This window comes from Polaromonas sp. CG_23.6 (assembly GCF_029892315.1).
Classification (GTDB): domain Bacteria; phylum Pseudomonadota; class Gammaproteobacteria; order Burkholderiales; family Burkholderiaceae_C; genus Polaromonas.
In genome coordinates this window covers 855,914-911,255 of sequence record NZ_JARXUY010000001.1, presented here as the reverse complement: position 1 = coordinate 911,255, position 55,342 = coordinate 855,914, and the positions used below count along the sequence as shown (strand labels likewise).

Annotated in this window: 53 protein-coding genes and 3 pseudogenes (2 of these 56 cut by a window edge); 20 read left to right on the top strand and 36 right to left on the bottom strand. The window is 61.7% G+C overall.

Features of this window, described 5'->3' with window-relative positions; all coding sequences use genetic code 11:
* The 6 genes from lptB to H4V98_RS04295 form a co-directional block, all read left to right on the top strand.
* Positions 1 to 641: the 3' portion of an LPS export ABC transporter ATP-binding protein gene (gene lptB / locus H4V98_RS04320; protein WP_196864288.1), read on the top strand. The gene continues 157 nt to the left of window position 1, outside the view; the window shows 641 of its 798 coding nt (coding positions 158-798); its start codon lies off the left edge, out of view; the stop codon is at positions 639 to 641.
* Positions 642 to 822: 181 nt separating this feature from the next.
* Complete coding sequence (locus tag H4V98_RS04315; RefSeq protein WP_196864289.1) at positions 823 to 2,373, top strand: RNA polymerase factor sigma-54; 1,551 nt, start codon at positions 823 to 825, stop codon at positions 2,371 to 2,373.
* A 476-nt stretch (positions 2,374 to 2,849) separates the two neighbouring features.
* On the top strand, positions 2,850 to 4,256 hold the full coding sequence (locus H4V98_RS04310) for a THUMP domain-containing protein (protein ID WP_196864290.1): 1,407 nt from the start codon (positions 2,850 to 2,852) through the stop codon (positions 4,254 to 4,256).
* The gene (locus tag H4V98_RS04305) at positions 4,256 to 4,723 is read left to right on the top strand and encodes a putative toxin-antitoxin system toxin component, PIN family (RefSeq protein WP_196864291.1); all 468 of its coding nucleotides are present in this window, start codon (positions 4,256 to 4,258) and stop codon (positions 4,721 to 4,723) included. Before H4V98_RS04310 ends, H4V98_RS04305 begins: the two co-directional genes overlap by 1 nt.
* A 169-nt stretch (positions 4,724 to 4,892) precedes the next feature.
* Positions 4,893 to 5,147, top strand: coding sequence for a hypothetical protein (locus H4V98_RS04300; protein ID WP_196864292.1), 255 nt, complete (start codon positions 4,893 to 4,895; stop codon positions 5,145 to 5,147).
* On the top strand, positions 5,144 to 5,434 hold the full coding sequence (locus tag H4V98_RS04295) for a hypothetical protein (protein WP_196864293.1): 291 nt from the start codon (positions 5,144 to 5,146) through the stop codon (positions 5,432 to 5,434). The genes H4V98_RS04300 and H4V98_RS04295 overlap by 4 nt, the downstream gene beginning before the upstream one ends.
* Before the next feature lie 133 nt (positions 5,435 to 5,567).
* On the opposite strand, the gene H4V98_RS04290 is transcribed toward H4V98_RS04295, so the two are convergent.
* A complete protein-coding gene (locus tag H4V98_RS04290; protein ID WP_196864294.1) occupies positions 5,568 to 7,298 on the bottom strand; it encodes an FMN-binding glutamate synthase family protein in 1,731 nt (576 codons plus the stop codon).
* 121 nt (positions 7,299 to 7,419) lie between these two features.
* Here H4V98_RS04290 and H4V98_RS04285 point away from each other — a divergent pair, with 121 nt between their 5' ends.
* The 3 genes from H4V98_RS04285 (at position 7,420) to H4V98_RS04275 (ending at position 8,881) form a co-directional block, all read left to right on the top strand.
* Positions 7,420 to 8,241, top strand: a complete 822-nt coding sequence (locus tag H4V98_RS04285; RefSeq protein ID WP_196864295.1) for a UPF0149 family protein — start codon at positions 7,420 to 7,422, stop codon at positions 8,239 to 8,241.
* Between the two features lie 191 nt (positions 8,242 to 8,432).
* Positions 8,433 to 8,627, top strand: a complete 195-nt coding sequence (locus H4V98_RS04280) for a DUF3606 domain-containing protein (protein WP_196864296.1) — start codon at positions 8,433 to 8,435, stop codon at positions 8,625 to 8,627.
* The gene (locus H4V98_RS04275) at positions 8,624 to 8,881 is read left to right on the top strand and encodes a hypothetical protein (protein WP_196864297.1); all 258 of its coding nucleotides are present in this window, start codon (positions 8,624 to 8,626) and stop codon (positions 8,879 to 8,881) included. Before H4V98_RS04280 ends, H4V98_RS04275 begins: the two co-directional genes overlap by 4 nt.
* A gap of 139 nt (positions 8,882 to 9,020) precedes the next feature.
* Here the strand turns inward: H4V98_RS04275 and H4V98_RS04270 are convergent, their stop codons facing one another.
* On the bottom strand, positions 9,021 to 9,512 hold the full coding sequence (locus H4V98_RS04270) for a nuclear transport factor 2 family protein (RefSeq protein WP_196864298.1): 492 nt from the start codon (positions 9,510 to 9,512) through the stop codon (positions 9,021 to 9,023).
* 485 nt (positions 9,513 to 9,997) lie between these two features.
* Between H4V98_RS04270 and H4V98_RS04265 the strand changes: the two genes are divergently transcribed.
* On the top strand, positions 9,998 to 10,828 hold the full coding sequence (locus H4V98_RS04265) for a restriction endonuclease (protein WP_196864299.1): 831 nt from the start codon (positions 9,998 to 10,000) through the stop codon (positions 10,826 to 10,828).
* 134 nt (positions 10,829 to 10,962) lie between these two features.
* Here H4V98_RS04265 and H4V98_RS04260 read toward each other — a convergent pair whose 3' ends face one another.
* Positions 10,963 to 12,003, bottom strand: coding sequence for a catalase family peroxidase (locus H4V98_RS04260; protein ID WP_196864300.1), 1,041 nt, complete (start codon positions 12,001 to 12,003; stop codon positions 10,963 to 10,965).
* Positions 12,004 to 12,128: 125 nt separating this feature from the next.
* The gene (locus H4V98_RS04255; RefSeq protein WP_196864301.1) at positions 12,129 to 12,638 is read right to left on the bottom strand and encodes a MarR family transcriptional regulator; all 510 of its coding nucleotides are present in this window, start codon (positions 12,636 to 12,638) and stop codon (positions 12,129 to 12,131) included.
* 331 nt (positions 12,639 to 12,969) lie between these two features.
* Here H4V98_RS04255 and H4V98_RS04250 point away from each other — a divergent pair, with 331 nt between their 5' ends.
* The 3 genes from H4V98_RS04250 to H4V98_RS04240 are packed head-to-tail and all read left to right on the top strand — an operon-like array spanning position 12,970 to position 15,484.
* A complete protein-coding gene (locus H4V98_RS04250) occupies positions 12,970 to 13,161 on the top strand; it encodes a 4-oxalocrotonate tautomerase (protein ID WP_196864302.1) in 192 nt (63 codons plus the stop codon).
* 19 nt (positions 13,162 to 13,180) lie between these two features.
* The gene (locus H4V98_RS04245) at positions 13,181 to 14,665 is read left to right on the top strand and encodes a DHA2 family efflux MFS transporter permease subunit (RefSeq protein ID WP_231374822.1); all 1,485 of its coding nucleotides are present in this window, start codon (positions 13,181 to 13,183) and stop codon (positions 14,663 to 14,665) included.
* A 3-nt stretch (positions 14,666 to 14,668) separates the two neighbouring features.
* A complete protein-coding gene (locus H4V98_RS04240; protein WP_196864303.1) occupies positions 14,669 to 15,484 on the top strand; it encodes a class II glutamine amidotransferase in 816 nt (271 codons plus the stop codon).
* An 18-nt stretch (positions 15,485 to 15,502) separates the two neighbouring features.
* On the opposite strand, the gene gshB is transcribed toward H4V98_RS04240, so the two are convergent.
* The 6 genes from gshB to H4V98_RS04210 form a co-directional block, all read right to left on the bottom strand.
* Entirely contained in the window at positions 15,503 to 16,462 is a 960-nt protein-coding gene (gene gshB, locus H4V98_RS04235) for a glutathione synthase (protein WP_196864304.1), read from the bottom strand.
* Positions 16,463 to 16,683: 221 nt separating this feature from the next.
* A complete protein-coding gene (locus H4V98_RS04230; protein WP_196864305.1) occupies positions 16,684 to 18,552 on the bottom strand; it encodes a potassium transporter Kup in 1,869 nt (622 codons plus the stop codon).
* A gap of 254 nt (positions 18,553 to 18,806) precedes the next feature.
* Entirely contained in the window at positions 18,807 to 20,675 is a 1,869-nt protein-coding gene (locus H4V98_RS04225; protein WP_196864306.1) for a potassium transporter Kup, read from the bottom strand.
* A gap of 200 nt (positions 20,676 to 20,875) precedes the next feature.
* Positions 20,876 to 22,171: a glutamate--cysteine ligase gene (gene gshA, locus H4V98_RS04220; protein ID WP_196864307.1), complete on the bottom strand. Its 1,296-nt coding sequence runs from the start codon at positions 22,169 to 22,171 to the stop codon at positions 20,876 to 20,878.
* Between the two features lie 154 nt (positions 22,172 to 22,325).
* Positions 22,326 to 23,591 carry a glutamate-5-semialdehyde dehydrogenase gene (locus H4V98_RS04215; protein ID WP_231374825.1) on the bottom strand — a complete coding sequence of 422 codons (1,266 nt, stop codon included), beginning with the start codon at positions 23,589 to 23,591 and terminating at the stop codon, positions 22,326 to 22,328.
* Between the two features lie 123 nt (positions 23,592 to 23,714).
* Entirely contained in the window at positions 23,715 to 26,150 is a 2,436-nt protein-coding gene (locus tag H4V98_RS04210) for an adenosylcobalamin-dependent ribonucleoside-diphosphate reductase (protein WP_196864309.1), read from the bottom strand.
* Between the two features lie 331 nt (positions 26,151 to 26,481).
* On the opposite strand from H4V98_RS04210, the gene H4V98_RS04205 reads away from it, so the two are divergent.
* Positions 26,482 to 26,649: a hypothetical protein gene (locus H4V98_RS04205; RefSeq protein ID WP_196864310.1), complete on the top strand. Its 168-nt coding sequence runs from the start codon at positions 26,482 to 26,484 to the stop codon at positions 26,647 to 26,649.
* 61 nt (positions 26,650 to 26,710) lie between these two features.
* On the opposite strand, the gene H4V98_RS04200 is transcribed toward H4V98_RS04205, so the two are convergent.
* Entirely contained in the window at positions 26,711 to 27,766 is a 1,056-nt protein-coding gene (locus tag H4V98_RS04200; RefSeq protein ID WP_196864311.1) for an asparaginase, read from the bottom strand.
* Between the two features lie 192 nt (positions 27,767 to 27,958).
* A pseudogene (locus H4V98_RS04195) lies at positions 27,959 to 28,174 on the bottom strand (carbonic anhydrase); the annotation flags it as partial.
* Positions 28,175 to 28,431: 257 nt separating this feature from the next.
* Between H4V98_RS04195 and H4V98_RS04190 the strand changes: the two are divergent.
* Complete coding sequence (locus tag H4V98_RS04190) at positions 28,432 to 29,685, top strand: alpha/beta fold hydrolase (protein ID WP_196864312.1); 1,254 nt, start codon at positions 28,432 to 28,434, stop codon at positions 29,683 to 29,685.
* 270 nt (positions 29,686 to 29,955) lie between these two features.
* Positions 29,956 to 31,359, top strand: coding sequence for an NCS1 family nucleobase:cation symporter-1 (locus tag H4V98_RS04185; protein ID WP_196864313.1), 1,404 nt, complete (start codon positions 29,956 to 29,958; stop codon positions 31,357 to 31,359).
* A 256-nt stretch (positions 31,360 to 31,615) separates the two neighbouring features.
* Here the strand turns inward: H4V98_RS04185 and H4V98_RS04180 are convergent, their stop codons facing one another.
* The 5 genes from H4V98_RS04180 to H4V98_RS04160 form a co-directional block, all read right to left on the bottom strand.
* Positions 31,616 to 32,095, bottom strand: a complete 480-nt coding sequence (locus H4V98_RS04180) for a DUF4188 domain-containing protein (RefSeq protein WP_196864314.1) — start codon at positions 32,093 to 32,095, stop codon at positions 31,616 to 31,618.
* Positions 32,096 to 32,134: 39 nt separating this feature from the next.
* On the bottom strand, positions 32,135 to 32,545 hold the full coding sequence (locus tag H4V98_RS04175) for a hypothetical protein (protein ID WP_196864315.1): 411 nt from the start codon (positions 32,543 to 32,545) through the stop codon (positions 32,135 to 32,137).
* Between the two features lie 21 nt (positions 32,546 to 32,566).
* Entirely contained in the window at positions 32,567 to 32,857 is a 291-nt protein-coding gene (locus H4V98_RS04170; protein ID WP_196864316.1) for a DUF1330 domain-containing protein, read from the bottom strand.
* A 714-nt stretch (positions 32,858 to 33,571) separates the two neighbouring features.
* Positions 33,572 to 34,675, bottom strand: coding sequence for a DNA polymerase III subunit delta (holA, locus tag H4V98_RS04165; protein WP_196864317.1), 1,104 nt, complete (start codon positions 34,673 to 34,675; stop codon positions 33,572 to 33,574).
* A 33-nt stretch (positions 34,676 to 34,708) separates the two neighbouring features.
* Complete coding sequence (locus H4V98_RS04160) at positions 34,709 to 35,134, bottom strand: Lrp/AsnC family transcriptional regulator (RefSeq protein ID WP_196864318.1); 426 nt, start codon at positions 35,132 to 35,134, stop codon at positions 34,709 to 34,711.
* Between the two features lie 129 nt (positions 35,135 to 35,263).
* Between H4V98_RS04160 and H4V98_RS04155 the strand changes: the two genes are divergently transcribed.
* Positions 35,264 to 36,388 carry an ornithine cyclodeaminase gene (locus H4V98_RS04155; protein WP_196864319.1) on the top strand — a complete coding sequence of 375 codons (1,125 nt, stop codon included), beginning with the start codon at positions 35,264 to 35,266 and terminating at the stop codon, positions 36,386 to 36,388.
* A 53-nt stretch (positions 36,389 to 36,441) separates the two neighbouring features.
* Positions 36,442 to 37,359: an arginase gene (gene rocF, locus H4V98_RS04150; protein ID WP_280757293.1), complete on the top strand. Its 918-nt coding sequence runs from the start codon at positions 36,442 to 36,444 to the stop codon at positions 37,357 to 37,359.
* Positions 37,360 to 37,724: 365 nt separating this feature from the next.
* Here the strand turns inward: rocF and H4V98_RS04145 are convergent, their stop codons facing one another.
* The 3 genes and pseudogenes from H4V98_RS04145 to H4V98_RS04135 form a co-directional block, all read right to left on the bottom strand.
* Positions 37,725 to 38,399, bottom strand: a complete 675-nt coding sequence (locus H4V98_RS04145) for a sulfite exporter TauE/SafE family protein (protein ID WP_196864321.1) — start codon at positions 38,397 to 38,399, stop codon at positions 37,725 to 37,727.
* Positions 38,400 to 38,408: 9 nt separating this feature from the next.
* Positions 38,409 to 39,251: pseudogene (locus H4V98_RS04140) on the bottom strand (coproporphyrinogen III oxidase); the annotation flags it as partial.
* Positions 39,172 to 39,390, bottom strand: a complete 219-nt coding sequence (locus H4V98_RS04135; protein ID WP_280757871.1) for a hypothetical protein — start codon at positions 39,388 to 39,390, stop codon at positions 39,172 to 39,174. The pseudogene H4V98_RS04140 and the gene H4V98_RS04135, both read right to left, overlap by 80 nt.
* Before the next feature lie 237 nt (positions 39,391 to 39,627).
* Between H4V98_RS04135 and fnr the strand changes: the two genes are divergently transcribed.
* Positions 39,628 to 40,350, top strand: coding sequence for a fumarate/nitrate reduction transcriptional regulator Fnr (gene fnr / locus H4V98_RS04130; RefSeq protein ID WP_196864341.1), 723 nt, complete (start codon positions 39,628 to 39,630; stop codon positions 40,348 to 40,350).
* Positions 40,351 to 40,495: 145 nt separating this feature from the next.
* On the opposite strand, the gene H4V98_RS04125 is transcribed toward fnr, so the two are convergent.
* The 15 genes and pseudogenes from H4V98_RS04125 to H4V98_RS04055 all read right to left on the bottom strand — a co-directional run bounded on the left by H4V98_RS04125 (position 40,496) and on the right by H4V98_RS04055 (position 54,424).
* On the bottom strand, positions 40,496 to 40,789 hold the full coding sequence (locus H4V98_RS04125; RefSeq protein ID WP_196864322.1) for a hypothetical protein: 294 nt from the start codon (positions 40,787 to 40,789) through the stop codon (positions 40,496 to 40,498).
* 79 nt (positions 40,790 to 40,868) lie between these two features.
* Positions 40,869 to 41,126, bottom strand: a complete 258-nt coding sequence (locus tag H4V98_RS04120) for a nitrogen fixation protein FixH (protein ID WP_196864323.1) — start codon at positions 41,124 to 41,126, stop codon at positions 40,869 to 40,871.
* Between the two features lie 18 nt (positions 41,127 to 41,144).
* Positions 41,145 to 42,563: a cytochrome c oxidase accessory protein CcoG gene (gene ccoG, locus H4V98_RS04115; protein WP_196864342.1), complete on the bottom strand. Its 1,419-nt coding sequence runs from the start codon at positions 42,561 to 42,563 to the stop codon at positions 41,145 to 41,147.
* 97 nt (positions 42,564 to 42,660) lie between these two features.
* On the bottom strand, positions 42,661 to 43,581 hold the full coding sequence (gene ccoP, locus H4V98_RS04110) for a cytochrome-c oxidase, cbb3-type subunit III (RefSeq protein ID WP_196864324.1): 921 nt from the start codon (positions 43,579 to 43,581) through the stop codon (positions 42,661 to 42,663).
* Positions 43,578 to 43,757 (bottom strand): cbb3-type cytochrome c oxidase subunit 3, encoded by a 180-nt coding sequence (locus tag H4V98_RS04105; RefSeq protein ID WP_280757292.1) that lies wholly within the window; start codon positions 43,755 to 43,757, stop codon positions 43,578 to 43,580. Before H4V98_RS04105 ends, ccoP begins: the two co-directional genes overlap by 4 nt.
* Before the next feature lie 18 nt (positions 43,758 to 43,775).
* The gene (gene ccoO / locus H4V98_RS04100) at positions 43,776 to 44,402 is read right to left on the bottom strand and encodes a cytochrome-c oxidase, cbb3-type subunit II (protein WP_196864326.1); all 627 of its coding nucleotides are present in this window, start codon (positions 44,400 to 44,402) and stop codon (positions 43,776 to 43,778) included.
* A gap of 13 nt (positions 44,403 to 44,415) precedes the next feature.
* On the bottom strand, positions 44,416 to 45,852 hold the full coding sequence (gene ccoN / locus H4V98_RS04095) for a cytochrome-c oxidase, cbb3-type subunit I (RefSeq protein ID WP_196864327.1): 1,437 nt from the start codon (positions 45,850 to 45,852) through the stop codon (positions 44,416 to 44,418).
* A 69-nt stretch (positions 45,853 to 45,921) separates the two neighbouring features.
* Positions 45,922 to 46,059, bottom strand: coding sequence for a cbb3-type cytochrome oxidase assembly protein CcoS (gene ccoS, locus H4V98_RS04090; RefSeq protein ID WP_036808255.1), 138 nt, complete (start codon positions 46,057 to 46,059; stop codon positions 45,922 to 45,924).
* Positions 46,059 to 48,386, bottom strand: coding sequence for a cation-translocating P-type ATPase (locus tag H4V98_RS04085; protein ID WP_196864328.1), 2,328 nt, complete (start codon positions 48,384 to 48,386; stop codon positions 46,059 to 46,061). Before H4V98_RS04085 ends, ccoS begins: the two co-directional genes overlap by 1 nt.
* 146 nt (positions 48,387 to 48,532) lie before the next feature.
* Positions 48,533 to 49,051, bottom strand: coding sequence for an LPS assembly lipoprotein LptE (gene lptE / locus H4V98_RS04080; protein WP_196864329.1), 519 nt, complete (start codon positions 49,049 to 49,051; stop codon positions 48,533 to 48,535).
* A 38-nt stretch (positions 49,052 to 49,089) separates the two neighbouring features.
* Positions 49,090 to 51,768, bottom strand: a complete 2,679-nt coding sequence (gene leuS, locus H4V98_RS04075) for a leucine--tRNA ligase (RefSeq protein WP_196864330.1) — start codon at positions 51,766 to 51,768, stop codon at positions 49,090 to 49,092.
* A gap of 92 nt (positions 51,769 to 51,860) precedes the next feature.
* Positions 51,861 to 52,307 carry a biopolymer transporter ExbD gene (locus H4V98_RS04070; RefSeq protein WP_196864331.1) on the bottom strand — a complete coding sequence of 149 codons (447 nt, stop codon included), beginning with the start codon at positions 52,305 to 52,307 and terminating at the stop codon, positions 51,861 to 51,863.
* 164 nt (positions 52,308 to 52,471) lie between these two features.
* Positions 52,472 to 53,098: pseudogene (locus H4V98_RS04065) on the bottom strand (MotA/TolQ/ExbB proton channel family protein); the annotation flags it as partial.
* Between the two features lie 7 nt (positions 53,099 to 53,105).
* Positions 53,106 to 53,936, bottom strand: a complete 831-nt coding sequence (dapB, locus tag H4V98_RS04060; RefSeq protein ID WP_196864333.1) for a 4-hydroxy-tetrahydrodipicolinate reductase — start codon at positions 53,934 to 53,936, stop codon at positions 53,106 to 53,108.
* Positions 53,933 to 54,424, bottom strand: coding sequence for an outer membrane protein assembly factor BamE (locus H4V98_RS04055; RefSeq protein ID WP_231374821.1), 492 nt, complete (start codon positions 54,422 to 54,424; stop codon positions 53,933 to 53,935). Before H4V98_RS04055 ends, dapB begins: the two co-directional genes overlap by 4 nt.
* A gap of 206 nt (positions 54,425 to 54,630) precedes the next feature.
* Between H4V98_RS04055 and fur the strand changes: the two genes are divergently transcribed.
* Positions 54,631 to 55,089 carry a ferric iron uptake transcriptional regulator gene (gene fur / locus H4V98_RS04050; protein WP_196864335.1) on the top strand — a complete coding sequence of 153 codons (459 nt, stop codon included), beginning with the start codon at positions 54,631 to 54,633 and terminating at the stop codon, positions 55,087 to 55,089.
* Between the two features lie 160 nt (positions 55,090 to 55,249).
* On the opposite strand, the gene hprK is transcribed toward fur, so the two are convergent.
* On the bottom strand, positions 55,250 to 55,342 hold the final stretch of the coding sequence (hprK, locus tag H4V98_RS04045; RefSeq protein ID WP_196864336.1) for an HPr(Ser) kinase/phosphatase. 858 nt of this gene lie beyond the right edge of the window; the window shows 93 of its 951 coding nt (coding positions 859-951); its start codon lies off the right edge, out of view — the gene reads right to left on this strand; its stop codon occupies positions 55,250 to 55,252.

The following is a 55,342-nucleotide window of genomic DNA, read 5'->3' as shown; positions in this document are numbered from 1 at the left end:
TGCTGGGCCCGAATGGCGCAGGCAAGACCACGTCGTTTTACATGATCGTCGGCTTGGTGCGCGCCGACGCCGGCCAGATTTCCATCGACGGCCAGCCGGTCGAGCACATGCCGATCCACCTGCGTGCGCGCCTGGGCCTGAGCTATCTGCCGCAGGAAGCGTCGATTTTCCGCAAGCTCAGCGTGCAGGAAAATGTGCGCGCCGTTCTGGAGCTGCAGCGCGATGCCGCTGGCAAGCCGCTGAGCCGCACCGAGCTCGAGTCGCGGCTCGATGCGCTGCTCAAGGACCTGCGCGTGAGCCATCTGCGCGACTCGCCGGCCTTGTCGCTGTCCGGCGGCGAGCGACGCCGCGTCGAGATTGCCCGCGCCTTGGCCACCCAGCCGCGCTTCATCCTGCTGGACGAGCCGTTTGCCGGCATCGACCCGATTGCCGTGATCGAGATCCAGCGCATCATCGGTTTTCTCAAGTCGCGCGGCATCGGCGTGCTGATCACCGACCACAACGTGCGCGAGACACTGGGCATTTGCGACCATGCCTACATCATCAGCGACGGCCATGTGCTGGCCAACGGCACGCCGGCCGAGATCGTGAGCAACACCGAAGTGCGCAGGGTCTACCTCGGCGAACACTTCAAAATGTGAGTATGGCCCCCACGCTTGTCACTTCGTGTACTGCGCTGCCCCCCCGGGGGGCCGCCCCGCCTGCAGTCCGGAAAAGCCGGTCCTGCGGCCGGTACTGGCACGGGCGGGAAGGCCATGCCGAAGCCATGCCAGCCCCCTCAGGGGGCAGCGAACCACGCGAAGCGGGGAGCGTGGGGGCTTTATGAAACAAGGGCTGTCCCTTCGCGTTTCACAACATCTGGCGCTCACGCCGCAACTGCAACAGTCCATCAGGCTGTTGCAACTCTCGACGCTGGAGCTGAGCCAGGAAGTCGAGCAGATGCTCGATGAAAATCCTTTTCTCGAACTGGCGGACGACAGTGCGCCGCGCGAGGAATTTGGCTTGGAGCACATCGACACCCCGGTCAGCCAGGACAGCCGTGAATTTGAGTCCGCTACGGATTCAATAGCTATCAACACAGACACAGCAAGCGCCAGCACCTCAAAAGAGTCTGAAACCACGGCAGAGGCCGGCACCGAGGCGGCGCTGGAGGAAAGCTGGGACGGCGATGGCTCGGTTGAGTCCTCGCCTGACGACAGCGAATGGGGCGGCGACGCGCCGGCGCGCAAGAACAACCTGGAGGACAGCGACGCCGAAGCGTCCGACCTGACCGGCGCGCACGAGTCGCTGCAAGACCATCTGCACCGGCAGGCGCTCGGCCTGCGCTTGTCCGAACTCGACCGCGCCGCCCTGCACTTCCTGATCGAGTCGCTCAATGACGATGGCTACCTGGAAGACAGTCTGGCGTCGCTGGCGGCCGGACTGGCCAGCGACCACCCGGAGCAGGCCGAAGAACTGGCGCAGCAGTTCGCCATCGCCCTGCAGCTGCTCCAGCACATGGAGCCCGCCGGCGTCGGCGCGCGCACCCTGGCCGAATGCCTGCGGCTGCAACTGCTCGAAAGCAAGAACAGCATCGAGTCGCGCGCCGCCCTGGCGATCTGCCAGCAGCCCATGGAACTGCTGGCCAAGCGCGATGTGAAACGCCTGTCGCTGCTGTGCAAGTGCCCGGAAGAGGTCATCAAGGGTGCGATTGGCCTGATCGCCCGGCTTGACCCCAAGCCGGGCCGGCGCTTTGCCAATGTCGAACGCAACCTGATCGTTCCCGACGTGCTGGTCGTCAAGGCCGGCCGGGGCTTCAAGGTCACGCTGAACAGCGACGTCATGCCCCGGCTTCGGGTCCATGACATCTACGCCAGTGCCTTGCGCCAGCATGGCGGCAAGGGCGGCGGCCCCGCGCTGCAGCAGCGGCTGCAGGAAGCGCGCTGGTTCATCAAGAACATCCAGCAGCGGTTCGACACCATCCTGCGCGTCAGCAACGCCATCGTCGAGCGGCAGAAAAACTTCTTCATCCACGGCGAACTCGCCATGCGGCCCTTGGTGCTGCGCGAAATCGCCGACGAGCTGGGCCTGCACGAATCGACCATTTCGCGCGTCACCACCGCCAAGTACATGGGCACGCCGTTTGGCACTTTCGAGCTGAAGTATTTCTTTGGCTCCGGGCTGGGCACCGAAAGCGGCGGCAATGCGTCCAGCACAGCGGTACGCGCGCTCATCAAGCAGTTCATAGCAATCGAAAGCCCGAAAAAGCCGCTCAGCGACAGCCAGATTTCAGAAATGCTCAAGGAACAAGGCATTGAATGCGCCCGCCGCACGGTGGCCAAGTACCGAGAAGCGCTGCGCATTGCGCCAACAAATTTGCGCAAAACCCTGTAGATGTCGCCCCCACGGTCGTTCGCTTCGCGTAACTCCCTGCCCCCCGAGGGGGCCGCTGCGCCTGCGGTCTGGCGAAGCCAGTCCCGCGGCCCCTGCTGGTGGGGGATGTGGCCCCCACGGTCGTTCGCTTCGCGTAACTCCCTGCCCCCCGAGGAAGCCGCTGCGCCTGCGGTCTGGCGAAGCCAGTTCCGCAGCCCCTGCTGGTGGGGGATGTGGCCCCCACGGTCGTTCGCTTCGCGTAACTCCCTGCCCCCCGAGGGGGCCGCTGCGCCTGCGGTCTGGCGAAGCCAGTCCCGCGGCCCCTGCTGGTGGGGGATGTGGCCCTCACGGTCGTTCGCTGCGCCTGCGGTCTGTTGAAGCCAGTTCCCGGACTCCCTGTTCAAATACTTTCTATCCGTTCGCCCTGATGTAGCCAGGGGCTCTCATCCAACCCCGCTGCGGCGCCGCACGTTGCGCCCGGCAAAGTGACCTAACTTATGAACCAACTCCAACTTTTCCTTCCCTGCGCCGCTGGTGTCGAGAACCTGCTGGCCGCCGAAGTCCAGCGCATCACCGGCATCGAAGGCAAGGCCTGGCGCGCCGGCGTGCAGCTTCAGGCTTCCTGGCGCGAAGCGCTGCAGCTCAACCTGCACAGCCGGCTGGCCCAGCGCGTGCTGATCGAGCTGCAGCATGGCCAGTACCGCAGCGAGCAGGACCTGTATAACGCTGCGGCCAGCGTCGCCTGGGAAGTCTGGTTCACGCCCGCGCAGACCTTCAAGGTCGAGATCACCGCCCAGCACAGCCCGCTGCAAAGCCTGAACTTTGCCGCGCTGAAGATCAAGGACGCGATTGCCGACCGCTTCCGGCACAAGTTCAATGACGTGCGCCCGAGCGTTGACACGCGCTGGCCCGACGTGCGCGTGTATGTCCACCTGACCACCGAAACAGTGACGATCTACATCGATACTTCGGGCGAGCCACTGTTCAAGCGCGGCTGGCGCGAGGACAAGGGCGATGCGCCGCTGAAGGAAACGCTGGCCGCCGCGATGATTGCCGCCAGCGGCTGGGACGCCCAGTGCAGGCAAGGCGTGCCGCTGTACGACCCGTGCTGCGGCTCGGGCACCATCGCCATCGAGGCAGCGCAAATCGCCTGCAACATCGCGCCGGGCATCAACCGCCGCTTTGCCTTCCAGAAATACCTGCCCTTTCAGGGCCACGTTTGGGAAGGCCTGCTCGACCAGGCCGAAGCGGCGATCACCGAACCCACCGCGCCGGTGTTCGGCAGCGACGTATCTTTCCGCATGGTTGACTTTGCCGAGCGCAATGCCGAGCGCGCCGGCGTGGCCAATGCGGTGCAGTTTCGCGGTGGCGACGCGCTGCAGCGCATGCCCCCCGCACCCAGCGGTGTGATGCTGGTGAACCCGCCGTATGGCGAGCGCATCGACGTGGCGGGTGTGGCCGGCACCAGCGGCGTGCAGCAGCGCGAGCAGCGGCGTTCGCAGTTCCAGGGCCAGAGCGTCGATGAATTCGGCCAGCCGCTGGTTCGCCCCGAGCGTGACATGCGTTCAGGCCGCGACGAGCGCAACGACCGCGACAGCCGCGAGGAAAGCGGCTTCGAGCCACCGCGCGACCGCTCGGCCAATCCCGGCCGCGAGCAGGCGCAAAACGCCTGGGGCGAGGAAGCCTCGGACTTCTTCCCGCAACTTGCCACGCACTGGAAGAAAAACTACGCCGGCTGGACCGCCCACCTGCTCACGCCCGACCTGAAGCTGCCGAACAAGATGCGCCTGAAGGAGTCGCGCCGCGTGCCGATGTGGAACGGCCCGATCGAATGCCGGCTGTTCCGCTTCGACATGGTCGCCGGCTCGGCGCGCGGCAAGCCAGCTGATGCGCCCAAAGCGTGATGCTGAAGGCGGATGCAGCGCAGGATGATGCAGGGGTCGCGCCATTGCCGGCCGATGCGCCCAGGCAGCCGGTCGTCATCGACACCAACATCATTCTGGACATCTTCGTTTTCGCCGATGCCGCCGCGAAACCGATCAAGAAAGCGCTGGAAACCGGCGAACTCGACTGGATTGCCACCCAGCCGATGCGCGACGAACTCGCCCGCGTGCTGGACTACCCGCAGATCGTGCCGCGCCTGGCGTTCTACCGGCTCAGCGCCGGCGACGTGCTGGCCGCGTTCGACCGCCACGCCCGCCTGCTCGACGTTGCCGTCAAGGCGCGCCTGAACTGCAGCGACCCGGACGACCAGAAGTTCATCGACCTGGCCGTGGCCGGCCAGACCCTGCTGCTGAGCAAGGACCGGCATGTGCTTTCGATGTCAAAAAGGCTGCTCGCGCATGGTGTTCGGGCGCAGATAGCTATTTAATTCATAGCAAACTGGAAAACTGCCGTGATCTGGTTCAAGGCCTTGTTTCGTGCCTCCAAGGGCAGGAGAAACCAGACCTGCAGCGCAGGATTATCGTGGATAGCCGGCTTTACAATGTGATTTATCGTATTATTTAGCGTACGATAAATCCATTTTCAGGAGTTCCTGCATGTCCCGCATCAGCGCCAACGACTTAAAAACCAAAGGCATTTCCGCCATTGAGCTGGCGCTCAGTTCGGCGCCCGAGGCCATGGTGTCGGTTCGCGGCAAGGACCGGTTTGTAGTGATGGATATCGCGCACTACCATTACCTGCGCGAATGCGAACTGGATGCGGCGCTGGCCCAGACCCGCGCCGACCTGGCCGCCGGGCGGGTGGTCCAGGAGTCGCCGGCCGCGCACCTGGCTCGCCTGGATTCACTGTGAATTTGCCAAGACAGCCCTTTTCCCTGGTTTTCACCGAGCACTACAACCGCCGCGCCGCTCGGTTTCTGAAGCAGCATCCCGATTTACGCCAGCATTACCTGAAGACCTTGCAGTTGCTGGAGGCCAATCCGTTTCACCCTTCGCTGCGCCTGCATGCCTTGCGCGGAAAGTTTGAAGGGCTGCATTCGGTGTCCATCAACCTGTCCTACCGCATCACGCTGGAACTGCTGATCCAGGACGGGCAAATCATTCCAGTGAACCTGGGTGACCATGACGCAGTTTACTGAGTCCGTCATGCCTCAGTTCCCCGGAGGCCAAGCCATGAAAGCTTTCAATTACTTGTCAAAAACGTCGTTTGCATATATCCGGTGGGCACATGCAACTATTTAATCCATAGAAAACAAACTCGAACGCCAGCCTTCAGGCACGGGTCGCGGGCGCCGTGCCAGGCAGACCGCCCGCATGCAGCGGTGGCCCGCTGGCGCTGACCGCCGGGCGGCTGGCCTGAAAACTGTGCGCGCTGGCAATCGGCCAGTACAGGCGAAAGACCTTGGACTGCGCCTCGATCGGCCCCAGCAGCGCGCCGGGCTCGACCTGCAGGATCAGGTTGCTCAGCAGCCGCACCTCGGTGTCGGTCAGCCGGCGCACGATGTGGTGGGCATTGACCTCGCTCGGATGGTTCAGCCCGGCGGCCTGCACCAGTTCCTGCAGCGCATGCAGCGTGCTGCGGTGAAAGTTGCGCACCCGTTCGGCCTTGTCCGGTACCACCAGCGCCTGCTGGCGCAGCGGGTCCTGCGTGGTCACGCCGGTCGGGCAGCGGCCGGTGTGGCAGGTTTGCGCCTGGATGCAGCCCAGCGCCATCATGAAGCCACGCCCGGCGTTGCACCAGTCGGCGCCCAGCGCCATCAGGCGCACGATGTCGAAGGCGCTGGTGACCTTGCCGGCCGCGCCAATCGAGACGCGGCTGCGCAAATTGACACCAACCAGTGTGTTGTGCACCAGCAGCAGGCCTTCCTGCAGCGGCGCGCCGACATGGTCGCTGAATTCGAGCGGCGCCGCACCGGTGCCGCCCTCGGCACCATCGACGACGATGAAGTCCGGCGTGATGCCGGTCTCCAGCATCGCCTTGACGATGGCGAACCATTCCCACGGATGGCCGATGCACAGCTTGAAGCCGGTCGGCTTGCCGCCCGACAGGGTGCGCAGCCGGGCGATGAACCGCATCATCTCGACCGGCGTTGAAAACGCGCTGTGGCTGGCGGGCGAAATGCAGTCCTGGCCGACCGGCACGCCGCGCGCGGCCGCGATTTCTGCCGTCACCTTGGGGCCGGGCAGGATGCCGCCGTGGCCCGGCTTGGCGCCCTGGCTCATCTTCAGCTCGATCAGCTTGACCTGCGGGTCGGCGGCATTGGCGACGAAACGTTCTTCGCTGAAACTGCCGTCGTCGTTGCGGCAGCCAAAGTAGCCCGAGCCGATTTCCCAGATCAGGTCGCCCCCGTGGACCCGGTGGTGCGTCGAGATCGAGCCTTCGCCGGTGTCGTGCGCAAAGCCGCCCATCTTCGCGCCCTGGTTAAGCGCCAGGATGGCATTGGCCGACAGCGAACCAAAGCTCATGGCCGAGATGTTGAACACGCTGGCATGGTAGGGCTGGGTGCAGGGTTGGGCCGACACGCTGGGCTGGCCGGGCGAGCCGCCAATCCAGACGCGAAAGTCGTGTGTCGGCAACCTGGTCGGCACCATTGAATGGTTGACCCATTCGTAGCCCTGCCGGCCCACGTCCAGCTGCGTGCCGAACGGCCGGTTGTCGGGCTCACCCTTGGCCCGCTGATACACCAGCGAGCGCTGGGCGCGCGAGAACGGGGTGGCTTCGCTGTCACTCTCGAAGAAATACTGGCGGATTTCCGGGCGGATGTATTCCAACAAAAAACGCAGGTGGCCGATCACCGGGTAGTTGCGCAAAATCGCGTGCCGGGGCTGGCGCAGGTCGCGCAGTCCGAGCGCAGCCAACAAGGCGCAGGCCATCAAGGTCAGTGCCGCCAGCCAGCCGCCGTCCCACAGCGCCAGACGGGCCAGCGCCAGCAGCAGGCCGCACAAGGCCAGGCCAAGGGCAGCGTAACGGACGGGAATCGGGGTTTTCAAGCGCTGGGGCATAGGTAAATTTATGGGTGAGGCGCCCCTGGCGGGCGTAAAGGCGTAAAGGCTGACAGCGCAAAGGGCGCGGAAGCTACACTTTAATCATAAGAGCCTTGCCTAAGGCTCAGGACCGAACACCATGACACCCACCCCTGACCTTGACCCTTTGAAACCGCTGGACACGCCCTTTATGGAAACCGAGGCTTTTGACGAACTCGACGCCATTCTGGACGACCTGCGCAGCCGTTACGACGAAACGCCGCAGTGGGAATTTTGCGAAGGCTTCATGGCTGCCGTGATCTGCTCGCGCCGCCCGATTCCCGCCGACGAATACTTGGGCGTGTTGCTGGGCCTGCCGGTCGAGGGCGAGGAACCCGACGAGGACAGCGGCTCGTTTGCCAGCGAAGCGCAGCGTGAGCGCTTCGTGGCGCTGTGGGATCAGCGCTGGAACGAAGTTGCCACCGCGCTCGACGCCGAAGTCGATTCGCTCGAAGACGATGCCTGCTACCACCCTGAAGTCATGGACATTCGCGGCGTGGTGGCCGACCTGCCGCCCGAGGAACAGGCCGCGTTCGCCAAGGAAGACCTGCCCGCGTTCGCGCAGGTGTGGGCGCTGGGCTTCATGTTCGCGGTGGAAAGCTGGTCCGACGAATGGGCCGCCCCGCGCGACAAGGACGCCGCCAAGTGGCTCGACGGCGCGCTGCAGGCCGTCGTCGCCATGACCGAGGACGACACCGGCGCTTGCGAAATCTCGCCCCTGAGCGAGGAAGGCACGCCGAGCACCAGCATCGCCCGGCTGAATGCGTTCGGCGAGGCCATCTGGGCGGTGTACGACCTGCACGAACTGTGGAAAACCCTGGGCCCCAAGGTTGAAACGCTGCGCAAGGAAGCCACGCCGGGGCGCAACGAGCCGTGCTCCTGCGGCAGCGGAAAAAAATACAAGAAGTGCTGCGGGGCGTGACGCCAGGTTGAGGCGGCGTTTCGGGGGCTGCGGGATGTTGTGGCCGATGGTTAACCCCTTTATTAGGTCATTTGACCCATTGTTGTTGGCTGGTCTGGATTGCAAGCTCAAGGGGCAGTTTCTGACATGACGTGAAAACGCATTGCCAGAAGATTGAGCAGCTTCTTCATCAACCGCCAGGGAAAAAAATCATGCCATCCAACTCGCCAGGCTTTTTGCCAAATGTTCATGCGCCGTCCAACGAGCCGATCAACATCAATGAACCGGAATCGGTGAACTACTGGCTTACGGCCTTGCGCTGCAGCGAACTGGAGTTGCGCATGGCGGTGGCCGAGGTCGGAACGGGTGCGCGGGATGTCGGGACCGAACTGGGCCGGGCGCTATGACAGCGCGTTCGCAGATTTCCTCCGGCGTGCTCAATCTCCGGGTGGAGGAATCGTCGCCCGGACTTTTTTGCTGGATGGTCACGCAGCTGTCGGCGCAAGAGCAGGCCGGCGAGGTCTGCATCGACGCGTCGGACCATCCCTATCCTTCGCATGAAGCGGCGATGAGCGTGGGAACCGCTTGCCTGAAAGCCTACAGGACAGCGGCCGAAGGCCTGATGTCCATGCTTCCGTCAAGGCCCACCGCGCCGTTTTGAGCCCAGTGGGGCAGCTTGCTGAAGAACTGTGCTTCCCGAAAGTTGCGAGCCTTTGTAAAGGCAGCACCGCCAATCGGTGCTGTGCAAAGTCACTGGCTTTGCACAGCCATGAGATTTTTGCGTTGCCGGGGAGCAGGGCTCAACACTTGCCCGCTTGCAGGTAGTTGTCCAGGTTGACCCCCGCCTGACGCTTGACCATGGTGCGGAAAGACGGATTCCAGCCCAGCAGGATGCCGGGCAGCCCCAGTGCCTGACGCGACCAGGACCAGAAGTTGAAACGGTCGCGCTGGCGGGTGATCAAGCCCGAGTCGTTGAATTCAAAAACGCTCTCGACGACGTTGTGCACCTTGCGCCGGGCGGCGCTGAAACGGTAGTCGGATTCCCAGTGCGCCTTGCCCCGGCGGTCATCGGCTTGCAGGGCGTTGTAGCTGAGCTTCCAGTCCTCGCGATTTCTGGCCTGCGTGGCTTCGCACAGCATGCGCCACATGCCGCTGACCTGCGCGTGGCCGCTGAGGGAAAACACCTCGTCCTCGAACTGGACATCGGGCGCATAGCAGGCGGCCATGGCGTCGGCATCAAGGCGCGCGAAGGCGGCGTAGAAATGGTCGAGCCGGGTCTGGTTGGGATGCATGGTTTTCCTTGGGGCGAACTGCAGCGGGCGCGTGAAGAGTGTTTTTTTGACCGCCGTGGCGAACTCTAACCCAGTGGCCGGGCGCCTTGGCGGACCGCACTTTGCCGTTAATCGTTGTGCGCGCATTGACCGCCACTTGAACAGACGCCCCGATTTTTCTCTGCATGCACGACATGCTGGTCGGCGAACACCATCAGGCTGAGCGCCTCGGCTGTGTGACAAATAATTTTGACGCTATAAAAGATATAGCTGTTTACACTTGCGCCCTTTGGCCTGGAGGCTGATTTGATCTAAAATCATCGGCTTTTTCGCGCGCGCAATACATGTGCGCTTTCCCTTGATAGCCTGCGCGACCTGGCCAGCATCCAACGCGCCGGATTCAGATTTTCAACAAAAATCACCCCGATTTTTCGGGACAGTTGTGATCCATCCGGCACAGCCCCGGATTGCCCGCATTGATACTGAAAAGAGCCGAGAACCGAGCCATGGAGTTACGTGAAAAGCAGGGTTGGCCAAACACATTGATGGGGCTGGCCGCACGCCTGCCGTGGTGGTTGGGTCTGGCGCTGGCAGGGCTGACCTACCTGGGCCTGCACCACCTGGCGCAAAAACCGCTTGGCACCCTACAACTGGGGCAGTTGGGGGGCTTCGTCCTGTCGGCGGTAACGCACGGACTGGCGCTGGCGGGGCAATATCTGCTGCCGCTGTTTTTCGGCATTGGCGCGTTGTTGTCGGCCTTCCAGCGGGGCAAAGCCACGCGGCTGCATGCGGCGGCGGCCAGTCGCCCTGACGCCGTGGACAGCATGAACTGGCAGGAATTTGAAATCCTGGTGGGCGAATATTTCCGGCGCCAGGGTTACGGCGTGACGGACAACGGCGGTGGTGGCGCCGATGGCGGCGTGGACGTGGTGCTGCAAAGCGACGATGGCAGCCACCTGGTGCAATGCAAGCATTGGCGCGCCTTGCGGGTTGGCGTGCAGCCGGTCCGCGAGTTGTACGGCGTCATGGCGGCGCACGGCGCAACCAGCGGTTTTGTCGTCACCTCGGGGGAATTCACCGAGGACGCACAGCGCTTTGCCGACGGCCTGGCGCTGACGCTGATCAACGGATCTACCCTGCTGCGCGGCATCCGGGCACAGGCTGGCAGTGTCCTGGCAGCGGCAGCACCGGCCGACCTGTCCACGCCGGACTGCCCCGTGTGCGGCGCAGAGATGGTGCTCCGCCAGGCACGCAGCGGCGCCAATGCCGGCAAGCAGTTCTGGGGCTGCAGCCGCTATGCGCAAAACCATTGCCGGGGCACGCGGGAGTTGGATTGAAGCTTTGAAGGCGATGGTTGCACCATGCCAAACCAACACATTTTTTGAATAAGGTATGCGTTTTACCAAGTTCTGTTCACAGCCCCAACCCGCGAGAAAAGCCGACTGCCAGGGTCAACGCAACCGGCTTTGGTTTATTGCGCCCGCTGGCCGAAGCTGACAGCATAGGCAGGAAAACGTGCCTGCAGGATCGGATCGGCGGAAGCCTCGATACCGTCAGTCAGCGCTACCGGGTTGAACAACAGTGCTTTTTGTACCTTGACCTGGTCCTTGGCGGTGGTGGTCAGGCTGATGGTGCCAAGCTCCACCACTTTTCGGTCGGCCGGCCATGCAACCGTTGCGTCGTTGATCGTGTCGCCTTCTTGGGCCAGTTGCGCCAGCAGGCGGAATTTCGCCGGGCTTTTGGCGATACGCACGGGCAGTTCATCCATCAGGTAGTTGGGCAGTGCTTTTGCAGTGTCTTCTTTGCTCAAGGCATGCTCCCCCGCGACGGGAAGTATCTGGTAGCGCGCATAACGGCTGACGCCTTTGGCATTGGTGAATTTAAATGCATTGACCCCGTAGAAGGCCAGCGTTGCAAAGCTGTCGGGCGCCGGCCGTGGCGTACTGACCCATTTGGCCGCGGCAGGGTGGCTGGCAAGAAATTGCTCGACCGGCGTCGGTTTGGCAGCTGTCGGCCCACTTTGCGCATTCGCCTGCAAGAAGCTGAGAAAGTCTTCCGGTGTGGCAACAGGAAAGCTGTTGGCCGAAATGCTGACGATGTCCGTGCTGCTGCCATCGGGCAACTTGAAGCGGATGGCAATGCCATGCGGGCTGCCGTGCGGATCCGTGTCAGCCATCGTGGGCACGCCCGTGCCATTTGAAAAGCGCACCACCAGCGGTACGTCGTTGGTGCCGAAATGTGGCGCCCTGGACAGGGACGCGGCGGTCCTGGCCGGCGTGAAGTGCCCCTCCACGACAACGCCCTTGGCATGGTTCGCACGGTAGCCGGCGTGCGGTCCGCCTGACAGCTTGTTCAGCGCCTCCACCAGCGCGACCGGCAATGGCTTTTCGGGGGCCGGATTGTCTGCGGCAAAAGCCGTGGCAGACGCAGCAGCCAGTGCAACGGCCAGCAGTGCACCAGGCAGGTGACGAGCGATGGCGACAGGGGGGTAAAGGGAGTGTGTTGATTTCATATTTTTCCTATCAAAAAGGTGAAGGCAGGGATTTCAGCCTCAGCCCTCAGGCAGAGGCTGCTGCAGGTAGACCAAGAAGCGCTTGGCAGTGTTGGGAAATGGGTGCCGTCAACAGCAAAGCAGCCTTATTTGGACAGCCCGGCCCGGGACACGGCGGCAACGGTTTCAAGCAATGCGGCGCGCAGGTTTTGCAGGCTTTGCACCAGCGTCTGTCGCTGCGCTTGCGTGCATTGCGTGGCGCAGGCCACCTGGTCGTGAACCGCCTGCGCCTTGTGGCTCAACGCGGCGCCGCGGGCCGTCAGCGTGATCAGTACAGACCGGTCATCTTGCGGATTGCGCCGACGCAAAATCAGGTCAAGCGCAGTGAGTTTGCGTATCAAGGGGGTCAGCGTTCCGGAGTCAAGCGCCACGTGTTCGCAAAGCTGCCCCATGCTCAACTCGCGGTGCTCCCAAAGCGCCAGCATCACCAGGTACTGCGGGTAAGTAATGCCCAGCGTGACAAGCAAAGGCCGGTACACCTTGGTCATGGCCAGCGACGTGGAATACAACGCGAAACACAATTGTTGGTCCAGAGGCGGGCCAAAAGCCGCCAAATCGGCGTTTTTATCAACGTTTTCAGGTGAATTATTGGACATGAGCAGGTTGATAAAGAAACGTCAGAAAATTAAATAGTGAGAAAATTATTTCTAATGTATCAAATCATATTTGATACGATATAAATTCTTAAACCATTCAGTGGCAAAGGCCAACAAGACACAAAGCAACGTGAACCAGGTTTTTTTCGGGACCTGCATCCCGTTGACAATTGACCGGAACTTGTACGGCTCTGCTTTTTTTCAACGCAAAATTTTTGCAGGCAAGTTGCTGCAACGTTAGTGCTTGCGCTTAGGCTGAACATACGCGGAATAATGCAGGGCTTGCGCGCTGCCACGCCGTTAATCCATCAAAATCCATTCAAGGAAAACCATGCCCACTTACCACGTCGAAATGCTTGAAGGCCGCACGCTGGAGCAAAAGAAAAAACTGGTCGAGGCGATCACCCGCGTCAGTGTCGAGGTGCTGGGCGGCGAGCCAGGCTCGGTTGATGTTCTGATCACCGACGTCAAGCCTCAAAACTGGGCCACGGGCGGCAAACTCTGGTCGGAACCCAGAGACTGATGCCCGGCAAGAACCGCATTTGAACCCCCTGCCCCCGCCATCGTCCATCGCCGCCCTGCAGGCGCGCTTTGGTTCGCGCTATCGCTGGCTGCTGCTGGTTTCCGTGATGGTCGGCATCATGGCGTCGATCATGTCGTCGACCATCGTCAATGTGGCGATTCCCGACATGAGCCATCACTTTTCGCTCGGCCAGGGCCGCGCGCAATGGGTCACCTCGGGCTTCATGGTCGCCATGACGGTGTCCATGCTGACCACGCCGTGGCTGCTGGCGCGCTACGGCTACCGCCGCACCTATGTTGGCAGCATGCTGCTGCTGATGGCCGGCGGCATCGGCGGCGGCCTGGCCAGCGACTTCACGCTGGTGCTGGCCGCGCGCGTCGCCGAAGGGGTGGCGGCCGGCGTGGTGCAACCCATAGCGGCGATCATCATCATGCGCGCCTTCGGCACGCACGAACAGGGTCGGGCCAGCGGGCTGTTCGGCATGGGTGTGGTGCTGGCGCCGGCGCTGGGGCCCAGCGTGGGCGGGGTGCTGGTGGATCTGTACGGCTGGCGTTCGATTTTCTTCATGGTCGTGCCGCTGTGCCTGCTGTCGCTGTGGATGGCCTGCCGCTATGTGCCGGACAGCGCGCCCGGCGGCGTGGTGGCAGACCGCAAAGGCGCAATGATCGACTGGCGCGGCATGCTGCTGGCGGGCACCGGCACGCTGTGCCTGCTCAACGGCATGGTGGCGCTGCAAGGCCAGGGCAGCCACCCGCTGCAGGCGGCCCTGCTGCTGGGCGCCGCGCTGGCGCTGCTGGCCGGCTTCATTGGCTGGCAGCGGCGCATGCAGGCGACCGGCCGGGAGCCGCTGATGAACCTGTCACTGTTCGGCAACCGGCCCTTCGCCATGGGCAGTGTGGTGGCTTTTATCTACGGCACGGCGCTGTTCGGCTCGACCTATCTGCTGCCGGTGTACATGCAGCTGGGCCTGAATTTGTCGGCTTCGCATGCCGGAGCGGTGCTGCTGCCCGCCGGCATCGTGCTGGCCGCGACGATTGCCATCGTCGGCCGCCTGGCCGACCGGCAGCCGACCTGGCTGCTGGTTACCACTGGCCTGGGGCTGCTGGCCGTGTCGTTCGCGCTGATGATGACGCTCACGCTGAGTTCGGCGCTGTGGCTGCTGGCGCTGTGGGCAACGCTGGGGCGCATCGGGCTGGGCTTTATTTTGCCATCGCTGAACCTGGGATCGCTGCGGCCGCTGCCCCGGGAACTGGTGTCGCAAGGCGCCAGCGCCATCAGCTTTGTGCGCATGCTGGGCGGCGCAATTGGCGTCAGCCTGTGCGGTATCGTGCTCGAATGGCGGCTGGCGGTGCATGGCGATTCGCTGGCGGTGGCCGCCAGCAGCCCGGCGCGGCTGGCCGCTTTCAATGAATCGTTTTTGATGCTGGCCGCGCTGTGCGTGGTCGCCATGGCGGCGTCGTCGCAGCTTCGCGTGTCGCCGCCTGCCCCTTCCACCGGAGACTAGACCATGTGCCAGCTGCTCGGCATGAACTGCAACGCGCCCACCGACGTGACCTTCAGCTTTCGCGGTTTCGCGCAGCGCGGCGGCCGCACCGACCACCATGCCGACGGCTGGGGCATCGCCTTTTTTGAAGGCGACAGCAGCGTGGACGGCGCAGGCCACGACAAGGGACTGCGGCATTTCGTCGACCACCTGCCAGCCTGCGAGTCGCCGGTGGCCGAGCTGATTGCCAGCTACCCGATCAAGAGCCGCAACGTGATTGCGCACATCCGCAAGGCGACACAGGGCCGCGTGGCGCTGGAAAACTGCCACCCTTTTGTGCGCGAGCTGTGGGGCCGCTACTGGGTGTTTGCGCACAACGGCAATCTGGCCGATTTTTCACCGCGCCTGCACGGCAGCTTTCGGCCGGTGGGCACGACCGACAGCGAGCACGCCTTTTGCTGGATCATGCAGGAGCTGGCCAAGTCGCACGCCGACGTTCCCAGCGTGCGGGAATTGAGCATCACCCTGCGAGAGCTGGCAGCCCGGGCGGCAAAACACGGCACCTTCAATTTCCTGCTGAGCAATGGCCAGGCGCTCTGGGCGCATGCCTCGTCCAACCCCGGCTCACCGATCCTGTACTACGTTGAGCGCCGCCACCCGTTCGCTCATGCCACGCTCAGCGACGAAGACGTGAGCGTGAACTTTCAGGAACACACCCAGCCCACCGACCGGGTGGCCGTGGTGGTGACAGCGCCCCTCACCACCAACGAAACCTGGACCGCGTTTGCGCCGGGTGAACTCAAGGTGTTTGAAAACGGCGCGCTGCTGGCAGACGCCTGAACGCTGCGGTAGCCGGGTTCAGGCCGCCAGCGCCGCTTCCAGCGCGTCGATGAACATTGCCGCCACGTCAAAACCCATCTGGTCGTGGATTTCCTGGAAGCAGGTCGGGCTGGTGACATTGATTTCCGTCACACAGTCGCCAATCACGTCGATGCCGGCCAGCAGCAAGCCGCGCGCCGCCAGGATCGGTCCCAGTGCCTCGGCGATCTCGAAGTCGCGCTTTGACAGCGGTTGCGCCACGCCCAGGCCGCCTGCCGCCAGGTTGCCGCGCACCTCGCTGCCCTGCGGAATGCGCGCCAGGCTGAACGGCACGGCCTTGCCGCCAATCACCAGCACGCGCTTGTCGCCCTTGACGATCTCGGGCAGAAATTTCTGCACCATCACGCTTTCGGCACCGTTCTTGTTCAGGGTTTCGATGATGCTGCCCAGGTTCAGGCCGTCGGCCTTGACCCGGAAAATGCCCATGCCGCCCATGCCATCCAGCGGCTTGAGGATGATGTCCTGGTGCTCGGCATGAAAACGCTTGATGTCGGCGGCGTCGCGCGTCACCAGCGTCGGGCCGATGAACTGAGCAAACTCCATGATGGCGAGTTTTTCCGGGTGGTCGCGCAGTGCGCGCGGCTTGTTGAAGACCCTGGCGCCTTCGCGCTCGGCCTGCTCCAGCAGGTGGGTGCTGTAGATGTATTCACTGTCGAACGGCGGGTCCTTGCGCATGATGACGCAGCCAACGTCTTTCAGCGGCTGCGGCCGCTCGTTCGGATGCTGCTGCTCGGCGGTGAACCAGTCCAGCGCATCGCCGGTGAGAACGATGTCGCGCACGAAGGCGGTCACCGGCGTGCCTTGCTGCCACATGATGTCCTTGGGCTCGCAGGCGCTGAGGGTGTGGCCGCGCCGCTGCGCCTCGCGCATCATGGCGAAGGTGGTGTCCTTGTAGATCTTGAAGGATTCGAGCGGATCGGCAATAAAAAGAATGTTCATGGAATGGGAGGGGACCTGGTGGTGCGGGTTGGGTGGCGCCGGGCGGGGCGTGAACGGCGAGGGTTGATGCGTATTGTTGTACAAACCGCACGGCTGCGCCGGATGCCGTGTTCGCCTGGATTTTCGATGGCCCCCCGCCCGGGTCAACCCGGCAACAGCGGGACACTATGAAAAAAGGAGCAGCCAGCACATGCTGGTATTGCGCAAACCCCTTATTTGGCTCAAATCTCGATCTTGCTGCCGAGTTCCACAACCGAGTTGTTTGGCAGATTCAAAAAGTCGGCCGCGCCGCTGGCGTTATGGTGCATCTGCGCAAACAGCTTTTCGCGCCAAGGGGCCATGCCGGTGCCAAGGGTCGGAACCACGGTGTCGCGCGACAAAAAGTAGCTGGTCTTCATCGGCTCCAGCTGGCAGCCCCGGTTTTTGATCTGCTGCAGCGCCTTGGGCAGGTCCAGGTCGTTCTTGAAGCCGTAGTGGACATTGACCTGCCAGCAGTCGTGGCCCAGCGACTCTACTTCCAGCCGCTTGCTCATGCCAATCCACGGCACCTCGTGGTTCACCACGGTGACAAACAGGTTTTGGTCGTGCAGCACCTTGTTGTGCTTGAGGTTGTGCAGCATGGCGTTGGGCACGATGCCCGGCTCGGCGGTCATGAAGACGGCAGTGCCCTCGACCCGCACGGGTGGGCTGACAAACACCGCATCCAGAAAACTCGGCAGGTCAATCGAGTCGGCGCGCAGTTTGTCGATGAGCAGTTGGCGCCCGCGCTTCCAGGTCGACATGACGGTGTACAACACAGCCGCCAGCACCAGCGGAAACCAGCCGCCATGCAGGATTTTGAGCGAATTGGAGGCAAAAAACGCCACATCCACCATGAAGAAAAACCCGGTGGACGCGATGCACAACCACAGCGGATAGCCCCAGCCGTGGCGCACGACAAAAAACGTGAGCAGCGTGGTGATGACCATTACCAGACTCACGGAAATGCCGTAGGCCGCCGCCAGCGCGCTTGACGAGCCAAACAAGACGACCGCCATGACCACGCCGGCCAGCAGCATCCAGTTCACGGCAGGGATATAAATCTGGCCCGTGTCGCGGATCGAGGTGTGAAGAATCGTGAGGCGCGGCAGGAAGCCCATCTGAATGGTCTGCTTGGCCGCAGAAAAGGCGCCCGAAATCAGCGCTTGCGAAGCAATCACGGTGGCGGCGGTTGCCAGTACCACCATCGGGATCAGCGCCCAGTCGGGCGTCATCAGGTAAAACGGGTTTTCTGCCGCCTGGGGGTTCGCCAGCACCAGCGCGCCCTGGCCGAAATAGTTGAGTATCAATGACGGCATCACCAGGCCAAACCAGGCCAGCCGGATGGGCGTCTTGCCGAAATGCCCCATGTCGGCATACAGCGCCTCGGCGCCGGTCACGCACAAAAACACCGCGCCCAGCGTGATGAAGGCAATGGCGTAGTGCTGGCTTGCAAAGCGCAGCGCATGCACCGGCAGCACCGCCACCAGCACCTGGGGGTTCTGCGCGATCTGCATCAGCCCGGTCAAGGCAATGACGAGAAACCAGACCACGGTGATCGGGCCGAAGAACTTGCCGATGTCTGCGGTGCCCCGGCGCTGCACCGCAAACAGCATCACCAGCACCACCAGCGAAATCAGCACCACGTAGGGCTTGGCGGCAGGCGTCAGTATCTCCAGGCCCTCCACGGCGGACAGCACGGAGATGGCCGGGGTGATGATGCCATCGCCAAAAAACAGCGCCACGCCAAACACACCGATCATCAACAAAGCGCCGCGCAGTCGCGGCTGGTCTGTCACCGACTGCGAGGCCAGCGCCAGCAAGGCCATCAGCCCGCCTTCGCCGTGGTTGTCGGCACGCATGATCAGCACGACATACTTGACAGAAACAACGATCGTCAGCGTCCAGAAAAACAGGGAAAGGACGCCCAGGATGTTGGCCTCTGTGATCGGCACATGCCCGCTCGCAAAAACCTCTTTGAAGGCGTACAGGACGCTGGTTCCGATGTCGCCATAGACGACACCAATGGCACCCAAAGTAAGGGCTCCGAGGGATGATTTTTTATTGGACATTCAACTTTTCGACTTCTTGAGCGTTAACCGCAAAGCGGACCCGGCAGCGATTCAGCGATGGCAGAGAACGCAATTCCATGTAGACACGCTGGATTGCCATTTGTAAAACCAGCCTGAAACCCAGACTTGTCTGGATTTTGTTGCAACGCAGCATCCTATGATGCGGCAAATTGTGTTCCTGCCTGCAGGCCGGATAAAGGAAGTTGTTGAATACCAGAGCGGCTCAGAATCGGCAGGAGCTGCGCCAGGAAGGCTCAGATCTCTATCTTGCTGCCCAGTTCGACCACCGAATTATTCGGCAAATTCAGAAAATCCGCTGCGCCGCTGGCGTTATGGTGCATTTGGGCAAACAGCTTTTCACGCCAGGCGGCCATGCCGCTGCCAATGGTCGGAATCACCGTGTCGCGCGACAAAAAGTAGCTGGTCGTCATCGGCTCCAGCTGGCAGCCCCGGTTCCTGATCTGCTGCAGCGCCTTGGGCAGGTCCAGGTCGTTCTTGAAGCCGTAGTGGACATTGACCTGCCAGCAGTCGTGGCCCAGCGACTCCACTTCCAGCCGCTTGTTCATGCCAATCCATGGCACCTCGTGGTTGCGCACCGTGACAAACACGTTCTGCGCATGCAGCACCTTGTTGTGCTTGAGGTTGTGCAGCAGGGCGTTGGGGACGATGCCCGGCTCGGCGGTCATGAAGACGGCGGTGCCATCGACCCGCAAAGGCGGGTTGATGAACACGGCGTCCAGGAAACTTGGCAGGTCAATCGCGTCGGCGCGCAGCTTTTCGTTCAGGATGCGCCGGCCTTCCTTCCAGGTGATCATCAGCGTGAACACGATGCCGCCGATCACCAGCGGAAACCAGCCGCCGGCAAACAGCTTCATCAGGTTGGAGGCAAAAAACGCAAAGTCCACGACGAAAAACACGCTGGTCGCCGCAATGCACAGCGCCAGCGGGTATTTCCAGCCATAGCGAATGACGTAGAAGGTCAGGATCGTGGTGATCAGCATGTCGGTGCAAACCGCAATGCCGTAGGCCGCCGCCAGATTGCTCGACGAGCGGAACATCACCACCGCCAGCACGATGGTGACAAACAGCGCCCAGTTGACGAAGGGCATGTAGATCTGGCCGGTGTCGCGCACGCTGGTGTGCTCGATGCGCAGGCGGGGCAGGTAGCCCATCTGGATGGCCTGCTTGGTGACGCTGAAGGCGCCGGTAATCAGCGCCTGCGAGGCAATCACCGTGGCCAGCGTGGCCAGCACAACCAGCGGCACCAGCGCCCAGTCGGGCGCCATCAGGTAGAACGGATTCTTGACCGCTTCCGGATTGCTCAGCAGCAGCGCGCCCTGGCCGAAGTAGTTCAGCACCAGCGACGGCATGACCACCGAAAACCAGGCCAGCCGGATCGGTTTCTTGCCGAAGTGGCCGAGGTCGGCGTACAGCGCTTCGGCGCCGGTCACGCATAACACCACTGCGCCCAGGATGATGAAAGTGGTGCCGGGGTTCTCCCAGATGAACATCAAGGCGTAATAGGGATTGATGGCCAGCAGGATCTCGGGGTGGGTGACGATCTGGGACACGCCCAGAATCGCCAGCACCGCGAACCAGACAATGGTGATGGGGCCAAAGAACTTGCCGATGCCGGCCGTGCCGTGCTTTTGCAGCGCAAACAGGCCGAACAAAATGACCAGGGTGGTCGGAATCACCGCCCGGGTGAAGTTGGGCGAAATCACTTCCAGCCCTTCGACCGCCGACAGCACGGAAATGGCCGGGGTGATGACGCCGTCGCCGTAGAACAGCGAGGTACCAAAAATACCGACCAGCAGCAGCACACGGCGCAACTTTGGCTTGTCCTGCACGGCGGTGGAAGCCAGCGCCAGCATGGCGATCAGCCCGCCTTCGCCGTGGTTGTCGGCGCGCAGCACCAGCGTGACGTACTTCAGGGAAACGATGACCGTCAGCGTCCAGAAGAAGATCGACAGGATGCCGTAGACGTTGTGCGGGGTGAAATGAACATGCCCGGAGCCAAAGACTTCCTTCATGGCATACAGCACACTGGTGCCGATGTCGCCATAGACAACGCCAATGGCGCCCACGGTGAGCACGGCAAGCGATGATTTTTGACTTGTCACAAAAACTGCCCGCCTTGGAAAAAGGACTGGATTCGAGCACTACCAGGGGATGTCATGGCTTATGAAAGGCTTGTCGAAGGGACCGCCATTTTGCACGCACACCATGGGCATGGACGCATGCGAACACCTGCAACCAGTGGAAACACTGGTTTTGTTGCACCGGAACAACTTGCCCGAACACAGCCTGCCTGAGCGCAGGCTCAGTCGTAAACCTCGGCATCCGGGTCGGTCGCTTCCAGCTCGTAGCTGGCAGCCAGCATGGCCAGCCGGGCCACCACGCCGTACATGTAGAAGCGGTTCGGGCTGCTGGAGCCGGGCTTTTCACCGTTTTGCGGCAGCCGGCCACTGTCTGAAAACGCCAGCGGCTCGTAGCGCGCACCGGGCGCGTTGAGGTTTTCGTCCACGCCGCGCTCGGCATTCACCCGGTAAAAGCCGCCGACCACGTAGCGGTCCATCATGTAGACCACCGGCTCGGCCACCGCATCGTTGATGCGCTCGTTGGTCAGCACGCCTTCCTGGATGATGATTTCAACCGGCGGCATGCCGTCGCGGGCCGCGCCGGACCTGGCTTTGGCCTTGCGTCCGAGCGCTTCAAGCTCCTTGGCGTCATGCACGGTGATGACACCCAGGCCCGAGGTCCCGTTGTCGGGCTTGACCATGACGAACGACTTTTCGTTGATGCCGTATTCCTTGTACTTGCGCTTGATGCGCGACAGCAGCGCATCGACATGCGTGCTCAGGCACTCCATGCCGAGGCCCTGGGACAGGTCAACGTCTTCGCATTGCGCAAACATCGGATTGATCAGCCACGGGTCAATCCCCAGCAGCTTGCCAAAGCGTTTGGAAATCTCTTCGTAGGCCTTGAAATGGTTCGACTTGCGGCGCACCGACCAGCCGGCGTGCAGCGGCGGCAGCAGGTACTGCTCGTGCAGGTCTTCCAGCATGCCGGGCGTGCCGGCCGACAGGTCGTTGTTGAGCAGGATGGTGCAGGGATCGAAGTCTTTCAGCCCCAGCCGGCGGTCGGTGCGAATCAGCGGCTCCAGCACCAGGCTTTCGCCGTCGGGCAGCTGCACCGTGGTCGGCTCCGTGATGTCCGGGTTAAGCGAGCCAAAACGCACATTCAGGCCGGCCTGGTAAAAAACCTGCTTGAGCTGCAGCACGTTGGCCAGATAAGACGGGTTGCGCGAACCGTGTTCGGGCACCACCAGCAGGTTGCGCGCTTCAGGGCAGATTTTTTCAATTGCGGCCATGGCCGCCTGCACTGCCAGCGTCATCATCTGCGGCGTCAGGTGGTTCCAGCCGCCCGGAAACAGGTTGGTGTCTACAGGGGCAAGCTTGAAACCGGCATTGCGGATATCGACCGAACTGTAGAACGGCGGCGTGTGCTCCATCCATTCAAGACGGAACCAGCGCTCGATGGCCGGTGTCGTGTCCAGGATGCGCTGCTCAAGCTCGTTGATGGGGCCGGTCAGGGCGGTGATGAGGTGCGGAACCATGCGGCCACTTTCGATGGGGGATATCGTTATCTTGTTCTGTGACCCCGAATTCTAGGGCTTATGAATCTCATCGCCACAGCCGGACTAACATAAGCGCCAATGGCCTACATGCCGCCCGGGCATGCAGGCCGCCGAGTTCCGGTGTTCGGGCGCTTTAGCTTCGGATCTCGCCCTGTCCCAGAACCACGTACTTCAGCGAGGTCAGGCCTTCAATGCCGACCGGACCGCGCGCATGGAACTTGTCGGTGCTGATGCCGATTTCAGCGCCCAGCCCGTATTCGAATCCGTCGGCAAAGCGGGTGCTGGCGTTGACCATGACACTGGCCGAATCGACCTCGCGCAGGAATTGCTGGGCATGCAGGTGGTCGCGCGTCAGGATCGCATCGGTGTGGTGGCTGGAATAGCGGTTGATGTGCGCAATGGCTTCGTCCACGCCGCCGACCACCTTGATGCTGATGACTGGCGCCAGGTATTCCTCGTACCAGTCTTGTTCGGTGGCCAGCACGATATTTGCGACCGAAACAATAGCTGCTTGCGTCCGCAAAATATGCGCAGAAGCTTCATCACAGCGCATTTCCACGCCTTTGGCGGCGTAAATCGCCCCGATCAGCGGCAGAAATTCAGCCGCCACGCCGCGCGCCACCAGCAAGCCCTCGGTCGCGTTGCAGGGGCTGTATTTTTGCGTCTTGGCGTTGTCGGCAATGTTCACCGCCATGGCAATGTCGCACGGGTCATCGACATACACATGGCAGTTGCCGTCCAGGTGCTTGATGACCGGCACCCTGGCGTCGCGGCTGATGCGCTCGATCAGTCCCTTGCCGCCGCGCGGAATGATGACATCGACAAACGCCGGCATGGCGATGAGCATGCCGACGGCTTCGCGGTCGGTGGTCGGCACCAGTTGCACCGCGTCCGCCGGCAGACCACTTTCCATCAGTGCCTGCTGCACCAGCGCCGCCAGCGCCTTGTTCGACTCGATGGCCTCTGATCCACCGCGCAGGATGCAGGCGTTGCCGCTCTTGATCGCCAGCGATGCGGCTTCAATCGTCACGTTCGGCCGGCTTTCGTAAATCATGCCGAACACGCCAATCGGCACGCGCATCTGGCCCACGCGAATGCCGCTGGGCTGCTCTTTCATCCCGATGATCTCGCCAATGATGTCGGGCATGGCGGCCAGTTGCTCGCAGCCCAGCGCCACGGTTTCGAGGTCCTTGACGCCCAGCTTGAGCCGGTCGAGCAGCGGCCCGGCCAGTCCGCCGGCAGCGGCCCGGTCCAGGTCGCGCTGGTTGGCCGATTTCAGTTCGGCCAGGTTTTGCCGCAGCAATTTGGCCAATCCGAGAAGCGCTCTGTTTTTAATAGCTGCAGGCGCCCGCGCCACTTGCGCGGAAGCCATTTTTGCCTTGGAACCCATGGCTTGCATGAGGTTTAGCAATTCGCTGGCTGGGGTGATGTCGTTGGAAAGGGTGGACGCGTTCATGGCCGCCATTTTGCCTGCTTGAAGGGGTGTGGGCTCACCCGCACCGTAGCGCGCCCGTACACAGCGTCATCCGCAAGTACCCAAATGGCCGCACTGGGTGCAGTAGTCGCAGCCGTCCTTGCGGATCACGGCATGGGCGCCGCATTCGCTGCATTTCTTGCCGGCCATGACGGGCGGTGCCAGATTGGAGGCGACCTGCACAGGTTCGGCCGGTGACATGCGCACGGCAACATGGGCGGCGCGGCGGGTGATGATGTTCTGCACCGCATAGGCAATGGCCGCCACCTCGGAGTCGTGCCACAGCGGCACGCGCGGGCCGTCGGCTTTTTCGTAGGTGCCCAGCCGCACCGGCCCACGGTCCCAGGCGACCTTGCGCATGTCGCTGAGGGCCCGCTCCAGAAAGCCGCCACGCGCCGCCAGCGACAGCATGCGCATGCTCGACGTGATCCATTGCTGCGATTCGCCGCTCTGCCCCACCGGCATGAAGAACTCGATGGCGCGGTCCACCATGCCTGCGCCATGGGCGGCGGGCACGGGCAAAAAGGACACCACGATGTACAGCGTCTTGTGGCCTTCCTGCGTCCAGTATTCAACCTTTTCTGCCACCGCAGACAGTGCGCCCTTGGGCCGGCTTTCGATCACCGTGCGCATCGGGTCCACTGGCGCGGCAGCCACTTCGGCTGCAGGCACCGCCTCGGGGCTGGCATGAACTTCAAGCACCGCGCCCAAAATGGCATTCGGCCGGTAGGTCGCCAGGCCCTTGAGCCCGGCGCGCCAGGCCTGGTGGTACAGGCTCTTGAAGTCGTCGTAGGCGCAGTCGGCCGGCACGTTGACCGTCTTGGAAATGGCCGTGTCGATGAAGGGCTGCACCGCCTGCATCATGGCAATGTGGCTGGTGGCGGACATCTCCAGCGCCGAGACGAAATAGTCGGGCAACTGTTCCATGTTGCCGCCCAGTTCGCGGTACAGCCGCCAGGCGTGGTCCTCGACCGCGTACTCGGTGGTGCTGCCGTCGGACTCGCGTTTCTTGCGCTTGTACATCCACGAAAACGCCGGCTCGATGCCGTTGGAGGCGTTGTCGGCAAACGCCAAGCTGACGGTGCCGGTCGGCGCAATCGACAACAGGTGGCTGTTGCGGATACCACTGGCGCGAATCGCCTGCTGCAGCTCGGCCGGCAGCCGGCTGGCAAACGTGCCGGTGGCCAGGTAACCGTCGGCGTGGAACTTGGCAAACGCGCCCTTTTCCTGCGCCAGCGCAACCGACGCGGCGTAGGCCGCATCGCGCAGGCGTTCGGCGATGCGGGCCGCCATGTCGCGGCCTTCCGGGGCGTCGTAGCGCAGGCGCAGCATCGTCAGCGCATTGCCCAGGCCGGTAAACCCCACGCCAATCCGGCGCTTGGCGCTGGATTCGGCCTGCTGCTGCGGCAGCGGCCAGAAGGTCACTTCCAGCACGTTGTCAAGCGCCCGCACCTGCGTCGCGACCGAGGCTTCAAAGGCCTCGAAGTCGAACACCGGCTCGCCGTCGAAGCCGAACGGATGGCGCACGAAGCGCGTCAGGATGATGGGGCCGAGGTCGCAGCAGCCGTAGGGCGGAAGGGGTTGCTCGCCGCATGGATTCGTCGCCGCAATCGACTCGCAGTAGCGCAGGTTGTTATCTAGATTGATGTTGTCCAGGAACAAGATGCCCGGCTCGGCAAAGTCATAGGCCGACTTCATCACCGTGTCCCACAGCTCGCGCGCTGCCACGGTCTGGTAAACCCACAGGCCGTCGGCACGCTGGAAGGCGCCTTTGGCAATCAGGCCCGCGCCGGGCTTGGCCTTGTGCACCAGCTCCCACGGCTGGTCGTCGTTCAGCGCCTGCATGAAGCCGTCCGACATGCCGACCGACACATTGAAGTTGTTCCAGCGGCCGGGCGTGCGCTTGGCGGTGATGAACTCCATCACATCCGGGTGGTCGATGCGCAGCACGCCCATCTGCGCGCCGCGCCGGGCACCGGCGCTTTCCACCGTCGAGCACGACTGGTCGAACACGTTGATATAACTGCACGGCCCGGAGGCCATCGACGACGTGCCCTTGACTTCGGCGTTGCGCGGGCGGATGCGCGAAAAGTCGTAACCCACGCCCCCGCCTCGCCGCATGGTTTCGGCGGCTTCGCGCAGCGCCTCGTAAATACCGGGGTAGCCGCCGTCATCGACACCCTGGATGCAGTCGCCTACCGGCTGGACGAAGCAGTTGATCAAGGTGGCCTGGATGGCCGTGCCCGCCGCGCTCATGATGCGGCCCGCGCCAATAGCGCCGGCATGCAGGTTCTCTAAAAACAGCGCCTCGTGCTTTTCGCGCTCGGCGGGCAACTCGACCGACGCCAGCGCCCGCGCCACGCGCCGGTACACGTCTTCCAGGCCGCTTTCACCGGGCTTGAGGTATTTTTCCTTCAGCACGTCGTGGCTGATGGGCTGGGTGGCGGTCAGGTCTTGCGGCCGGCCGAAATGTTCACGCTTCATGGGTGTGTTCCTTGGGCAAAAGGCAGAAGGCCGCGCGGTGCATATCGCCCGCAGCCCTGCAAATTCAGGTTCTGACGCAAGCCGCACCGGTCAAAAGCCGGCCGCTGCGCAGACCGCAAGAATAGACCTTTTTTACCGATGCGCTGGTCGAAGGGTGGGCGCTGACCTGCAGATTCAAGTGCATTCCTGATGCAGCGCAGCCATGCGCCGGATGAATGCCCCGGACCTGATCCGGCGATCCGCAATCCATGTTCCCTGCTGGCAAGAAGACATGGTTCCTGGCTGCTGAAAAGCGGGCTGAGCAGTTGCATTCTCAAGATCAAATAGAGACTTGGCGCTTACTGCTGTTGTGCTAACAGCTATTTATTCAATAGCGCTTTTGTTTGAATTCCTGTGCGGATACATACCGCCAAAAACTGTTGCGCCTCAATTGCCCGATTGTGCAGTTGCAATTGCCTTGCAGGTTCAAGGCGTGCACATCGAAAAACCACCGCATTGACAACACTGGCACGTCCCGCGCCATAAGGCATGGGCCATGCCAGAAAGTGACTCACGCCAAATCAGTGACTGAAGGCGGCCTGAAGATCGCGTTGGTTGGGGGCGCTGCCACCTTGCAGCATGAGCATGAGCAAGATGCGTGCTTTTTGGGGTGACAGGTCATCGGCCATCACGGCGCCCGCGTCGGCCAGCGTTTTTCCGCCGCCTTCAAAACCATAGTTGGGCAGCACACGCCCTGTCGGTACGCGCGTCGAAATGACGACCGGGACATTTTTCGACAAGGCATATTTCACCGCATTGAACATGGGAATGTTCACGTTGCCCCAGCCCAGCGCCTGGATGACCAGCCCCTTGGCGCCGTTGTCAACGGCGGAGCGGACCAGTTTGCCGTCGGCGCCACCGTACATCGCGACAATTTCGACATCAGGCATCTTGTCAGTGCGGATTGGGATGTGCAGCCGGCGCAAGGGCGCGCGCGCGAAAGTGACCCGGTCGTAGTCCACCACCCCAAGAAAACCGAATTCGCCAGACTTGAAGGTTTCAACACTGGAGGTGTGGGTTTTGGTGGCTTCGCGGGCGGCATTGATCTGGCTGTTCATGGCCAGCAAAACCCCCTTGGACCTGGCCTGCGGCTCGACCGCGATGCGCACGGCATTGATCAGGTTGTGCGGGCCGTCAAAATCCGACTCGGATGCGTTGCGCTGCGCGCCAATCAGCACCACCGGCTTGTCCGAGTTGACCGTCAGATCGAGCCAATACGCTGTTTCTTCCAGGGTATCGGTGCCATGCGAGACGATGACGCCGGCCACTTCCGGGCGCGCCAGCGATGCCTGAACTGCCTTGGTAAGCTGGATCCAGCGCGGCGGGTCCATGTAATCGGAAGGCACATTGGAAATGTTGTTGACCTCCACTTTTGCGTACTTGGCAACCTCTGGCACGGTGGCCAGCAGGTCTTCGCCCGAGATGGCCGGCACAGGTGCTTTTTTGACCGGATCAATCTTCATGGCGATCGTGCCGCCGGTGGCGATCAACGCCACCACGGGCTGTTGTGGCTGGGCAATGGCCGCTGCCGACACCAGCAGCGCAAACCCTGCCAGTTTGAATTTCAAAGTACGCATAAGTCCTTTCGTTGATGAGATTTCTTGAAATCCGGTGCTTGAAAACAGGCAGATTTTTCAGGATCGAAGTGCAGTCTACCCCGCAAGTGCGCTATTCAGCCCTGCCGTCTATTGCTATTTTATTTATAGCGAATTATGTTTGCTCTATGTCAGTCAGCCTTTTAGTAATGCGGCTTTATCGGGCACGCCTTCATAGGCCGCACGAATGCCGCCGCACTGGCCGTGGCCGCAGACCATGATACGTTCGACCTTAAGGCTCAGCACGGCGTATTCAATCGCTGCCGTGGTGCCGTGCAAACCGTGTGATCCGCCGTAAGGGCGAATGAAGGCGCCCATGTTGCGCACAATGAACAGCTCGCCCGACCCGGCGCCAATCATCAGATAGGGCTCCAGGCGCGAGTCCGAGCAGACGGTGAACGCCAGCATGCTGACGATCAGCACCGACCAAACTTTTCTGGAATTGTTCAGCTCGGACGCCATGTTGATCTGTTGGGACATGGCATGACTGTCGGTTTTTCGCGGGTTTTTGAACATCCTCGGTTGGAACGCAACCGGACCGCACAAGAACAATAGACAGGCTCTTGTAACATGTACCTGCAGATTGGTCGTTCAGTCCGTCATGTTGCACCTGACCCATCGCCGAGTTTTCACAAGGTAATTTCCCCATGTCTTTCATCCCTCAGCTTGTGAAAATCAGCGCCTGTTCACTTGCCTTGATGGTCTCGGCGATCCCGGCGGTTTCTGTGGCGTCAGCTGCCTTGCCCGAAGGCCCCGCCGGAGATGCCTTTTACACGCCGCCGCCTGCACTGCCTGCCGGCAAGCGCGGTTCACCCCTTTACGCCCGCGCGCTTGAGGGCACGATGCGCCTGCCCAGTGCGGCCAAAAACACCCTGCTGCTGTACCGCTCCCTTGACGACAAGGGGCGTCCCACCCTGGTTTCGGGCACGGTGTCGATTCCGCGAGGCCAAGCGCCCGCAGGCGGCTGGCCCGTGATCAGCTGGACGCATGGCGCCACCGGTTTGAACGAAATCTGCGCACCTTCGCGCGATACGGACAAGGGGCCGGAACATCCCTACATCAAGGCCATCAGCCATTTGCTCGACAATTTCGTCAAGAACGGCTATGCCGTGGTCGCCACCGACTACCAGGGCCTGGGCGTTGCGGACTTTCATCCTTTCCTGCAAGGCAGGCCGAATGCGCGCAACGCGCTCGACCTGCTGCGTGCCGCCCGCACACTGGAGCCACGCATCGGCAAACGGTACGCGGTCATGGGCCATTCCCAGGGCGGTCAGGCTGACCTGTTCGCGGCGGCACAGGGGCCGTCTTATGTGCCCGAGTTCAAACTGGTTGGCAATGTCGCATTTGCACCGGAATCGCAAATCGCCGGCCGCCTCAGGGCCGTCATGGCTTCGGACAAAACCGAGCGGTCGCTGCCCCACGTGCTGTATGTGCTGCAGTCTTATTCAAAGACCGATCCGTCGATCAATCTGGCCCGCATTCTGACGCCCGAGGCCATTGCGCATCTGCCGGACCTGCACGAGCAATGCATGACCCATGCGCTGACCACCGGCTATTGGGCCAGTGCGATTGCCAAAGACCAGTTCGTGTCCAAGCCGGATTTGACAAAATTCCTGAAACTGGGTGCCCGCAATGAACCCGGCACCTTGAAAATTTCCGTTCCCACCCTGGTCGTGCAGGGATCGGCCGACGTCACCGTGTTGCCCGGCACCACCGACCTGCTGACCCGGCAACTGTGCGCCAAGAAAAATGTCCTGCGCTACAAGGTATTTGCTGAAGCCGGCCATGAAGGCGCGATGCTGTCCGGCCAGGCCACGGCGCTGGAATGGGTAGACGCCCGCTTTGCCGGAAAAGCCGCCATCAATGACTGCAGCGCATTGCCTGCAGCGGCCAGGCGCTAAGCCCGGACGGGCTGGCAAACCTCACCACTGAACGCCATCCACCGTCCAGCGTCTTGAGCGGCCCGGTTCCTGGTCCGCCTTCAGTAGGTTTGAGTCGGCCAAGTGCTTGATTTTGATAAGTATTTACCCTAGTTTTTGCTTCAGCATCTATGATACGGTCCAATGCTTTTTGTATACAAAGCAGAATACAAAACGGTCAAAAAATCAAACACGGCGCTCGGCGTGCCGGGTCAACGGACCCGGAGCAACAACCGCTCAAAGGACACAGGCATGCAATCGAACAACGACAACGCTCTAAAACCGGTTACCCAGCAGGAAAAGTCGTGGGGCTGGTTTGCCATCTTCAACGTCTGGGCCAACGACATCCAGTCCCTGTTTGGCTACAGCCTGGTGGCGTCTTTGTTTATTTCCTTTGGCGTCAGCGGCTGGACTGCATTTGCCGCCTTGATCACGGCAGGCCTGTTTGTCATGTTCATGGTCAACCTGTCAGGCGCGGCAGGCGAACGCTACGGTATTTCGTATCCGGTATTTGCCCGCGCCAGCATGGGAACAGCGGGCGCCAAGCTGCCGGCCATTTTGCGCGCCGTCGTTGCCGTGTTTTGGTACGGTGCGCAGGTTTACTTCGCATCAACCGCTTTGTCGCTGTTGATCAAGACCCTCACCGGCGCCGAATCCAGCGCGATGTTTTTGGGCTTGAGCGGCATCGACTGGGTGGCCTTCCTGTTCGTCTGGGCGTTTCACATCTTTATCTTCTGGCGCGGCATGAACTGGGTTGAAGGTTTCCTGAACCTGGCGGGTCCGTTTGTGTATGTCGTGATGATTGGCCTGGTGGTGGCGCTGTGGTCCAAGTCGGACGGCCAGTTGCTTTCAGCCGCGCAAACCATTTTTGCCAACCCCAAAGCCACCTGGAAGACCGAGATGTCCGGCTTTATCGCCATTTTTGGCACCATGGTGGCTTACTTCGCGGCGGTGATGGTCAACTTCAGCGACTTTTCCCGCTACGCCAAAGACAAACAAGCCATGGTCAAGGGCAACCTCATGGGCTTGCCGCTGAACATGATCCTGTTCTCTGCCCTGGCCTTGCTGACAACCGCTGGCGCCGCCGTCGTCTACGGTGAAGCCATCACCAACCCGACTGAAATCGTGGAGCGTGCCGACAGCGTGTTCTTCAGCATCGTCGCAGCCATCACGTTCTTTGCCGCCACCGTGGGCATCAACCTGGTCGCCAACTTCATTCCAGCGGTCAACGGCATTGCCAACCTGTCACCCTCAACGATCAGCTTTCGCAAAGCGGGCTTGATCACTTCAGGCTTCGCACTGGTCATTGGTGGCTTGTGGACAGCCGTGATCAGCCAGATCGGCATTGGCGGCTTTGTCAACACGCTGGGCGCAACCCTGGCGCCGCTGTTCGGCATCTTGATTGTTGACTACTACGTGGTGCGCAAACAGGAAATCAGCCAGCAAGACCTCTACAACATGGAAGGCGGCCGGTACCACTACAAAAACGGCTGGCACGACAACGCCGTCATTGCCTTCGCCATCGGCGCCGTTTTCTCGGTGGCTGCTGTGTGGGTGCCGGTGCTGAGCGACCTGTCTGGCTACGCCTGGATTATTGGCGCGGCATTGGGCGGCATCATTTACTACGCGCGCACCAGAAACATGAAGCTTGCCTGAGCCACAGCGCAAAACCACCGGCCGGTGGCGACAGTACAAGGCGCCCGCCATGGCAGGGCGCACTTGTCATTCGGAGGTAAACCGCCATTGTGGTTGCACCATGGCAAAAATGGCGCAAAGAATGCACGCAGGCAACCTCCCCGGCTTGAAGAAATTATGCCTTGGCATGCGACATTCTGGGCGTTCGGGCAGAGCCAGGCGCCAGCAAAACCGGTGCCTGGCCAGGTTCTATCGGCGTCAATGTCCCATGAATGCGTTAACGCCCGGCTGCTTTTTCGCCAAGGCGCCCTCTTGCGGACGTCATGCGCCCTGAAGCCGGCACCACCACGCCCGCCTTGCCGAGCCCGAAGGGCGGCATGTTGACATAGACCGACTCGAAGCAGCCGGGCGAAATGGCATAGGTTTCATGCCAGATGCCGACCGCGCCATTCGTGCCCACAGCCTGGTTGAACGCCTTCCACGCCGGCAGATGCCCGGCTTCGCGGTTGGTGGCGTAGGCCAGCAGTTGCTCCATCGAGCGCCAGTACTGGACCATCAGCAGCGTGCGCGAAAACCAGCTTTCGGAATGCAGCAAGCCGAGTTCGGGCTGGCGCGTCAGCTCCTCGATCATGCGCGGCATCGCAGCGGCCACCGGCAGCCATTGATGCACCCGCCAGGGTTGGTTGATGCGCATGCCGATGAGAAACACGACAAACTCCCCGGGCAGTTCGGCGGTGACGCGTTCACGGATGAGCATATTTTCGCTTCAATATAAAGTTAACCGGACCCGCACCCCTTAAACAGCTTGCCTATTCGGTCTCTCCGGAATGACAAGTGCCAAAAGAAGATACAGGCATGCCAAGAGAGCCAGCACCACGCCAAAGAACAAAATCCCAACCCAGCCCGCCTGGAACCAGCGCATTGCAAACGATGCGACGGCCCAGCCAAACGCGAAGACCACGCTCCCACCGGCCAGAAACGCATTGCGCCTCCATGTGCGTGCAAGCGTGAAGTGCCCCAGAAACAGAACAGCAAACGGGCTGGCGAGGACGAGAGCGCCAGCAAAATACGTCAAGGCCTGCCCGCCGTGATCGAGCGTGAAGAAATTTGCGGCGACGGCCGCCATCAAACACATCGCCGTGATGGCTGCGGTGGGATGAGGGCGCTGGACTTGCATGCGGTTTAACGTTTGACGATTGACTGGCAAGAGATTCAGTTCCGCTCCCGTTCAAACACCTTCAATGATTCGGATGTCTCGGTCCGCGCCATCTCCAAGCGCGGCTAAAGCGGCTTGGTAGTCGGGACTGTCGTGCGCGGCGGCGGCTTGCTCGACACTGTCAAACTCGATCAGGACTGTGCGCTCCTTCAACCCGAGTTCATAAGCCATTGACGGCTCACCGCGTGCCAAGAATCGACCTCCTGCTGACGTGAGTGCGGGGCCCGCAAGCTTCGCGTAGGCGGCGACCTTTTCGGCGTTCTTCACTGCGCGATACGTACTGACCCAATAGGCTTTGGACATTTGCTCTTCCTTGTCAATGTGAAATGAGTCTTATAACTCTTGCGAAGTTAGGGCGTTGCAATCTAGATGCCTAACGTTGGAGCTAAGCGGCATGCCGTAGGCATGTCCGCTTGAGCGACTGGTTAGGTGCAGCCCGACTGTGGCACGCGGTACCGGGAACTATATTGCGTTGCATTTGCCTGTTGAATCTATGCGTCACTTTATACCGCCCACAATCGTGCGCTCCCTATGCTGCAGCATTTGTGCTTCACGGGACGTGCTGTCTCGGTCGAACTCATCGGCTATCCCGCGCAAGTCTGAAAGCCGCATCGTCAGCTCGACATGAAGGCGATCCATGTCGTCCTGGACAAGACTCTGTAGCGAATTTGGCGCATCGAGGAACGCTTATGGCCGCCACGGCACCATGACGCATCCCGCGAGATGGGCGCGCCGCAGGTCGAGGCCTTCCTGACAAGACGCTTCGAAGACCATTCCTGATTCGATAGCTGCCTGCGCAGGTATTCATTGCGCTGGTGGCTTCAATGGCTTGAATCCCGGGTGTTGCGCAGCCTCGCTGCCAATCCATCAAGCGCCGGTCGACCGCTATTTCATGGCCAAATCAACCTCTGGCGCAATAGAAACGTGCGCAGGCAGCTATCAATAACAGAGCATTAGTTCAGCCTTGAACGGAACCGCTGCAGCAGCGCTTTGCGGCCAGCACGCCGCCGCCCCGCGCTAGCCTCGGCCGCCCGGCCCCGCGCGGCCAACCGAAGCCCGCGACGGCGCGGCGCAATGCTCGGACACCATGCCGGCCAGCCGGTGCAGCGCCTGCCAGCCGCTGGCGGGCCAGTCGGGCTGCTTCAGGCCCTTGACGATGCCATCGACCTTTTGCGCGGCATCGAGCAACCCTGCCAGCACCGCGTCGCTCATGCCGGGCAGCACGCGTTCGTAAAGCTTTTCTTTTGCCCCCCAGACGCGGTTGTCGCGCAGCGCCATCGGCATGGGGCGGCCGGCGCGAATCGCGTCTTTCACCCTTTTCATGCTGCGGATGTCTTCGGCCAGTGCCCAGTGCACCAGCACTTCGGACTCGCCTTCGGACTGCAGGCCGTCGATCATGCGGGCGGCGCGAATCGCCTGGCCACCCAGCACCGCCTCGGACAGCTTGAACACGTCGTAGCGCGCCACGTTGAGCACGGCGTTTTCCACCTGGTCAAAGCCCAGCACGCCATCGCCCGTGACCGGGTAAAGCAGCGCCAGTTTCTGGATTTCCTGGTGCGCGGCCAGCAGGTTGCCCTCGACCCGGTCGGCAAAAAACTGCAGCGTACGCTGGCCTTCCTCGCCGTTGGCCACACGCTGACCCTGCTGCTGCAGGCGCTGGGCGATCCACTGCGGCAGCATGGGCCGGCCAATCGGCTCGAACTTGACGGTGATGCCGAAGCTCTCCAGCGCGCCAAACCAGGCGCCCTTGGTGGTCATGCCGTCCAGCCGGGGCAGCATCACCAGCGTCAGCGTCGAGTCGTCGCCCTGGGCGCGCTCGGCCAGCTGCTGCAGCGCTGCCGAGCCGTCCTTGCCCGGCTTGCCGCTGGGAATGCGGACTTCGACGATCTGCTTGTCAGAAAACAGGCTGAGCGAGCCGCCGCTGGCCAGCACCTCGCTCCAGTCGAAATGCGCGCCTGAAACCGTGTGCACGGTGCGTTCGGTATAGCCCTGGCTGCGGGCTGCGGCGCGCAGCGCATCGGCAAACTCCTGCACCAGCAGGGGCTCGTCGCCATGCAAGGTGTAGAGGCTCCTCAAGCCGCGCTTGAGGTGGTCGGACAGTTGGGCGGGGGCCAGTTGCATAGTGGAGTGATTCTAGAAGCTGGGGCCTGCGCGCTACGAGAGCCGGTAGGTTTCCAGGTGAATGCTGGTTTCGGTGTTGCTGATGCCCTTGAGCAGGCGGATGCGTTCGAGCACCTTGGCCAGGTCCTGCAGGTTTTCGGCGCGCAGTTCGGCCAGCAGGTCCCAGCGGCCGTTGGTGTCGTGCAGCGTGGCCACGCCGGGCTCGCCCAGCAGGCTGGCAATCACGGTGCGCGTCTGGTTGCCCTCGACGGCAATGCTCATCCAGGCCTTGATTTCATTGCGCTGTACATCGGGCCGCAGGCGCACGGTATAGCCGACGATGGCGTTGTCGTCTTCCAGCTTGCGGATGCGGTTGGTGACGGTGCCGCGCGACACGCCCAGCCGGCTGGCCAGTGCAGCCACGGACAAGCGCGCATCCTGGCGCAACAGCGAGATCAACTGGTGGTCGGTTTCATCCATTTTGGTATTTTAGGCTGCCATAGTGTCAATAAACTGCCAGTCTGCAAGCACTTTTGACACTTGTCATTGCCTTGCCGGAGAAAGACACTGGATGCATATCTTTTAAAACCAAAACGCATGAGGCTCTGCATGACACATTTCACCCCACACTGCCAGGAAACCCTGTTCCTGAGTCCTTCCGATGTGGCCGGGCTGGTGCGCAGCCAGGGCATGGCCGCTACGCTGGACGGCCTGGAGGCGTACATCCGGCAGGATTTTTCGCGCTGGAGCCGCTTTGACAAGTCGGCCCGCCTGGCAAGCCATTCGCCGGACGGCGTGATCGAACTCATGCCGATTGCCGATGGCGCCCACTACAGCTTCAAATACGTCAACGGCCATCCGAAAAACACCTCGCAGGGTCTGCCCACCGTCATGGCGTTTGGCGTTCTGGCCGATGTATCCACCGGCATGCCCATGCTGGTCAGTGAACTGACGCTGGCGACGGCCTTGCGCACCGCCGCCACCTCGGTGCTGGCGGCGCGCGCGCTGGCCCGGCCCGAGAGCCGCGTGATGGCGCTGATCGGCAATGGCGCGCAAAGCGAGTTCCAGGCGCTGGCCTTTCACCGTTTGCTCGGCATTGATGAAATCCGCCTCTACGACACCGATGCCGCGGCCACCGCCAAGCTGGTGCGCAACCTGCAGGACAACCCGGACACCGCCGGCCTGCGTTTGCGGGCTTGCGCCAGCAGCCTGGAGGCGGTGCGTGACGCAGACATCGTGACCACCCTCACTGCCGACAAGACGCAGGCGGCGATCATCACCGCCGGCATGCTCCGCCCCGGCACACACCTGAACGCCGTGGGGGGCGACTGCCCCGGCAAAACCGAAATCCACCCGGAGGTGCTGGCCGCTGCCAAAGTATTCGTGGAATACGAGCCGCAAACCCGAGTGGAAGGCGATTTGCAGCAGATGCCAGCCGGCTTTGCCGTCACCGAACTGTGGCAAGTACTGGCAGGCCAGGCGACGGGGCGCGACAGCGCCGCGCAGGTCACGGTGTTTGACTCGGTCGGCTTTGCGCTTGAAGACTTCTCGGCCTTGCGCTATCTATATGACCAGGCCCGACGGCTCGGGCTCGGCCGGGCCCTGCCCCTGATTCCCCGGCTGGACGATCCGAAGGACCTTTATCAGCTTGTCAGGCCGGCCCTTTCCGGTGCATGCGCGGCGCCAAGCGCCGGGGCGCATGCCAAGCCGGTGGCCGAGCCGCTTTTGAACTGAGCCGCAAGTCGTTCATCCAACACATTGCCCCACAACAAAGAATCGACACAACCATGACACAGCACATCAGACTCATAGGCGCACCCACCGATGTCGGCGCGGGCACGCGCGGCGCCTCGATGGGGCCAGAAGCCTTGCGCGTGGCCGGCATGCAACGCACGCTGGAAAGCCATGGCCTGGGCGTCACCGACCAGGGCAACCTCAGCGGACCGGCCAACCCCTGGCAACCCCCCATGGGCGGCTACCGCCATCTGGTCGAGGTCGCGGCCTGGAACCATGCGGTGCACGAAGCGGTGCACACGGCGCTGGTCGAAGGCGAAATGCCGGTGCTGCTGGGCGGCGACCACTGCCTGGCCATCGGCTCGATCAGCGCGGTGGCGCGTCACTGCCGCCAGACCGGAAAAAATCTGCGCGTGCTGTGGCTGGACGCGCACACCGACTTCAACACCGACGCTTTGACGCCGACCGGCAACACCCACGGCATGCCGGTGGCGGTGCTGTGCGGCCACGGACCGGCCGAACTGACCGGCATTGGCGGACAGTCGCCGGCGATCGAGCCGTCGGCGATTCGCCAGATCGGCATCCGCAGCGTCGATGCCGGCGAAAAACGCTTTGTCCAGGCATCGGGACTGGAGGTGTTCGACATGCGCTACATCGACGAAATGGGCATGAAACGCACCATGGAAGCAGCGCTGGCGGGCATGGACGACAACACGCACCTGCATGTGAGCTTTGACGTGGACTTTCTGGACGCCAGCTTCGCGCCCGGCGTCGGCACCGCCGTCAAGGGCGGACCGACCTACCGTGAGGCGCAGCTGTGCATGGAAATGATTGCCGACACCGGCCGGATGGCGTCGCTGGACGTGATGGAGCTGAACCCGGCGCTGGACGTGCGCAATGCCACGGCGGAAGTGGCGCTGGATTTGATCGAAAGCCTGTTCGGAAAAAGCACGCTGATGCGCCGGGGATAAAGCAACATCATCTGGCACGTCCGTGGCGGCGATCAAAGCTCGACGGATTGCCATTTGCTATGGTATTTATAGCTGCTAAAGCATATGCAGCAAGCGCAACAGATCTATTTGGTACAAAAAATTTATTTTCTGCTCAGAACATGCACGTCCCGAAGGCTGAAAACCAGCCGGCGCCACCAGAAGCTACAGAACCCGCTTTACCGTACCAGAAGCGCAGCCGCATATCAGGGGCAGCGAACCTGGCAAAGAGGGACGAGCGGCGCCCATCCCCACCAGCAAGGGCCGCGGAACCGGCTTCGCCGGGCCGCAGGCGCAGCGGCCCCCTTGGGGGGCAGCGAACCACACGCAGTGGGGAGCGTGGGGGCCTAACTCACACACCAGGGCGCGGTGTCATGCGCCAGCCCCATCCACAAGGCCCAGCCCGAGGTGGCCGCCAGCGCCAGACCGGCCAGACGTATCCCCCACTCGCCGCTGCCGCCGCCGTGCAGGCGCAGCAGCAGCCAGGGGCCGATCAGCAGGGACACGCTGCTGCCCAGCGCAAACAGCGCCATGGTCAGCGCGCCATCGAGCGGACCGCCGCTAAGCGCCGCCACCAGCACCGCCGAATACAGCAAGCCGCAGGGCATGAAGGCCCAGAGTGCGCCAATGGCCAGCGGCGCGCCCCGGCCCCAGGACGCATTGAAAGCCCGAACCCGCCGCCACACGCTGCGCGCCGTGCTGTCGAGCCACGCCGGCTGACGGGCCAGCACGACCAGCATGAGCCCCATCACCATCACGGCGACATGAAACAAGGTCCAGACCGGGCGCATGACCGCCGTCTGGGTGGTCAGCCATCCCAGGCCCTGCATCGACGCGGCAGCCACCGCACCGAGCGCCGAATAGCTGGCCAGCCGGCCGGCCTGAAAGCTCCAGAGGGCCGACGTCTTGCGCGCACCGGCCGCATTGCCGATACCGGCGCAGGCGGCGCCGCACATGGCGATGCAGTGCGGCCCGCCGGCCAGCCCCATCAGTAAGGCCGTCAGGGCCAGCGAAGTTTGCATGAGGATGTTTTAGATGATCAGGGACAACTTTGCCCGGGTGCGGTCGGCCTGAAGGTAACGGTCAAAGACCATGGCTACCTCGCGCAAGAAGTAACAGCCCATCACCGTCACCTGAATGCCGGTGTCGTTGACCTCCGCCAAGCCCTGCGCTTGCAGGCCGCCAAGCATTTCCAGCTCGGCAGAAAAATAGCGCTTGAAATCAATCAGGTCGCCCAGTTCAATCGACTCGAAATCCAGCTGGCCCTGGCACACCAGCGCCATGATGACGCTGCGCCGCACCAGGTCGTCGCGGGACAGCGCCAGTCCCCGCGCCACGGGCAATCGTCCCTGCTGCAGGTTGTCGTAATACGCGTCCAGGGTCTTGGCGTTCTGGCTGTAGCTGGCGCACAGCTTGCCAATGGCACAAACGCCCAGACCAATCAGGTCGGCGTCAGGCCGGGAGTTGTAGCCCTGCAAGTCGCGGTGCAGACGGCCCTGGCGCTTGGCAATTGCCAATGCATGGTTGGGCAGGGCAAACTGCCCCATGCCGATATGCACGTAACCGGCAGCCTGAAAGGCCGAAAAAGCGTGCATCTGCATGCAAATCCTGGCGTTGGCGTCAGGCAGCGCGGCAACGTCAATTCGCCGTTGCGGCTTGAAAAGCTGGGGCAGGTGGTCGTAGGCATACAGCGCAACACAGTCCGGGCGCAGCTGCACAAGCTGCGCCAGGGTGCGGTCAAACGATTGCGACGCTTGTTGCGGCAGCCCGCCAATCAGGTCCATGTTGATAGACTTAAAACCCATCACGCGCGCCGCTGCCATCTACGAAAAAACCTGTTCGGCAGGCTGGATGCGGTGAACCGCTTTTTGCACCGCTCTGGCGCTGCGCAAGGGCCTGCACCGGCTGTTCGGACGTGAACGCTTGCACGAAGCGGTCTGCCGTTGGGTACGTGGTGTAGCAGGGTGCCGATGCATCGACACGGTGAATCAGTTCATGGCTGGGGATGGGCATACAATTAATTGCCAGTGCGTTCGTGACGGTTTCTTGAAACGCGCACCCGCGATTTCGGGGCAAGCAATGCCAATGTATCGTGAAGTCCGTATTGTTTGTTTGACCTATGTCAGCAGTCAGCCTGACTAAAACCAGGCAACGAACCCACATCAGGAGAATGTCATGTTCGAGGTCACACCAGAGTCCATGGGAACGGCCAAGCGCGGGGATATCGCAAGCGACACCAAGCTCCAGCCCATCACCCCTCTCAGCGTAAAAGTTGCCTGCTCCAACTGCAACCTTCGTGAACTTTGCATGCCAATGGGTTTGAAAGCCGATGAACTCGACCGGATCGAGGAAGTGGTTGCCGTGCGCCGCAAGGTCAAACGCGGAGCCCACCTGTACAGCAACGGTGAAAATTTCAGCTCCCTGTTTGCCATCCGCACCGGCTTTTTCAAAACCTGCATCACCACCGAAGACGGCCGCAACCAGGTCACCGGATTTCAGATGGCGGGCGAAATTATCGGCCTGGACGGGATTGTCAAGGAGCACCACACCTGTGACGCCATTGCGCTGGAAGACGCTGAAGTATGTGTGATGCCGTTTGACCGCATCGAGGAGCTGTCACGGGAAGTGGTCTCCCTTCAGCGCCATGTGCACAAGATCATGAGCCGCGAGATCGTTCGTGAACATGGCGTGATGTTGCTGCTTGGCAGCATGCGCGCAGAAGAACGCCTGGCTGCTTTTTTACTCAATCTGGTCCAGCGGCTGCATGCCCGCGGCTTCTCGCAATCCGAGCTTCTGCTGCGCATGACGCGAGAAGAAATCGGCAGCTACCTGGGACTGAAGCTTGAAACGGTCAGCCGGACTTTTTCAAAATTTGTCGAAGACAAGATTGTGGAAGTCAAGCAGCGCCATGTGCGCATCCTGGACACCGAAGCGCTCAAGCTGATCGTCAACAACAACCACAAACCCTGCTGAGACCAAAACCGGGTAGGCCTGCGGCTGGCTGATTCCGTTTCCCAATCCCTCGAAAATCCGCTGCACAGCCGGAAACCGTGCGAAAGCACCGCAATAAGCGGCAACAACCTGCCGGACTGATGCGGCGATGGAATGACAGGCGTTTTTAACGCGCCCTGACTTTCCGGGTGCCGTTTTTGGCCCGCCCCTTGAAAGCTGGTTCGCGGCGATTCACTTCAAAAGGCGACATGGCAAGCAAGGCCGTCAAGGCACTCGACGCCATGGTCAGCGCCCAGAATACAAAAAAAGCCAGGGTGTAGACCGCCTCGCGCGACAAAGCCAAAGGCTGGCCGAACCAATGCAGGCTTTGCGGATCGACCAGGGCAAACACGACCATTTCGATCACGCCCGCCAGCAGGAAGGCAGGCCATGCAATCCACATCATTCGTTGAGTCCACATCGAGTTCAGGTCTTTCTTGCAGTTGGAGGATTGAATCGGCTTGTGATTTGAAGAACCCCGTTTGAATTTCCTTTATCGCTCAAGGCTCGGCAGGCGCCGGGGTCCCCGTGGCGGCATGGTTGCGAGCCTGCATTGCTGGCGCCATGTTGGTGGAAGGCACTTCCGGTTTCAAGGCACTCGGCACTGACTGCTGGCCGTAGCTTGGAACGACAGGATCAGGGATCTTGATGGCCAGGTACAGGGTAATGAATGAGGCGACGACCACCACGGCAGGCAGTGCAAAAACCATCCATACATGGCCGAATTTCCACCAGGGCTGTCCATCTTCATTGTTCATGATGTTTCCATTGTTGAATTAGCGGGGTACCAGAAACACTGATTTTTCGACCACACGACCCGGCGAGTTGACTGATTCGATTTCAAAATCGATCTCGTGCGAGCCGGGACTTGCGGCTTCGTACGGCAACTGCAGAGTCACGGCGACGCCCCGTGCCTGGGTTGCATCGACGGTGAATGTGCCTTCTGACGCCAGCGCCAGGCCTGGCAATCCGCTGGCGCTGAGGCGGTACTGCTGGGTGGTTTCGGTCGCATTCATCACCTGCAGGCGGTAGACATTTTCAATCTTTCCACCGCTCACAATACGCGCCAGCGAAGCACGGTCCCGAATGACATCGACCTTGAAGGGAGAACGCAGCGCCAGGCTGATGAACATGGCGGCGGTCACGGACAGCAAGATGGCCGTGTAGACCAGCACCCTGGGACGGAATATGCGGAGCACAAGCTGCGACTTCCCCCAGCCCTGCACCACCGCGTTCTGGGTCGAGTAGCGAATCAGGCCGCGTGGATAGCTCATCTTGTCCATCACGGTATCGCAGACATCGATGCACGCCGCGCAACTGATGCATTCGTATTGCAGCCCCTTGCGGATGTCGATTCCGGTTGGGCAGACCTGGACACACAGCGTGCAGTCTATGCATGAACCCAGATTCAGGGCGGCTGGGTCGGCCTTCCTGGAACGGCCCCCCCGGGGTTCGCCGCGCGCCTCGTCGTAGGTGACGATCAAGGTGTCCTTGTCAAACATGGCGCTCTGAAAGCGGGCGTACGGGCACATGTACTTGCAAACCTGTTCACGCATGAACCCTGCGTTGCCATAGGTGGCAAAGCCGTAAAAGAAAACCCAAAAGGTTTCCCACGGCCCCATGCTTGCACTGATGAAGCTGACGCCCAGCTCCTTGATGGGCGTGAAATAGCCAACAAAGGTGAATCCCGTCCACAAGGCCAGGGCCATCCACAAAACCTGCTTGCTGGTCTTGCGCGCCAGCTTCTTGACCGACATGGGGCTGGCGTCAAGTCGCAAGCGTGCCGAGCGATCGCCTTCGGTGATCTTTTCAAGCCAGAGAAAGATTTCGGTGTACACCGTCTGGGGACAGGCATAGCCGCACCACTGGCGACCGGCTACCGCCGTGAATAAAAACAGTCCCAGCGCCGAAATGACAAGAAGACCCGCCAGGTAAATGAAATCCTGCGGATAAAGCACCAGCCCCAGAATATAGAAGCGCCGCGCTTCCAGGTCAAACAAGACAGCCTGGCGCTGGCCCCACTCCAGCCATGGCAGACCATAGAAGACCAGCTGGGTGATCAAAACCGTGGCCCAGCGCCATTTCGAAAAAAATCCCGTCACGCTGCGCGGATAGATTTTCTGCTGGGCCTGGTAGAGGCTGCCTGATTCGCCATCGCCAGAGCCTGACGCGGCCTGCAACTGCTCTGCTGCCATGACCGCGATGGGAATGATTTTTCGAGGCGTCGGCTTTGAATTATTCACAGGGCATGCTCCATGCAAAACCCCGGCAGGGGCCTTGCCGGGTAAAAAATCACTTCAGCGCTACTGCGCCCGGTTTGTTGGACAAGCTCCAAACATAGGATGCCAGCACATGAATCTGGGAGTCGGTGAGCTTGCCCTCTTGCGCAGGCATCTGGTTGACCTTGCCGTTGTTGATCATGGCCACGATGGCGTTTTCACCCCAGCCGTGCAACCAGATGTCGTCGGTCAAATTGGGCGCGCCGATGGCCTGATTGCCTTTTCCATCCACGCCATGGCAGGCCGCGCAGGCACCGAACTTGCTCTTTCCGAGCGAAGCCTTGACCGAATCGTGCGGGCTGGCTGACAGGCTCAAAACGTAATGCGCCACATTGCGCACGTCATCCGAAGACCCCACCGCAGCCGCCATGGGGGGCATGTTGCCGATGCGTCCCTTGACCAAAGTTTCGACAATCTTGTCGGGCGTCCCGCCATGCAGCCAGTCCTTGTCCGACAGATTGGGAAATCCCTTGCTGCCCCGGGCATCCGAGCCGTGGCACTGCGAGCAGTTGTTCATGAACAGTCGCTCGCCAATTGCCATCGCCTGGGGATCGCCCGCCACGTCTTCGGGCTTCATGCTGTTGAATCTGGCGTACAAAGGCTCGACCGCCTTGTTGCCTTTGGCCACTTCCGCCTCGTACTGGCCGATGGCGCTCCAGCCAAACTTGCCGGCGTAAGTGCCAAGGCCTGGGTAAAGGGCAAGGTAGGCCAGCGCAAAAATCACGGTGATGATGAACAGCCACACCCACCAGCGTGGCAGCGGATTGTTCATCTCGCGCAGGTCACCGTCCCACACGTGACCGGTGGTGTTGTCATTGGCCGTCATGGCTTTGGCCTTGCCGCTGAACCACAGCAGCAGCAGGCAGGCAAAGATGCCGGCCAGTGAGATGCCGGTGACATAGAACGACCAGAAACTGCTGGTGAAATCACTCATTTTTTTCTTCCTTGTCCCGTTCCTGGGCGCTGTGCGTCTTCGTCTTGTTCAAAGGGCAGTTGGGCCGCCTCGTCGAAACCCTTGGCATTGCGGCTGGACCAGGCCCACGCGACGATGCCGATGAAAACAAGAAAAGTGGCCACCGTCACGATGGACCTGAGGGTGTTGATATCCATGGTCATGTGCCTCTGTGCTTATTTGCGGTGAATGCCGAGCACCTGCAAATAGGCGATCACGGCTTCCATCTCGGTTTTTCCCTTGACATCGGTGGCCGCCGACGCAATTTGCGCATCGGTGTACGGCGTGCCCACTGTGCGCAGTCCCTCCATGTGGGCCTTGATCGAACCGTCATCAACCAGGCTTGTTGTCAGCCATGAATAGGCGGGCATGTTGGACTCGGGCACCAGGTCGCGCGGATTGTTCAGGTGAATCCGGTGCCATTCGTCGCTGTACTTGCCGCCCACCCGAGCCAGGTCGGGACCGGTTCGCTTGCTGCCCCACTGGAAGGGATGGTCGTAAACGAACTCGCCGGCGACCGAATAAGGCCCGTAGCGCAGGGTTTCAGCGCGGAACGGACGAATCATTTGCGAATGGCAGTTGTAGCAGCCTTCACGCTGGTAAATGTCACGCCCGATGACCTGCAGCGCGGTGTAGGGCTGCAGCCCCTTGATGGGCTCGGTCGTCGACTTCTGGAAGAACAGCGGGACGATCTCCACCAGGCCGCCGACAGCGAGCACCAGCAGGATCAGCACGATCATCAGGAAGTTGCTGGTTTCGACCTTCTCGTGAGAAAGTCCACCGCTCGATTTTTGGTTAGCCATATTGTTGTTTTCCTCAAGCGTGGGCCATAGCCGCCGGAATGTTGACGGTGACAGAGCGACCCGCCGTGGCCGTCTTGTAGGTGTTCCAGAGCATGATCACCATGCCGCTCAAATACAGCACGCCGCCCAGCAGACGCAAGACATAAAAGGGGAACGTGGCCTTGACCGATTCGACGAAGGTGTAGGTCAGCGTGCCATCCGGATTCACCGCACGCCACATCAGGCCCTGCATGACACCGGCAATCCACATGGCCGCGATGTAGATCACGATGCCGATGGTGGCGGTCCAGAAATGCACCTCGACCGCTTTCATGCTGTACATCTGCTTCTGGCCGAAAAGGCGCGGGATCAGGTAGTACATGCTGCCGATGGTGATCAGGCCCACCCAGCCCAGGGCACCCGAATGCACGTGTCCAATGGTCCAGTCGGTGTAGTGCGACAGCGCGTTGACGGTCTTGATGGACATCATCGGGCCTTCGAACGTGCTCATGCCGTAGAACGACAGCGACACGATCAGAAAGCGCAGGATGGGGTCGTCGCGCAGCTTGTGCCAGGCGCCCGACAGCGTCATGATGCCGTTGATCATGCCGCCCCAGCTTGGCGCCAGCAGGATCAGCGAAAACGCCATGCCGACAGACTGGGTCCAGTCAGGCAACGCGGTGTAGTGCAGGTGGTGCGGACCGGCCCACATGTAGGTAAAAATCAGCGCCCAAAAGTGAACGATGGACAGGCGGTAGGAATACACCGGGCGCTCGGCCTGCTTGGGAATGAAGTAATACATCATGCCCAGGAAACCGGCCGTCAGCAGGAAGCCCACGGCGTTGTGCCCGTACCACCACTGCACCATGGCGTCCTGCACGCCGGCATAGGCCGAGTAGGACTTCATCAAGCCGACCGGAATGACCGCATTGTTCACCAGGTGCAGCATGGCGATGGCGATGATGAACGCGCCATAGAACCAGTTGGCCACGTAGATGTGCCGGACCTTGCGGGTGCCGACCGTGCCAAAAAACACAAAGGCATAGGCCACCCAGACCAGCGTGATCAGGATGTCGATGGGCCATTCGAGTTCGGCGTATTCCTTGCTCTGCGTGTACCCCATCGGCAGGGAAATCGCCGCCGCCACAATGACCACCTGCCAGCCCCAGAAGACGAACGCGGCCAGCTTGTCGGAAAACAGCCTGACCTGGCAGGTTCGCTGAACCACGTACAGGGATGTGCCCATCAGCCCGCAGCAGCCAAACGCGAAGATCACCGCATTGGTGTGCAGCGGCCGCAGTCGCCCGTAGCTGAGCCAGGGGACTCCCGCAATAAGGTCTGGCCAGGCCAGCTGGGCCGCGATGATCACGCCGACCAGCATGCCAACCACCCCCCAGACCACCGTCATGATGGCGAACTGCCGCACAACGGTGTCGTTGTAGGTCGTTGCCCGTGTATTGGCAAATGTCATTTTTACCTCTTCTTTACTTGTTAACTCCTCAAGCGTATCGGGAGGTAAAGAATTTGAGGTTGACCTGCGTCAATCATCTCGAAGAATGCGCTCGCCTTCTGCATCGATGTCTTCAAACTGGCCTCGGTAAATCGCCCAGGCCAGACCGCCCAGGATGAAAAAAACCAGAATGACCGACAAGGGAATGAGCAAGTAAAGGATGTCCATCAATCGCTTTCCAGAGGTGCGATGGCTGAAGACAGCCGCAAGGCGTTCAGCACGACCAGCAACGAGCTCAGTGCCATGCCTATTCCCGCCAGCCATGCAGGCAGCCAGCCAGCCACGGCCAGTGGCACACAGACGGCGTTGTAGACAGCGGCCCACCACAAATTCTGGTGAACAATGCCCAGGGTGCGCCGTGCCTGCGCCAGGGTCTGGGCCACCGTGCCCAGGCGCCCCCCCAGCACCACCAGGTCGGACTGGGCCTGCGCCAGAGGCACGGCTTGGCCAAAAGCAAACGACACATGGGCGCCTGCCAGAACCGGCCCGTCGTTCAGTCCGTCGCCGACCATCGCGACATGGTGGCCTTGCGACTGCAGGTGGCGCAAAAACACGAGCTTGTCCTGCGGTGTGCAGCCTCCCTGGCTGTTGTCGATGCCCGCTTGCCGGGCAACGCGGGCGGCCGATTCCGGCAAATCGCCGGACAACAGGTAAACCTTGACGCCTTGCGCCATCAGCGCCGCCACCGTGGCATGGGCGTCGGGCCGCAGGTCTTCCTTCAGCTCAAAGGTGGCGACCCACCCCTGGTCGTCGCTCAGGCAGGCATGCAGGGCTGTCGTGACCGGCGGCTCCACCTCGCAAAACCGGGCAGAACCGAGGCGGGCCATGACAGCAGATGCCGCCGTGTCACCCAGGCAAAGGCGCCCTGACACACCCTGACCAGGGGTTTCCCGGGCGTCCTGCACCGCGTAAAGCACGCCCCCCTGCCCGGCCAATGACAATGCGCGCGACACCGGGTGCAAGGAATGTTTTCCCAGCGCAGCCGCCATGGCCAGGGCCTCATCTCTGGAAATGCCCTGGCGCGTATGCACTTCGCCCAGCGCGAACGCATCACGGGTCAGGGTGCCGGTTTTGTCGAACACCACCGTATCGACCGTTGCCAGTGCCTCGAGCGCCTGCAAACGCCGGACCAGCACGCCGCTGCGCGCCAGGGAACCGGCGCTGGCCAGCATGGCGGCCGGCGTGGCCAGCGACAACGCGCAAGGGCAGGTGACGATCAGGACTGCCACCGCCACCATCAGCGCATGGCCGGGGTCATGCGACCACCAGTAGGCGCCGGCCCCGCCAGCGGCCACCAGCACCAGCAGAAGAAAAGGCTTGGCAATGCGATCGGCCAGTTGCGCCAGTTGCGGCTTGGAGGTCGAAGCGCTTTCCATCAGCGCGACGATTTGCGCAAACCGCGTCTGGCCGCCGGTGAGCTCGACCTTCACCACCACCGGGGCCGCCAGGTTGTGGCTGCCGGCAATCACACATCCGCCCTTGTCGCGCGGCAAGGGCCGCGATTCACCGGTCAGCAGCGATTCGTCGGCCAGCGTGCGGCCTTCAAGAATGACGCCATCGGCCGGGAAAGCCTCGCCCGGCAACACCCGGATCACGTCGCCCGCGCCGAGCCGCCGAACGGCCACACGCTCAAAGACCCCGTCAGCGCCGCGCCGCTCGACGCTGTCGGGCAGGCGGTTCATGAGCGCTTCCAGCGCGCCTGCGGTTCGGCCCTGCAGGCGCAGCTCCAGCCAGCGACCGGTCAGCAGGAAAAAGACAAACATGGTGAACGAGTCGAAATACACCTCGGCGCCAAAGATTCCGCCGGGCTCGAACGTGCCCATCGAGCTGACAGCAAACGTGATGCCCATGCCCAGCGCCACCGGCAGGTCCATGCTGATGCGGCGGTGGCGCAGGTCACGCAGCGCATTGCGGAAAAAGGGTGCGCAGGAAAACAGCAGCACCGGCAAGGACAGCACCCAGGAAGCCCAGCGCAGCAACCGCGCCATGTCAGGCGCCAGGTCGCCCGGCTCGGCCACGTAGGCGGGCCATGCGTACATCATGACCTGCATCATGCACAGGCCGGCCACGCCCAGCCGCCACAGCGCCTGTCGGGTTTCGACGCGCCGGCGGTCGTTGGCGAAGGCGTCGCTCGCCGGCACAGCTGGATAGCCGGCGCGGGCGGCAGCCTGCATCCAGCCCGAGGGGCTGATGCGCGTATCGGACCAGACAATGCGGCCACGGTGGCTGGCAGCGCTGATGTCGGCCGACAGCACGCCCGGCACCTTGCGCAAGGCGTCTTCGATCGTCAGGGCGCAGGCCGCGCAGTGCATGCCTTCAAACACCACGCTCGACTCCCAGCACGAAGGCTGCCCGGCCAGCGGTCGGCTGAAGGCCGACCATTCGTCTGGCTCATCGAGCAGGGCCAGCGGCGTGCCACTGGCTGTTGGAGCGGGCAGTTCATCCGCCGCACTGGACGAAGGCAGGGAAAGGGGTGACAAGCTGGCCGTTTGCATGGTCCGCCAGCTTAATGGGCTTTAAATTGCAATGTGTTGATTTAGATCGACTTCAAGGCAATCAGCCTAAAGGCCAAACCACATTCAGCCAAAGCGACGGGCCTGACCAGGCCCCGCCATGGCATGGCCAGCAGCCCTTCGCTGGCTTACTCCAGGCTGGTCACTGCTGCCAGCCGTCGCATGACCTGCTGAACGACATCGCTTTGCATGTCACGGTAAAGCAGCGCTTCCTCGGCGTCCTTCGCCAGCACCGCCGACTCGTTGAAGCTGATGTCGCGTTGCAGGGCAATTTCACTTGCCGGGATCAGCTCCCGGCCCGCCAGGGTGCGCAAGCGGAATGAAAACAGCAGCCGCAACTGGAACTCGCGCACCTGGCCCGACGAGTTCAGACTGAGCACCACTTTTTCGCGCCGGTCTTGCAGAACTTCAAGCACCACTTGCGCCTCGTTGATACGGCGCGCGTCGGTGATCACGCTGACTTTGCCGGTGCCCTCAAGGGAGCGCCTGAGTTGCACACCCAAAGGCGACGACTCAGCCAAGCCACTGTAGAGCGTGGAAAACGCAAAATTGGGCGCCTTGCGCAAGGCAAAACCGCAGCCGTTCAGGCTGACCAGCGTCAGCGACGCAGCAGAAGCTGCAAAAACCAGAAAAGCGCGTCGCTGCATGGATAGGCCTTGGTAAATATTGACGAAAATGCTGCGTCTTAAACGACGATGTTGACCAGGCGGCCCGGCACAACGATGACTTTCTTGGCGGGCGCGCCTGCCGCTTGCCGGGTAAAGGCTTCCGAAGCCAGCGCTGCTGCCTCAATCTCGGCCTTGCTGGCACCAGCGGGCACCGTGACCGAGCCGCGCAGCTTGCCATTCACCTGCAGCATCAGCTCGATCTCGTCCTGTTGCAGGGCGCTGGTGTCCACTTCGGGCCACGGCGCGTCCAGCAGCTCGCCGGCTTCTCCGGCGTAGCCCAGTTCGTTCCACAAACTGTGCGTCAGGTGAGGCGCAGCCGGATAAAGACAACGCAGCAGAATGCCAAAGCCTTCGCGTGTAGCCGCCACGGCGCTTGCAGAAGGCGTGCTTTTAAAGTCTTCGAGCGCATTGAGCAGTTTCATGGTGCCCGACACCACGGTGTTGTACTGCATGCGCTGGTAGTCATAGTCCACCTGCTTGAGCAAGGTGTGTACTTCCAGCCTCAGCCCCTTGGATTCTTTATCAAATAGGGCTTTTGCGCATACTGCATTAGCGTCAGCAGCTCCTGAATTCATAGCATTCAACTTGACACCGAAATTCCAGACACGGCGCAGGAAGCGATACGAACCCTCAACACCCGCGTCGTTCCACTCCAGCGTGGCTTCGGGCGGTGCGGTGAACATGGTGTAAAGGCGTGCGGTGTCGGCGCCGTATTTTTCAATGATGTCCTGCGGATCAACGCCATTGCTCTTGGACTTGGACATGGTGCCCACGCCTTCGTAGTCGATCAGCGTTCCGGCGGGCAGCATGATTCCGCCGCTTTCCGCAGCGTGCTTGAGGCGCGCACCAGTGATCTTGCCGGTGTCGTCAAGCACATGCTCGACATCGTGCGGCCAGAAGTACTCCTTGCCGCCCTTGTCCGAGCGGCGCGAGTAAATGTGGTTGAGCACCATGCCCTGCGTGAGCAGTTTGGTGAAGGGCTCATCGACCTTGACGAGTCCCATGTCGCGCATCACCTTGGTCCAGAAACGCGCATACAGCAGATGAAGAATCGCATGCTCGATGCCGCCGATGTACTGGTCCATCGGCATCCAGTACTCAGCGCCTTCGGCCACCATGGCTTCACTGTTCTGGGGGTCGCAATAGCGCATGAAATACCATGAACTGTCGACAAAGGTGTCCATCGTGTCGGTTTCGCGGCGGGCGGGTTTGCCGCAGACCGGGCAGACGACGCCGGCATGAAAGCCTTCATGCTTGTGCAGCGGATTGCCCGAGCCGTCGGGGATGCAGTCCATCGGCAATACCACCGGCAGGTCTTTTTCGGGCACCGGCACGGCACCGTGCTCGTCGCAATGGATGATGGGAATCGGCGTGCCCCAGTAGCGCTGGCGGCTCACGCCCCAGTCGCGCAGCCGCCAGGTGGTTTTTTTCTCGCCCAGGCCTTTGGCGGCCAGGTCGGCGGCCACGGCATCGACGGCTGCCTTGAAGCCCAGGCCGTCGTAGTTGCCGGAGTTGATGGCAACGCCCTGCTGCTTGTCGCCATACCAGTCGGCCCAGGCCTCAAGGCTGTAAGCCTTGCCTTGAACATCGGTCACCTGCTTGATGGGCAAATCGTATTTTTTGGCAAATTCAAAATCGCGTTCGTCATGCGCGGGCACGCCCATCACCGCGCCGTCGCCATAGCTCATCAGCACATAGTTGCCAACCCAGACCTCGACCTGCTCGCCGGTCAGCGGATGCGTGACCAACAGGCTGGTAGCCATGCCCTTTTTCTCCTGCGTCGCCAGTTCGGCCTCGGTCGTACCGCCAGACTTGCATTCGGCGATGAACGCAGCCAATGCCGGATTTTCCAGGGCGGCATGCACTGCCAGCGGGTGCTCGGGCGCCACGGCGCAAAAGGTCACGCCCATGATGGTGTCGGCGCGGGTAGTGAACACATACATGCGGCCATCGCCAATCAGGTCGCCGGCTGCATTTTTGATGTCGTGCGGGAAAGCAAAACGCACGCCTTCGCTCTTGCCGATCCAGTTTTCCTGCATCAGCTTGACGCGCTCGGGCCAGCCCGGCAGCTTGTGCTGCACGCTGTCGAGCAGTTCTTCGGCGTAGTCAGTGATCTTCAGGTAATAACCCGGAATCTCGCGCTTTTCGACGGTCGCGCCGGTGCGCCAGCCCTTGCCGTCGATGACCTGCTCGTTGGCCAGCACGGTCTGGTCTACCGGGTCCCAGTTCACCACCTGGGTCTTGCGGTAGGCGATGCCTTTTTCCAGCATTTTCAGAAACAGCCACTGGTTCCACTTGTAATAGCTGGGGTCGCAGGTGGCGATTTCGCGGCTCCAGTCAACGGCCAGCCCCATCGCCTGCATCTGCTTTTTCATGTAGGCGATGTTGTCGTAGGTCCACTTAGCCGGGGGCACGCCGTTTTTCAGCGCGGCATTTTCGGCTGGCAGGCCAAAGGCGTCCCAGCCCATCGGCATCAGGACGTTATAGCCTTTCATGCGCAGGTAGCGCGTCAGCATGTCGTTGATGGTGTAGTTGCGCACATGGCCCATGTGCAGCTTGCCGCTCGGGTAAGGCAGCATCGAGCAGGCATAGTATTTCTGGCGGCTCGCGTCCTCGGTCACGCGGTAGGCATCGGCGGCATTCCAGTGGGTTTGCGCACTGCGCTCGACGTCGATGTGGTTGTATTTGTCTTGCATGAAAAAGTCTGGCTACCGAAAAAAGAAACCCCTGGCCCGGGGCGGGCAGCCTGGGCTGCGAATGGATGATTTTAGAGGCTGCACGCCACCGGCTAGCCGCCGGAAGGCGCAGTTGGGCTGGCCGGTGACGCCGGTTCCGCAACAAAGCCGATGCGACTTAACCCGGCTTTTTGCGCCACCCCCATGATTTCGACCACCTTGCCGTAGGGCACAGCTTCGTCGGCGCGCAGTTGCACCTCGGTGTCAGGATGCTGGCGGGCGGTATGCGCCAGCTGGCGTGCCAGCTCATCAAGCGGCTGCGGCTGGTCGTTCAGGAAAGCCTGGCCGCTTTTGTCGACGACCAGTGTGACAAACCGGGGGGTGTCCAGCGCTTTCGCCGCGTCGGTTTTTGGCAGGTCGAGGCGGATGGCGCTGGCCAGCAAGGGCGCGGTGATGATGAAGATGACCACCAGCACCAGCATCACGTCCACCAGCGGCGTGACGTTGATGTCGCTCATCGGCGGCGAAGCAGGCGTTCGTTCAAGTCGGCCAAAGGTCATGGCGTCTTGTCCGGCGTGCCTTGCGCGTCATGTGGTGTTTCCGGACGATCAGCTTGCTGTGTCTGACGGTCCAGGTTTCGGCCATGGAGCTGGCTTGCCAAGGCCGCAGCAGGAGTGGCCAGCGCGGGAGTCAGTCCCGCATGCGCAGCGGCAAACGTGGGGACCAGCAGCCCGCGCAAATCAAAGGCGAACCCTTCCAGGTCAGCCTCGATGCGGCCTATGCTCCGGCCGAACACGTTGTAGGCCAGCACCGCCGGGATCGCCACCGCCAGGCCGGCAGCCGTCATGATGAGGGCCTCGCCCACCGGACCGGAGACCTTGTCGATGGTGACCTGGCCGGCCATGGCCATCCCGGTCAGCGCATGGTAAATCCCCCAGACCGTTCCCAGCAGCCCGACAAAGGGCGCCGTGGAACCCACCGTGGCCAGCAGAACCTGGCCAAATTGCAGCTTGTGCAACACCGCATGCAATGCATCGCGCAGCACGCGGGTGAGTTGCGCCGACTTGTCGCCGGCCGTGGCCAAGGTTCCATGCGCCCTGGCTTGGGTCGCAGCAATCAGCGGCAACACCAGGGATTCGCGGTCAAACACAGCCACCTTGGCGCTCGCAGCGTCAATCGAGGTTGACTGCCAGAAAGCCGCTGTGCTGCGCGCCACGTCGCCTGCAGCACGGCGCAGCAACCAGCCCTTCCAAAAAATGACCACCCAGCTGGCGACCGACATGGCCAGCAGCAGCGCCGCGACCGCCTGGCTGATTAAGCCTCCTTGCGCGATAAGGGCCAGCAGACTCATGCCGGCGTCACTTCAGGTTGAGCACATCGAACATGTCAAACAGGCCTGTCGCCTGCGTGCCCAGAAAGCGCGCGGCGCGCAGGCTGCCCTGGGCATAGGTGGCGCGGCTTGAGGACTTGTGGCTGATTTCGATGCGCTCGCCATCACCCAGAAACAGCACGTTGTGGTCGCCCACAATGTCACCGCCGCGTATGGTGGCAAAGCCGATGCTCGATGGATCGCGCTCGCCGGTGACGCCTTCGCGCGCATAAACGGCGCAGTCCTTCAGGTCGCGGCCCAGCGCACCCGCAATCACCTCGCCCATCTTGAGCGCCGTGCCCGAAGGCGCATCGACCTTATGGCGGTGGTGCGCCTCGATGATTTCAATGTCGTAGCCGGTAGACAGCGCCTTGGCCGCCATCTCCAGCAGCTTCAAGGTGACGTTGACGCCGACGCTCATGTTCGGCGCCATGACGATCGCGATGTCTTGGGCGGCATCCCGGATTTCTGCCTTCTGTGCGTCCGAAAAGCCGGTGGTGCCAATGACCAGCTTGATGCCCAGTTCACGGCAAACGGCCAGGTGGGCAAGCGTGCCTTCAGGCCGCGTGAAATCAATCAGTAACCGTGAATCCTTCAGGCCTTCGCGCAGGTCCGAATGAATCAGGATGCCGCTGGAACGGCCGGCAAAGGCACACGCGTCCTGGCCGATGGCGGGACTTGACGCCACATCCAGCGCGCCTGTGAGCAGGCAGTCAGTGCTGGCATTCACCGCCTCGATCAGCATGTGGCCCATACGGCCACTGGCGCCGGCAATGGCGATTTTGTACGGGCGGTCCTGCTCCAGTGAACCCGCGCTCATTGCTTCGGGCTTTCCAGCGGCGGGTAAACCGTGGTCGATGGCCCGGCCGGCACATTGCCTGCATCGGCTTGGGCGCCTGGACTGGCGCTGGAAACCGATGGCTTTTCCGCCGACTTGAGTTGTTCGTCGGTGGCTTGCAGCACAGGCACTTTGCCCAGCACCCGCTTGTTGCTCAGCGTGGAAATGAACTCTGCTTCGCTGGGCATGTTGTCGCCAGAAAAGCGTTCAAGCTGGTCGCCCTTGAAGAAGACGGTGTACTTGAAGGCCTGGGGCTCGACCCCCTGGCGCTTGAGCGTGAACACGTAATCCCAACGGTCTGCATGGAACAGGCTGGTCATCAGGGGGGTACCCAGCACAGCCTTGACCTGATCACGTGTCATGCCCGCCTGCAGTTGCCCCACCTGCTCGCGAGAAACAAAGTTTCCCTGGATGACGTCAACCTTGTAGGGCGTGATCCAGTTGACTGGGTTGACCGAACTGCTGCTCATGGTGCCGCTGCTGCAAGACGCCAGCACTCCGCAAACCACGACCATAAGGATTTTTTGAATGCTGTAATGATGATTTGCAGGCAGGGCGGACATAGTGGAAGGTGTAGCGATATGATCAAACATTGTAGCGGCTGGGTGCTTTCAGGCCTGTTTTCAGGCCGTCCGGGACGCCGCCCTTTTCCCGAAAAGATTCAAGAGAGACTCCCATGAGCAACATTGACGAACTGAAAAACACCGGCCTGAAGGCAACGCTGCCGCGACTGAAAATACTGGAAATCTTTCAGGGTGGCAAGCAGCGCCACATGACGGCCGAGGATGTTTTTCGCGTATTGCTTGAAGAGCGCTCCGACATCGGGCTGGCCACGGTGTACCGGGTGCTGATGCAGTTCGAGCAGGCAGGCTTGCTTAACCGCAGCAATTTCGAATCGGGCAAGGCGGTGTACGAGATCAATGAAGGCCAGCACCATGACCATTTGGTCTGCCTCGACTGCGGCAAGGTCGAAGAGTTTTACGACGCCGAGATTGAAAAGCGGCAGCACGCAGTGGCTGAACTCAAGGGTTTTGCGATTGCCGACCATTCGCTGTCGATTTATGCCAATTGCACCAAGACCGATTGCCCCAACCGGCGACCAGTGCCCGGACGCCACCATCATCATCATTCCTGATCGTCAGCCCGACGTATTTCCCAGCTTCAAGGAGAACAAATAAACCAGTAAACCTGTCTCCTTTTCCGTTCGGCATGGCCAGCACCAGTTTTGAAGGGCGACAGGAGGGACTGCCCCCTCAACGGAGGCAGCGAACCACGCGCAGCCGGAGTGCGGGAGCCTAATCGTCTTGTTCCATCGCCCGGCGATGCCGTTCGACAAATTCCTGGTAGGTATTGATGCCGCGCAACTGCAGGATGGCATTGCGCACGGC

What these genes read in the sequence shown, in the direction of transcription:
- H4V98_RS04070 (WP_196864331.1), bottom strand. Translation starts at nt 52,307, where the DNA reads ATGACCTTTGGCCGACTTGAACGAACGCCTGCTTCGCCGCCGATGAGC.
- gshA (WP_196864307.1), bottom strand. Translation starts at nt 22,171, where the DNA reads ATGGTTCCGCACCTCATCACCGCCCTGACCGGCCCCATCAACGAGCTT.
- ccoP (WP_196864324.1), bottom strand. Translation starts at nt 43,581, where the DNA reads ATGAGTGATTTCACCAGCAGTTTCTGGTCGTTCTATGTCACCGGCATC.
- H4V98_RS04135 (WP_280757871.1), bottom strand. Translation starts at nt 39,390, where the DNA reads ATGCCCATCCCCAGCCATGAACTGATTCACCGTGTCGATGCATCGGCA.
- H4V98_RS04085 (WP_196864328.1), bottom strand. Translation starts at nt 48,386, where the DNA reads ATGCAAACGGCCAGCTTGTCACCCCTTTCCCTGCCTTCGTCCAGTGCG.
- H4V98_RS04120 (WP_196864323.1), bottom strand. Translation starts at nt 41,126, where the DNA reads ATGAACAATGAAGATGGACAGCCCTGGTGGAAATTCGGCCATGTATGG.
- H4V98_RS04250 (WP_196864302.1), top strand. Translation starts at nt 12,970, where the DNA reads ATGCCCACTTACCACGTCGAAATGCTTGAAGGCCGCACGCTGGAGCAA.
- H4V98_RS04145 (WP_196864321.1), bottom strand. Translation starts at nt 38,399, where the DNA reads ATGCAAACTTCGCTGGCCCTGACGGCCTTACTGATGGGGCTGGCCGGC.
- H4V98_RS04215 (WP_231374825.1), bottom strand. Translation starts at nt 23,591, where the DNA reads ATGCAAGCCATGGGTTCCAAGGCAAAAATGGCTTCCGCGCAAGTGGCG.
- H4V98_RS04310 (WP_196864290.1), top strand. Translation starts at nt 2,850, where the DNA reads ATGAACCAACTCCAACTTTTCCTTCCCTGCGCCGCTGGTGTCGAGAAC.
- H4V98_RS04315 (WP_196864289.1), top strand. Translation starts at nt 823, where the DNA reads ATGAAACAAGGGCTGTCCCTTCGCGTTTCACAACATCTGGCGCTCACG.
- H4V98_RS04155 (WP_196864319.1), top strand. Translation starts at nt 35,264, where the DNA reads ATGACACATTTCACCCCACACTGCCAGGAAACCCTGTTCCTGAGTCCT.
- H4V98_RS04260 (WP_196864300.1), bottom strand. Translation starts at nt 12,003, where the DNA reads ATGAAATCAACACACTCCCTTTACCCCCCTGTCGCCATCGCTCGTCAC.
- H4V98_RS04290 (WP_196864294.1), bottom strand. Translation starts at nt 7,298, where the DNA reads ATGCCCCAGCGCTTGAAAACCCCGATTCCCGTCCGTTACGCTGCCCTT.
- H4V98_RS04125 (WP_196864322.1), bottom strand. Translation starts at nt 40,789, where the DNA reads ATGTGGACTCAACGAATGATGTGGATTGCATGGCCTGCCTTCCTGCTG.
- H4V98_RS04300 (WP_196864292.1), top strand. Translation starts at nt 4,893, where the DNA reads ATGTCCCGCATCAGCGCCAACGACTTAAAAACCAAAGGCATTTCCGCC.
- H4V98_RS04185 (WP_196864313.1), top strand. Translation starts at nt 29,956, where the DNA reads ATGCAATCGAACAACGACAACGCTCTAAAACCGGTTACCCAGCAGGAA.
- H4V98_RS04180 (WP_196864314.1), bottom strand. Translation starts at nt 32,095, where the DNA reads ATGCTCATCCGTGAACGCGTCACCGCCGAACTGCCCGGGGAGTTTGTC.
- ccoS (WP_036808255.1), bottom strand. Translation starts at nt 46,059, where the DNA reads ATGGACATCCTTTACTTGCTCATTCCCTTGTCGGTCATTCTGGTTTTT.
- leuS (WP_196864330.1), bottom strand. Translation starts at nt 51,768, where the DNA reads ATGCAAGACAAATACAACCACATCGACGTCGAGCGCAGTGCGCAAACC.
- gshB (WP_196864304.1), bottom strand. Translation starts at nt 16,462, where the DNA reads ATGAACATTCTTTTTATTGCCGATCCGCTCGAATCCTTCAAGATCTAC.
- H4V98_RS04170 (WP_196864316.1), bottom strand. Translation starts at nt 32,857, where the DNA reads ATGTCCAAAGCCTATTGGGTCAGTACGTATCGCGCAGTGAAGAACGCC.
- H4V98_RS04105 (WP_280757292.1), bottom strand. Translation starts at nt 43,757, where the DNA reads ATGGATATCAACACCCTCAGGTCCATCGTGACGGTGGCCACTTTTCTT.
- H4V98_RS04265 (WP_196864299.1), top strand. Translation starts at nt 9,998, where the DNA reads ATGGAGTTACGTGAAAAGCAGGGTTGGCCAAACACATTGATGGGGCTG.
- H4V98_RS04230 (WP_196864305.1), bottom strand. Translation starts at nt 18,552, where the DNA reads ATGTCCAATAAAAAATCATCCCTCGGAGCCCTTACTTTGGGTGCCATT.
- ccoG (WP_196864342.1), bottom strand. Translation starts at nt 42,563, where the DNA reads ATGGCAGCAGAGCAGTTGCAGGCCGCGTCAGGCTCTGGCGATGGCGAA.
- H4V98_RS04270 (WP_196864298.1), bottom strand. Translation starts at nt 9,512, where the DNA reads ATGCATCCCAACCAGACCCGGCTCGACCATTTCTACGCCGCCTTCGCG.
- H4V98_RS04285 (WP_196864295.1), top strand. Translation starts at nt 7,420, where the DNA reads ATGACACCCACCCCTGACCTTGACCCTTTGAAACCGCTGGACACGCCC.
- H4V98_RS04255 (WP_196864301.1), bottom strand. Translation starts at nt 12,638, where the DNA reads ATGTCCAATAATTCACCTGAAAACGTTGATAAAAACGCCGATTTGGCG.
- holA (WP_196864317.1), bottom strand. Translation starts at nt 34,675, where the DNA reads ATGCAACTGGCCCCCGCCCAACTGTCCGACCACCTCAAGCGCGGCTTG.
- ccoN (WP_196864327.1), bottom strand. Translation starts at nt 45,852, where the DNA reads ATGACATTTGCCAATACACGGGCAACGACCTACAACGACACCGTTGTG.
- dapB (WP_196864333.1), bottom strand. Translation starts at nt 53,936, where the DNA reads ATGAGCGCGGGTTCACTGGAGCAGGACCGCCCGTACAAAATCGCCATT.
- ccoO (WP_196864326.1), bottom strand. Translation starts at nt 44,402, where the DNA reads ATGGCTAACCAAAAATCGAGCGGTGGACTTTCTCACGAGAAGGTCGAA.
- H4V98_RS04280 (WP_196864296.1), top strand. Translation starts at nt 8,433, where the DNA reads ATGCCATCCAACTCGCCAGGCTTTTTGCCAAATGTTCATGCGCCGTCC.
- H4V98_RS04055 (WP_231374821.1), bottom strand. Translation starts at nt 54,424, where the DNA reads ATGAGCAGCAGTTCGGTCAACCCAGTCAACTGGATCACGCCCTACAAG.
- H4V98_RS04210 (WP_196864309.1), bottom strand. Translation starts at nt 26,150, where the DNA reads ATGAAGCGTGAACATTTCGGCCGGCCGCAAGACCTGACCGCCACCCAG.
- H4V98_RS04240 (WP_196864303.1), top strand. Translation starts at nt 14,669, where the DNA reads ATGTGCCAGCTGCTCGGCATGAACTGCAACGCGCCCACCGACGTGACC.
- H4V98_RS04190 (WP_196864312.1), top strand. Translation starts at nt 28,432, where the DNA reads ATGTCTTTCATCCCTCAGCTTGTGAAAATCAGCGCCTGTTCACTTGCC.
- fur (WP_196864335.1), top strand. Translation starts at nt 54,631, where the DNA reads ATGAGCAACATTGACGAACTGAAAAACACCGGCCTGAAGGCAACGCTG.
- H4V98_RS04160 (WP_196864318.1), bottom strand. Translation starts at nt 35,134, where the DNA reads ATGGATGAAACCGACCACCAGTTGATCTCGCTGTTGCGCCAGGATGCG.
- H4V98_RS04200 (WP_196864311.1), bottom strand. Translation starts at nt 27,766, where the DNA reads ATGCGTACTTTGAAATTCAAACTGGCAGGGTTTGCGCTGCTGGTGTCG.
- rocF (WP_280757293.1), top strand. Translation starts at nt 36,442, where the DNA reads ATGACACAGCACATCAGACTCATAGGCGCACCCACCGATGTCGGCGCG.
- H4V98_RS04305 (WP_196864291.1), top strand. Translation starts at nt 4,256, where the DNA reads ATGCTGAAGGCGGATGCAGCGCAGGATGATGCAGGGGTCGCGCCATTG.
- H4V98_RS04275 (WP_196864297.1), top strand. Translation starts at nt 8,624, where the DNA reads ATGACAGCGCGTTCGCAGATTTCCTCCGGCGTGCTCAATCTCCGGGTG.
- lptE (WP_196864329.1), bottom strand. Translation starts at nt 49,051, where the DNA reads ATGCAGCGACGCGCTTTTCTGGTTTTTGCAGCTTCTGCTGCGTCGCTG.